Below are 48955 nucleotides of genomic sequence, written 5' to 3'. Positions count from 1 at the left end.
CGCCCGACCCCCCCCCCCCGCCCCCCCCCCCCCCCCCCCCCCCCCCCGCCGCACCCCCCCGCCACCCCGAGGACCCCGCCCCCCCCCCAAACCACCCCGCCCTTGGCGGTGCCGTCGAGCTTGGTCAGCGCCAGGCCGGTCAGTTCGACGGTCTGGTTGAATTGTTTGGCCTGGTTGATGGCGTTCTGGCCAGTACCGGCATCGAGCACCAGCAGCACTTCGTGCGGTGCGTCGGCATCGAGTTTGCCGATCACCCGGCGAACCTTTTTCAGTTCTTCCATCAGGTTGTCTTTGGTGTGCAGACGACCGGCGGTGTCGGCGATCAGCACGTCGATACCACGGGCCTTGGCGGCCTGCACGGCGTCGAAGATCACCGAAGCCGAGTCGGCGCCAGTGTGCTGGGCGATGACCGGGATCTTGTTGCGCTCACCCCAAACCTGCAACTGCTCGACCGCGGCGGCGCGGAAGGTGTCACCGGCGGCGAGCATGACTTTCTTGCCTTCCAGTTGCAGCTTCTTCGCCAATTTGCCGATGGTGGTGGTTTTGCCAGCGCCGTTGACGCCGACCACCAGAATCACGAATGGCTTGTTCTGCGAAACGATTTTCAGCGGTTGCTCGACGGGTTTGAGCATCGCGGCCAACTCGGCCTGCAACGATTTGTACAACGCGTCGGAGTCGGCCAGTTCCTTGCGCGCGACCTTCTGGGTCAGGCGCTGGATGATCTGCGTGGTGGCTTCGACGCCAACGTCAGCGGTGAGCAGACGGGTTTCGAGGTCATCGAGCAGATCGTCATCAATAGTTTTGCGGCCGAGGAACAGGCTGGCCATGCCCTCGCCGATGCTGGCGCTGGTTTTCGACAGGCCTTGTTTCAGGCGAGCGAAGAAACCGGCTTTGGTTTCTTCGGTGCGCGGAGCTTCGACGGGCGTTTCGGCAACCACCTCAACCGGCACCACTGGCGCAGCGACAATCGGTGCAGGTGCAGGCTGTTGAATGACCGGAGCAATCGGAGCAACAGCTACCGGGGCAACTGGCTCAGGAATCACAGGGTCGGCAATAACTGGCTCAGCAACAACCGGCGCAGGCTCGACAACCGCCTCAACCACAGGCGCCGCAGCGACCTCGGCAACAGGCGCAGCGGGTGCAGGAATCGGCGGCGTGACATGCGGCGCGGCCTCTTCAACCAGCGCTACCGGCTCTTCCGCCACTGGCAACGTCAGCCACGGCTCGGCTACCGGGGTCAGCGGCGCCTCGGCAACCACAGGGGTTTCAGGTTCTGGCTCGGCGGCCGGTTGCAGCACCGGCTCGGCGATCGGCAGAACGATCGGTGCCGGCTCTTCCTCTATAACCGGGGCTGGTGCCGGGGCAGGCTCGGGAATCGCGGGCGGCTGTTCGACGACGGGTTCCTGCGGTTTTTTACGCAGCCATCCGAACAGGCTTTTCTTCTCGCCAGCCGCAGCTGGGGTCTTCTTGTCGTCGTTGGAACCAAACATGGAGGACGGCTATCTCACGGTAGCGACGCGCCATAAGGGCGCCCCGGCAAATAAATATTCGATGCAGAACAGACTGTGTTTCATCCAGCTTGTTCACGCGCAACATTTTGTCGAGGCGCCAGCGGCACCCCAAAGAATCGTATTAACGAAGGACTAAACCGGCAAAATCGGCGAAAAAGCGAAGTTTAGTCGATAAACCGCAGCTTTCTGCCGCCAACCCATACAACCTGATCAGGCCTGAAAACCTGATAGGCGTGGTCGCCGGTAAAACGGATCAGTATCCTAGCACCTCCTCGCCCGCCTAGGCTAAGACCAAGCGGGCAGCCCAACAGGTTAAAAAACGAATGAATGCTCTAGCCCGCCGCGCTGCTGGCCTGCTGTTCAGCACAGTCTGCCTGCCCCTTTCGGCCCTGGCGGCCGACCCGCAACCGACTCACGAATTCACCCTCGATAACGGCTTGAAGGTCGTCGTGCGTGAAGACCATCGCGCGCCGGTGGTGGTGTCGCAGGTCTGGTACAAGGTCGGTTCCAGCTACGAAACCCCGGGCCAGACCGGTCTGTCCCACGCGCTTGAGCACATGATGTTCAAGGGCAGCGAAAAAGTCGGTCCCGGCGAAGCCTCGCTGATCCTGCGCGACCTCGGCGCCGCAGAGAACGCGTTCACCAGCGACGACTTCACCGCTTATTACCCGGTGCTGGCTCGTGACCGTCTGGGCGTGGCCTTCGAACTGGAAGCCGCCCGCATGGCCAACCTGCGCCTGCCGGCCGACGAGTTCGCCAAGGAAATCGAAGTCATCAAGGAAGAGCGCCGTCTGCGCACCGATGACAAACCGATGTCCAAGGCCTACGAACGCTACAAGGCCATGGCCTACCCGGCCAGCGGTTACCACACGCCGACCATCGGCTGGATGGCTGACCTCGACCGCATGAAAGTCGAAGAGCTGCGCCACTGGTATCAGTCCTGGTATGTGCCGAACAACGCCACGCTGGTGGTGGTCGGCGACGTCACCCCGGATGAGGTGAAAACCCTCGCCCAGCGCTACTTCGGGCCGATCGCCAAACGCGACGTGCCACCGGCGAAACAACCGCTGGAACTGGCTGAGCCGGGTGAACGCCAGATCACCCTGCACGTGCAGACTCAACTGCCTAGCCTGATGCTCGGCTTCAATGTGCCCAGCATCGCCACCGCTGAAGACAAACGCTCGGTCAACGCTCTGCGCTTGATCTCGGCATTGCTTGATGGCGGTTACAGCGGACGCATCCCGACGCAACTGGAGCGCGGCGAAGAGCTGGTCTCCGGCGGTTCGTCAAGCTACGACGCCTACACTCGCGGCGACAGCCTGTTCACCCTCTCGGCCACGCCGAACACCCAGAAGAAAAAGACCATGGCGCAAGCCGAGGCCGGTCTGTGGAAGCTGCTGGAACAGTTGAAAACCACCGCGCCATCCGCCGCAGAGCTTGAGCGCGTCCGTGCGCAAGTGATTGCCGGTCTGGTCTATGAGCGTGACTCGATCACCAGTCAGGCCACGGCTATTGGCCAACTGGAGACTGTCGGTCTGTCGTGGAAGCTGATGGACACCGAACTCGCCGATCTGGAAAGCGTGACCCCGCAAGACATCCAGAAGGCCGCCAAGCTGTATTTCACCCGCGAACGTCTCAGCGTCGCCCACGTCCTGCCACTGGAGACGACTCATGAGTGAGCGCAAATCCCCACGCCTGTTGCTCGGCCTGATCGCCGTTGCAGTGATCGGCTCTGCCGCGTTCTATCTGACCCCAGGCGCCAAGACCAACGCCAGTGAAGCGCTGGATAACGCCAGGTCCAGCCAGAAGCTGCAATCACTGGCCGAACTCGACGGCAAGGCCCCGGCCAGCCGCAAACTCGACGTGCAGACCTGGAACACCGCCGAAGGCGCCAAGGTGTTGTTCGTCGAAGCGCATGAGCTGCCGATGTTCGACATGCGCCTGATCTTTGCCGCCGGCAGCAGCCAGGATGGCAACGCCCCAGGTCTCGCGGTGCTGACCAATGCGATGCTTAACGAAGGTGTCGCCGGCAAAGACGTCGGCGCCATCGCTCAGGGCTTCGAAGGTCTCGGTGCGGACTTTGGCAACGGTGCCTTCAAGGATATGGCATTGGCATCGCTGCGCAGCCTCAGTGCTGTCGACCAGCGTGAACCGGCCTTGAAGCTGTTCTCGGAAGTGGTCGGCAAACCGACCTTTCCGGCCGACTCGTTCGCCCGCATCAAGAACCAGCTGCTTGCCGGTTTCGAATATCAGAAACAGAACCCCGGCAAACTCGCCAGCCTGGAGCTGATGAAGCGTCTGTATGGCGATCACCCGTACGCGCACTCCAGCGACGGCAACGCGCAGAGCGTGCCGAAAATCACTCTGGCGCAACTGCGTGAGTTCCACGCCAAGGCTTACGCGGCTGGCAATGTGGTGATCGCGCTGGTGGGCGACTTGTCTCGCGCTGACGCCGAAGCCATTGCCAATCAGGTATCCGCCGCCCTGCCGAAAGGCCCGGCGCTGGCGAAAATCGCTCAGCCACAGGATCCGAAGGCCAGCGTCGGTCACATCGAGTTCCCGTCCAAGCAAACCAACCTGATGATCGCGCAACTGGGCATCGACCGCGACGACCCGGACTACGCTGCTTTGTCGATGGGCAACCAGATTCTCGGCGGCGGTGGTTTCGGCACGCGTCTGATGAGTGAAGTGCGCGAGAAGCGCGGCCTGGCCTATGGCGTGTATTCCGGATTCAGCCCGATGCAGGCCCGTGGCCCGTTCATGATCAACCTGCAAACCCGCGCGGAAATGAGCGAAGGCACCCTGAAACTGGTGCAAGACGTAATCGCCGACTACCTGAAAACCGGCCCGACCCAGAAAGAACTCGACGACGCCAAACGCGAACTGGCCGGCAGCTTCCCGCTGTCCACCGCGAGCAACGCCGACATTGTCGGTCAACTTGGCGCCATGGGCTTCTATAATCTGCCGCTGAGCTATCTGGATGACTTCATGCGTCAGTCCCAGAGCCTGACTGTCGAGCAGGTCAAAGACGCGATGAACAAACACCTGAGCACGGACAAAATGGTCATCGTCAGCGCTGGCCCGACCGTGCCGCAAAAGCCGTTACCGGCCCCATCTGATAAACCTGCCGAGCAACCGCTCGGGGTTCCGGAGCATTAATGGCTACTCGTTCACCGAAAAAACCTGCGCACAACGTTCACAACGGTGTGAACCAGTTGCGCATCATTGGCGGTCAATGGCGCAGCCGCAAGCTGAGCTTCCCCGATGCGCCGGGCCTGCGCCCGACGCCGGATCGTGTACGTGAAACCCTGTTCAACTGGCTCGCGCCGTACGTTGAAGGGGCCAAGGTGCTCGACCCGTTCGCCGGCAGCGGCGCGCTGTTTCTCGAAGCCCTGTCGCGTGGCGCGGCAACGGGTCAGGCGCTGGACGCCAGCAATATTGCGGTTTCCAGCCTGAAAGAACACCTCGGCACGCTTCGCTGCACCAACGGTCAGGTGCAGACCGCTGACGCCCTGCGCTATCTGGAAACGCAGGTTGCCACGCCGTTTGATCTGGTGTTCCTCGACCCGCCGTTCAACCAGAATCTGCTGCCGGCAGTGTGTACTCTGCTTGAAGAGCGTCAGTGGCTGGCGCCCGACTCATGGATCTACACTGAAAGCGAAGCCGCGCCTTCGACGCTGGGCCTTCCGGGCAACTGGCGCCTGCACCGCGAGCAGAAGTCCGGACGCGTCTATTACGCGTTGTGGCAACGCAGCGCCTGATTCGCCAAGCCCTGTGCGCTCACTGCGTCAGCGATAAATAGATACCGCACTTCGCCCCTCGACTCTCGCCAAAGTGGTTAGCGCACTCAGCGCTAACCACTTTGGACGATTCACCTATGGACATATTTTGCAGCCGGATGCTGCTCCTGCTTTGCCTGGCGCCCTTGATCAGCCTGGCCGCCCCACCTGCGACTCACTCATTCACCCTGGACAATGGCCTGAAAGTGCTGGTGCGCGAAGACCATCGCGCGCCGCTGGTAACTTCGCAAATCTGGTTCAGGGTGGGTTCCGCCGACGAGTCGCCGGGGCAGAGCGGGATATCCCACGCACTCGAACACATGCTCTACAAGGGCAGCAGCAAAACCTGCGCCGGTGAAGCGGCGGCGATCCTGCAAACCCTCGGAGCCCGGGAAAACGCTTTTACCCATAAAGATGCCACGGCCTATTACCAGACACTGGCGCCGCGCTATCTGGGCGTCGCATTCGAGCTGATGGCCGACCTGATGTCGACCGCCCATCTGCGCAGTGAAGATCTGATCGCGGAAATGGCGGTAATTCGCGAGGAACGTCGTTGGCGCACCGACGATGATGCCCACCATCTGGCCTTTGAACGCCTCACCGCCGTGGCGCATCTGGCCAACAGTTATCAGACGCCGATTCTCGGCTGGATGCATGACCTGCACCGTTTGAATGCCGACGCTTTGCGCCACTGGTACGAAAGCCGTTATGCGCCTGGCAACGCCACATTGGTGGTCGTCGGCGCGGTGACGCTTGATCAGGTCAAACCGCTGGTGCAGCGCTACTTTGGCCACCTGGCGACACGAAGCGTCACGCCGCCGGTGCAGCCGATGGAGCTGGCCCAACCCGGAGAACGCAAACTGACTCTGCATCTTCCGATCCACACACCGTTGATCATGATGGCCTTCAACGTACCGGGACTGAACACGGCCGAGAATCGGCGATCGGTGCACGCTCTGCGCCTGATCGACATGTTGCTGGGCGGCGCCCATAGCGCTCGCCTGCAAAAGCGCTTGCAGTATGCCGAACCACTGTTCAGCGAGATCAGCACCTCTTACGACCACCTGACGCGAGGCGACAGCCTGCTGTTACTGACGTCTCAACTTCCCAGCACTCACACCGATACGCTCGACGCGGCGCAGACGCGAATCTGGCAGTTGATCGAAGAACTGCATGACCAGCCGCCGAGCGTCGAGGAACTGGAGCGCGCCCGCACGCAATTGATCGCCCGGCAGATCTATGCACGAGACTCAATCGTTGAACAGGCCCACCAGTTGGCCACGCTGGAGAGTATCGGTCTGCCCTGGCAGATGCTGGATCAGGATGCCGATGAACTGGCACAAGTGACACCCGCTGACATTCAGCAGGCCGCCGCCACGTTTTTGACCCGCGAACGCCTGACGGTCGCTCAGGTATTCAAGGAGGCAGGCCATGAGTAAGGAATTTCGGCGCGCCAGATGCACATTGTTTGGGCTCGGACTCGTTACATGTCTGGCAGGCACTCAAACACTGGCGGACACAGCGATTGTCGCGCCGGCGAACTCTCCTGCATCGCGCTTGCATTCGCTGCAGGTACTCGCCCCCCCTGTCGACACTTCACGCATGCTGGACATCAAGGCCTGGAAGACCCTGACCGGCACCAAGGTGCTGTTCATCCGCACCGCCGAGCTGCCGATGTTCGATCTGCATGTCAGCTTCGCGGCGGGCAGTGCACGGGACGACAACCTGCCAGGGCTCGCCGCTGCCACGTTCAGCCTGCTCAATGAAGGCGTCGAAGGCAAAGACCTGTCGGCCATTCTCGAAACCTTCGACGGCCTGGGTGCGCAGCTCGACATGAGCCTTGATCATGACCGCGCCAATCTGCACATGCGCAGTTTGAGCGATGCCCGGAAAAGCACTCCGGCCTTGCAGTTGTTTGCGCAGATCCTCGGCAAGCCGTTGCTCGACGATGGCGCATTGAAGCGAGTGAAAAAGGTCCTGCGTGACTACCTCAAATTCAAATCGCCCGAGGCGGGCAATTCCGCCATGCACCAAGTGAGAACCTTGCTCGCCCCGGGCAGCCCCTACGCACTGCCGTTCTATGGCACGGACCAGGGATTGCAAACAGTGACCCGGGCAGCGGTCAAAGATTTTCACCAACGGTTCTATAGCGCCCGTCATGCACAGATAACGCTGGTCGGGGACCTGACGCTGGAACAGGCACAGGCCATCAGCCTGCAAATCAGCCATGCGTTGCCGACCACGCCGCCCGGAACTGCCAGCCCGCCGCTACCCGCCTTGGGCCGGACGGGTGCTGAAGTGACCCGCCACGAGGAGCAACCACAGACCCAGACCCATCTCCTGCTCGCTCAGTTAGCAGTGCCGCCTCAGCATCCGGATTACGTCGCGCTGTACGTCGCCAATCTAATATTGGGCGGGACGCCGAACAGTCGCTTGATGAACGAACTGCGCGAGCGACGCGGCTTGGTATACGACGTCGATTCCGACAACAGCCACTGGGCCGGCGCAGGCCTGATGAGCATTTCCCTGCAAGTCAGTCCGCAATTCGTTGAGGCTACGCTGGCGTTGACCCGGTCGTTGTTCAGTGAATTTTTGCGCGACGGGCCGACGCAACAGGAACTCGAGCAGATCAAGCAGTACGTGGCCAACATGAGCGCCTTCAACCGCGCCAGCAACCTGCAGATACTCAAGCAACTGGTGGCAATCAATCGCCACGACCTGCCTCTCGACCTCGACTACACCGTTCAGCAGGTTCAACGCCTGACCACCCGGCAAATCCACGAAGCGCTGAACCGACAACTGGCCGCCGACCGCTGGCGCGTCCTGACCATCGGCGCAACCGTCGAGCAGCAGCCGTTGCCGGCACTGCCCGTCACACCGCCCGGCGCCTCCTCCCAGAGCATGTGTCGCGCCGAAGCAGGCTTTGTGGCAAGTTAGGTTTTAATTGAAAGCGGCAGGCGCCTGGCGTCGGCCGCTTTAGGTAAGACCTTGTCGAGATGTGTCGTGCAACCAAGCTCCCTGTCACCCAGCCTGCGTTTCAATCCAGCCTTCGGCCTGGGTAATCCACACCTGCAAACCTTATGGGGACCGCTGTGGCGCAAAACCGTTCACCTTGAACGCGAGCGCGAACGGCTTTGGCTGGACGACGGCGACTTCCTTGATCTTGACTGGCACGGCCCGCATAGCGCTGATGCACCGTTGGTGCTGGTGTTGCACGGTCTGACCGGCTCTTCCAATTCGCCCTACGTGGCCGGGGTACAAAAGGCATTAGCCGATCAAGGCTGGGCCAGCGTCGCGCTGAACTGGCGCGGCTGTTCGGGCGAACCGAATCTGTTGCCGCGCAGCTACCACTCCGGCGCCAGTGAAGACCTCGCTGAAGCCATTCGTCACTTGCGCGCCAAACGACCGTTGGCGCCGCTGTACGCCGTCGGCTACTCCTTGGGCGGCAACGTGCTGCTCAAGCATCTGGGGGAAACCGGCAGCGCCAGCGGTGTGCTCGGCGCGGTAGCGGTGTCGGTGCCGTTTCGCCTCGACCAATGCGCCGATCGCATCGGCCAGGGGTTTTCCAAGGTCTATCAGGCGCACTTCATGCGCGAGATGGTCGCTTACATCAAGAACAAGCAACGTCAGTTCCAGCATGATGGACGCGACGATGGCCTCGCCGCGCTGGCGGCACTCGGCTCGCTGGAGAACATGCGCACATTCTGGGATTTTGACGGCCGGGTCACCGCGCCGCTTCACGGTTTCACCGATGCAAAGGATTATTATCGCCGTGCGTCGAGTCGCTACTTTCTCGGCGAAATCCGCACGCCAACCCTGATCATCCAGGCGGCGGATGATCCGTTCGTATTCCCGCACAGCCTGCCGCAAGCCACTGAGTTGTCGGACTGCACCGAATTCGAACTGCAGACTCGCGGCGGACACGTCGGCTTCGTCGATGGCTCGATGCGTCAGCCGGGTTATTACCTGGAGCGGCGCATCCCGCAGTGGCTGGCACGCCTGACGACATGAGCGATCAGGGCGAGTCGATCCGTTTCTGGCAAACCACGCCGCTGGCCGGGGTCGAACTGCTGTCGGCACGCTACATTGAGCAACGTTTTGCCCCGCATGTTCACGATGGCTACGTGATCGGCATGATCATGGCCGGCGCCCAGCGTTATCGCTATCGCGGCGCTGAACATCTGGCGGGCAGCGGCACGCTGGTACTGATCAACCCGGATGAATTGCACACCGGCCACAAGGGCACCGAGGACGGCTGGCTGTACCGGGCGTTTTATCCCGATACCGGGAAAGTCATGGCGTTGCTGGACGAACTGGAACTGCCAAGCGCGCCGATGCCTGCCTTTGGCGAAACGCTGTACCGCGACCCGGATCTGGTCAACGGTTTCTGTCAGTTGCACCGTTTGCTGGAAAACCCGGCCACCGCGCTGCAACAGCAAACCGTCTGGCGCGAAATGATGATGTCGCTGTTACAGCGTCACGCCGCCGTGCGGATCCCAGGCAAACCCGGCAAGGAACATCGGGCGGTGCTGCTGGCCAAAGAACTGCTGAACGCGCAACTGGCGGCGCCGCCATCGCTGGAAGAATTGGCAGCGGCAGTCAATCTGTCGCCCTTTCACTTCGCCCGGGTGTTCCGCCGAGCCACCGGCATGCCGCCGCATACCTGGTTGATGCAGCAACGCATCGCGACGGCCCGGGGGTTACTGCAAAGCGGTTGTTTGCCAGTGGAAGTCGCCCTGCAATTGGGATTTGCCGATCAAAGCCATCTGAGCCGGCAGTTCAAGCAGGTTTATGGCGTGGGGCCGGCGGCGTATCGCAGTGCCCGGAAAATTTCCCCAGACACCGCATAACCCATGTGGGAGCGAGCCTGCTCGCGAAAGCGGTCGTTCATTCAACATCGATGTCGACTGATTCGATGCCTTCGCGAGCAGGCTCGCTCCCACAGAGTGGGTTTGCGGTGCTTATTCGCCAGTAGCGATACCGCGCGAAGGCTCGTTGATCCACTCGCTCCACGACCCGGCGTACAGCGAACCCAGCGGATAACCCGCCAGACACAACGCAAACAGGTTGTGACATGCCGTCACGCCGGAGCCGCAATACGCCACCAGATCCGCTGGCGAGCGATCGCCCAGTTTGGCGGCAAAGCGCTGCTTGAGTTGATCCGTTGGCAGGAATCGCCCGTCGCTGCCGAGGTTGTCCGTAAACGCCGCGCATTGAGCGCCGGGAATGTGCCCGGCAACCGGGTCGATCGGCTCGACTTCGCCTTTGAAGCGCGGCAAGGCCCGCGCATCGATCAAGGTCAGGGTCGGTTGGCCGAGGCGCTGCTGTAATTGTTCGGCGCTGAGCAGCAGGGTCATGTCCGGCTGGCCACTGAAGGTCCCACGCGTGATCGTCGGTGGATCCAGACTCAGCGGCAGACCCGCCGCATGCCAGGCATTGAGCCCGCCATCGAGAATGAACACACCATCCCGCTTGCCCAGCCACGCCAGCAACCACCAGGCACGCGCCGCGTAGGCACCGGGGCCGTCGTCATATAAAACCACGTCGCTGTCGGCATTGATGCCCCAGGCTTGCAAGCGCTCGACCAGTTCTGCCGGCTCCGGCAATGGATGACGCCCGGTCACGCCCTTGACCACTTTGCCGCTGAGGTCACGCTCAAGATCGGCGAAACCCGCCCCGGCAATATGCCCCTCAGCGTAGCTACGCTGCCCGTAGTCCGGGTCTTCGAGGGCAAAACGACAATCGAGAATCACCAGCCCCGGTTGCCCCTTGCGAGCATCCAGAGCGTTGGGGCTGATCAGTTGCGCAATCGGCATAACGGGCTCCTGTGGGATTTCAACGAAACGATTTACTTCACGTCTTCAAGGGCCTGGGCCAGCGGCACGTAGAACTCCTCGAACAGCGCATTGACCTGCTCACGCGCCTGATCGGTGACAAACCCGGCTTCCAGCACCAGCACCTGATACACGCCACGTTTGATGGCTTGCTCGCTGAGGTGGTTGGAGTTTTCCCGGGTGGTGCACAGAAAGCGCACCCACGACGTCAGGATGATCCAGGCGTTGAGGGTCAGGGATTCGATCTGCACGCGATCCATTGCGAGGATCCCGGCGGCGACGAAGCCTTCATAGATCGCCGCACCCTGGATCACGCAGCGCTGGGAAAAGCGTCGATAGCGCGCGGCCAACTCCGGATCGCTGTCGAGCAGGTGCTCGAGATCGCGGTGCAGAAAGCGGTAGCGCCACATCGCCGATAACAGCTCCTTGAGGTAGAAGCGCTTGTCTTCGACCGTCGCGGCGCGCCCCTGCGGCGGGCGCAGGAAGCTGTCGACAAGGCTTTCGTACTCACTGAACAACACGGCGATGATCGCCTGCTTGTTGGGGAAGTGGTAGTACAGGTTGCCCGGAGAAATCTCCATGTGGGCAGCGATGTGATTGGTGCTGATGCTGCGTTCGCCCTGCTGATTGAACAGCTCGAGGCTGTTCAGCACGATACGCTCGCTGGTTTTTATTCGTGGGGCCATGGCTTGAGCTTTAATTCAGAGTGCGATGAGGGGCATCTTACGACCTATCCGGAAATGGATAAAACACTGCCGTGCAAGGAAGTCATTTGACTTTCTAGAGCATAGACTCTAAAAAGTTCCTCACTACAATAATTCCGGAGCCGACCATGACTGCCGACATTGCCTACCTGCAAACGCTGCAACAGCCACTGGAAGAGCTTGATCGGCAGTTCGCTGCGCAACGGGCCGCATACGCCGCCAACCCGATGCCACCCGCGGCCCAGCGCCAGCAATGGCTCAAGGCGCTGCGAGAATTGCTGAGCAACGAACGCCAGGCGCTGATCGAGGCGATCAGCGCCGATTTCAGCCACCGCAGCGCCGATGAAACCCTGCTCGCCGAACTGATGCCGAGCCTGCATGGCATCCACTACGCCAGCCGCCATCTCAATGGCTGGATGAAGCCGTCGCGGCGCAAGGTCGGCATGGCTTTCCAGCCTGCTTCGGCGAAGGTGGTCTACCAGCCATTGGGCGTGGTCGGCGTCATCGTGCCGTGGAATTACCCGCTCTATCTGGCTATCGGCCCGCTGGTCGGAGCCTTGGCTGCGGGCAACCGGGTGATGCTCAAACTCAGCGAATCGACCCCGGCCACCGGGCTGTTGCTCAAGGAATTGCTGGCGCGGATCTTCCCTGAAGACCTGGTCTGCGTGGTACTGGGTGAAGCCGATATCGGCGTGGCGTTTTCCCGTTTGCGCTTCGATCACCTGCTGTTCACCGGCGCCACCAGCATCGGCAAACATGTGATGCGCGCTGCCGCGGAAAACCTCACTCCGGTGACGCTGGAACTGGGCGGCAAGTCGCCCGCCATCGTCTCGCGCGACGTACCGCTCAAGGATGCCGCCGAGCGCATTGCCTTCGGCAAAACCCTCAACGCCGGGCAGACCTGCGTCGCTCCCGATTATGTATTGGTCCCGGAAGACCGGGTTGGCGGCTTCGTCGAAGCCTATCGCCAGGCTGTGCAGAGTTTTTATCCAACCCTCGCCGATAATCCGGACTACACGGCGATCATCAACGAACGCCAATTGGCCCGGCTCAACGGCTACGTCAGCGACGCCACCAGCAAAGGCGCGTTGCTGATCCCGCTGTTCGATCAGGGGCAGGGCCGGCGCATGCCGCACAGCGTGCTGTTGAATGTCAGCGACGAGATGACGGTGATGCAGGACGAAATCTTCGGCCCGCTGCTGCCGATCGTGCCCTACCGGGATCTGGAGCAGGCATTCGCTTACATCAATCAACGGCCACGTCCTCTGGCTCTTTACTACTTCGGCTACGACAAACGCGAACAGAATCGCGTGCTGCACGAAACCCATTCCGGCGGCGTGTGCCTGAACGACACGCTGCTGCATGTGGCGCAGGACGACATGCCCTTCGGCGGCATCGGCGCTTCGGGCATGGGCCATTACCACGGTCACGAGGGTTTTCTGACGTTCAGCAAAGCCAAAGGGGTGCTGGTTAAACAGCGCTTCAACGCGGCCAGATTGATTTACCCGCCCTACGGCAAATCCATTCAAAAGCTGATCCAGAAGCTGTTCATTCGCTAATCCTTCGTCATCGCCAGCGGGTAATAACAACAATGCACCCAAGCCTGACCGATACACCTGCGCTGTCGCGCCGTGGCCTGCTGAAATTCAGCCTCGGCGCCACGGCGTTCCTTGCCACCGCTGGCGTCGGCGCCAGCCTCAGCGGCTGTTCGTCGAGCGTCGCGGCCAATGGCTTCATTACATTGCGCGACGGCGATCTGCTGTTTTTGCGTGCACTGATTCCAGTGATGCTCGACGGCGCCGTGGCGGCCGAGCGGATGCCGAGCGCCGTCGACGGCACGCTCAAATCGCTGGACTACAGCCTCGATCATCTGTCGCCGGAAATGCTCAAGCTCACCCGCCAACTGTTCGATGTGTTGGGCATGGCCGTGACGCGCGGGCCGCTGACCGGGATCTGGGGCAGTTGGGAAAACGCCAGTCCCGAGACCATCCGTCATTTCCTCGACCGCTGGCAAAACAGTTCGCTGAGCCTGCTGCGCATGGGCCACAGCTCCTTGCAGCAAATGGTGATGATGGCCTGGTACACCCGCGCCGAATCCTGGGCGCATTGCGGCTACCCCGGCCCGCCCACTGTCTGAACCCGAGGCGCGTCCTTCGCGAGCAGGCTCGCTCCCACATTTGAAACGCATTCCCCTGTGGGAGCGAGCCTGCTCGCGAAGGGGCCAGCAAAAACTACAAAAACAAGAGAACCTGATCGATGCCCGTACCCGACCCGTTTCGCGAAGGCCTCGCCCGAGGCTGGAAAACCTACAACGGCGCCCAACTCACCGACGATCTGACCCTCGAGGCCGACGTCGCGATCATCGGCAGCGGCGCCGGTGGCGGCACCACGGCGGAAATCCTCAGTGCCGCCGGCTATAAGGTATTGCTGATCGAAGAAGGTCCGCTGAAAACCAGCACGGACTTCAAAATGCTCGAAGACAAGGCCTACAGCAGCCTCTATCAGGAAGGCATCGGCCGCATGAGCAAGGACGGCGCGATCACTATCCTGCAGGGCCGCGCAGTGGGCGGCACGACGCTGATCAACTGGACATCGAGTTTCCGCACCCCGGAACCGACCCTTGAGCACTGGGCCAAAGAGCACAACGTCAAAGGCCACAGCCCTGCCGACATGGCGCCATGGTTCGAAAAAATGGAGCAGCGCCTCGGCGTTGCGCCGTGGATGGTCCCGCCCAACGCCAACAACGACGTGATCCGCAAAGGCTGCGAGCAACTCGGCTACAGCTGGCATGTGATCCCGCGCAACGTGCGCGGCTGCTGGAACCTCGGTTACTGCGGCATGGGCTGCCCGACCAATGCCAAACAATCGATGATGGTCACGACCATTCCGGCAACCCTGGAAAAGGGCGGTGAACTGCTTTATCTGGCCCGTGCGGAAAAGCTGTTGATCAACGGCGACAAAATCTCCGGCCTGCAATGCGTGGGGATGGACGAGCGCTGCGTCGCGCCGACCGGGCGCAAGATCACCGTCAAGGCGCGGCACTACGTGCTGGCCGGCGGCGGTATCAACAGTCCGGCGCTGCTGCTGCGCTCGGATGCACCGGACCCGCATCAGCGCTTGGGTAAACGCACCTTTCTGCATTTGGTGAACATGTCCGCCGCACGCTTCGACGAGGTGATCAATCCGTTCTACGGTGCACCGCAGTCGATCTACTCGGATTATTTCCAGTGGAAGGACGGCGCGACCGGGCCGATGGGCTACAAACTCGAAGTGCCGCCGCTGCACCCGGCGCTGGCGGCCACCCTGCTCGGCGGTTTCGGCCAGCAGAATGCCGAGCACATGGCTGATCTGCCGCACACCCACGCGATGCTGGCGCTACTGCGCGACGGCTTTCATCAGGACAGCCAAGGTGGCAGTGTCGAATTGCGCGGCGACGGCTCGCCGGTGCTCGACTATCAGGTTTCACCCTACGCCTGGGAAGGTCTGCGCCGTGCGTTCCACAGCATGGCCGAGATCCAGTTTGCCGGCGGGGCCAAAACGGTGATGCCGATGCATGCCGACGCGCACTACGTGAAAACTCTGGCCGAGGCGCGCAGCCTGATCGATGGCTTGAGCCTTGAGCTGTATCGCACGCGGCTGGGGAGTGCCCACGTCATGGGCGGCTGCGCAATGGGCGAAGAGCCGAAAACCGCGGTCACCGACAGCCTCGGTCGCCATCATCAGTTGAGTAATCTGTCGATCCACGACGGCTCGCTGTTCCCCACCAGTATCGGCGCCAACCCGCAATTATCGGTGTATGGCCTGACGGCACAATTGGCGACGGCCCTTGCCGATCGGCTGAAAAATCCATGAAAAAGCAGAATATTCCCTTCGTCTATAGTGCTTTCTTACCCAACAGGCGACTTGGCCGACCGGGACGGCTGCGATACCATCCGACTCCCCAACGGACTCCCGCCAGGACGACGCGATGAACCGAGTGTTGTACCCAGGTACCTTCGACCCTATTACCAAGGGCCATGGCGATCTGGTCGAACGCGCCTCGCGCCTGTTCGACCACGTGATCATTGCCGTCGCCGCCAGCCCCAAGAAAAATCCGCTGTTCCCGCTGGAACAACGGGTTGAACTGGCTCGCGAGGTCACCAAACACCTGCCGAACGTGGAAGTGGTCGGCTTCTCGACGCTGCTGGCGCATTTCGCCAAAGAGCAGAATGCCAACGTGTTCCTGCGTGGTTTGCGTGCGGTGTCGGACTTCGAATACGAATTTCAGCTGGCCAACATGAACCGCCAGTTGGCGCCGGACGTGGAGAGCCTGTTTCTCACGCCGTCCGAGCGTTATTCGTTCATTTCCTCGACATTGGTCCGGGAAATTGCCGCGCTGGGCGGCGATATCAGCAAGTTCGTCCACCCGGCCGTGGCCGACGCCCTGACCCTACGCTTCAAAAAGTAGGCGCTGTCGAAGGCTGCGATACTGGCTTTTGATTGCAGCCCTTGATCGCAGCAACGTGCACTGCGCTCGCCAATGCGGCACAATTGCGCGCATTGATTTATAGCGCCCGGGCCTGCCGCCCCGGCTGGAGTTAGCATGTCCCTGATCATCACCGACGATTGCATCAACTGCGACGTCTGCGAACCCGAGTGCCCGAACGCCGCCATCTCCCAAGGCGAAGAGATCTATGTGATCGACCCGAACCTGTGCACCCAGTGCGTCGGCCACTACGACGAACCGCAGTGCCAACAGGTCTGCCCGGTGGATTGCATTCCACTGGACGAAGCGCATCCGGAGACTGAAGAGCAGTTGATGGAGAAGTACCGCAAGATCACCGGCAAGGCCTGAGTCCTTCAGCGCCTGTTCGGCCCTCTTCGCGAGCAGGCTCGCTCCCACATTGGAATGCATTTCAAACTGTGGGAGCGAGCCTGCTCGCGAAAGGGCCATCAGCCTCACAACAAATCCCGATTCACTCGCGCTGCTCAAACCCCTCCCCCGTACACCCCAGACACCGCACAAACGCCGCTTTCGCCGGGTCCACGACCAGCGCCTGCCCCGCATCGCCAATCCCGCCACCCAACGCGGTAAATGGCAGCGACACGACAAACGCACCCGCGCCAATCACCGTTGCCACCACCAATAGAGGTCGGGCAATCAGCAAATCGCCGATCATGGCGTAGGCCGGGGGATTCTGGATGGTGTAACGCGGGTCACCACTGCCGTTTTCAGTGGCCTGAGCCGCCAGGCTGAAACACAGCAGCAGTGTTGCGAAGAGGACTTGCAAGGATTTCATGGCACGATCCTTCGGGCTGAACAGTGAGACAACTCACTATAGACCGTAGGACTTTTTCAGCTTTTTGCCTCAGCTCTGGCAGCGCGGGCAGAACACACTGGCGCGTTGCCCCAGCTTCACTTCGCGCAGACCGGTGCCGCAGACCTTGCAGTGCTCATTGCCACGACCATAGACAAACAGTTCCTGCTGGAAATACCCCGGCTGCCCGTCACCGCCGATGAAATCACGCAACGTAGTGCCGCCACGCTCGATGGCGGCGGCGAGGATGCGTTTGATCTCGATCGCCAGCTTCAGATACCGCGCCCGGGAAATGCCCCCGGCCTCGCGGCGCGGATCGATCCCCGCAGCAAACAGCGCTTCGGTCGCGTAGATATTGCCGACCCCGACCACCACCGCGTTGTCCATGATAAACGGCTTGACCGCCATCGAGCGCCCGCGGGACAGCTGGAACAGCCGCTCGCCGTCGAACAGGTCAGTCAACGGCTCCGGCCCCAGACGAATCAGCAATTGGTGATTGAGCGGATCGGTGCTCCAGAGCATCGCGCCGAAACGTCGTGGGTCGGTGTAGCGCAGGGCCAGACCCGACTCCAGTTCGATATCGACATGCTCATGCTTGAGCGCCGGCAACCCGACCTCGACCAGACGCAGATTGCCCGACATGCCCAAATGGCTGATCAACGTACCGACCTCGGCGTTGATCAACAGGTATTTGGCCCGGCGCTCGACCAACACGATGCGCTGCCCCGACAGGCGCACATCAAGGTCCTCGGGGATCGGCCAGCGCAACCGCCGGTCACGCACGATCACCCGGCTGACGCGCTGGCCTTCCAGATGCGGGGCAATGCCCCGGCGGGTGGTTTCGACTTCCGGCAATTCAGGCATGAGGTTCTCGAATCAATGCGCGCCGAGGTCGCGGATCGTTTGTTTGAGGGTTTCGAAGTCGTAATCCGACAGCCCTACGTAATCGAGTACCAGCGGGCCGACAGCGTTCCATTCGAAATCTTCGGTCTGGTTGCCCAGCACGCGATACGAGGCGCAGATGTGCTCGGCCATCTTGAGAATCGCCAACAGGTTTTTCAGCTGACTGTTGCGCGACGACTCATCGCTGAAAATCGCCAGAGCATTGTGGTGATTGGCGATGGCCGCGCTGACGTGTTCCGGCAGACGCCAGGACTTGGCGGTGTAATAACCGACCACCGCGTGGTTGGTGTTGAACTCTGCGTTTTCAGTATCCACCACACGGCATTCGGCGCTGGCATTGGCGTAAGCTTTTTCCAGTACCGACATGTAATTGGGGAAACGCTGCAGCATCAACGGCACGCCGCAGTCGTGAAACAGGCCGAGGGCGTATGCCTCGTCGCCCGCCTGGGTGCCGATGCGCTTGGCCAAGGTCAGGCAAGTCATCGCCACGTCCTGGGCGGTGTCCCAGAAACGATTGAGAGTGACGATAGTGTCGTCATTCATCTCGCCCTTGATCGACTGCGCGTTGATCAGGTTGATGATCGAACGGCTACCCAGCAAATTCACCGCGCGCTGGATCGAAGTGATCTTGTTGCTCAAGCCGTAATACGGCGAGTTGACGATTTTCAGCAGCGAGCCGGACAGGCCGGGATCCTGGGCGATCAGCTTGGCGATCACCTCCAGGTCCGGGTCGGGCATGTACTGCTCCATTTGCAGATCCACCATGATCTGCGGCTGCGCGGGCACGCTGATGCCCTGCAGGGATTGTTGAATCTGTTCGGTGGTCAGCTCTTGGGACATAAGTACACACTCTGGGACAGGCGGCGATTCTAACCCCTAAAAACCGCAAGACGACACACCAGTGGGCAATTGTCAGGAACTTTCATTCAAGCCCCGGCTTCGGACTCTGTAATGCCCGACGGTTCATTTCGATCCCGTGGCGCGGCTATTTCCAACCGACTCAGGAGCTTATTGATGGCTACTTCACTCAACGGCAAGCGCGTCGCTTTTTTGGTAACCGATGGTTTCGAACAGGTTGAATTGACCGGTCCCAAGCAGGCGCTGGAACAGGCCGGTGCGCAGGTCGATATCCTCTCGGCCGAAGCCGGCAAGGTCAAAGGCTGGAATCACGACAAGCCGGCGGACGACTTCACGGTCGACCAGACTTTCCAGGCCGCCAGCAGCGAACAATATGACGCGATCGTGCTGCCCGGCGGCGTACAGAACTCCGATACCATCCGCATCGATCAGGATGCCCAGCATCTGGTCAAGACCGGCACCTCGGCCGGCAAACCGATTGCGGTGATCTGCCATGGTAGCTGGCTGTTGATTTCGGCAGGGCTGGTCAATGGCAAAACCATCACCAGTTACAAGACGCTTAAGGATGATCTGGTGAATGCCGGGGCGCACTGGGTCGATCAGGAAGTGGTCAGAGACGGGCACTTGATCAGCAGCCGCCAGCCGGATGACATTCCGGCGTTCAATCGTGAGCTGATCGACGCCCTGTCCGCGTAATATTCAGAATCGCTTCGCGAGCAGGCTCGCTCCCACATTGGTATGCATTTCAAATGTGGGAGCGAGCCTGCTCGCGAAAAAAGGCCATCAGCGTTTCATCGCTCATCAAACCCGGCACTGGCGTCAACACGGTATACTCCCGCTCTTTTTTCCGGAGCGACGTCATGTCCCTGCCTAGCTTGCGTCTCAAAGCCAACGCCGACCGTCGCCTGCGCGCCGGTCACTTGTGGGTCTACAGCAACGAAATCGATGTGGCCGCTACGCCACTGCACGGCTTCAACGCTGGCGATCAGGCAATCCTCGAAGCCGCCGGCGGCAAGCCGCTGGGCATCGTCGCGATGAGCCCGAACAACCTGATCTGCGCCCGCCTGCTGTCGCGCGACACCAAGGTCGCGCTGGACAAATCGCTGCTGGTGCATCGCCTGAACGTCGCCCTGTCCCTGCGCGAGCGTTTGTTCGACAAGCCGTTCTATCGACTGGTCTACGGTGATTCCGACTTGCTGCCAGGCCTGGTCGTCGACCGTTTCGGCGACATCCTCGTGGTCCAGATCGCTTCGGCGACCATGGAAGCGCATAAAGATGACGTGATCGCCGCGCTGACCCAAGTGCTCAAGCCAAGCGGCATTCTGTTCAAGAACGATTCCGCTGCCCGTGACGCCGAAGGCCTCAACCGCTACGTAGAAACCGTGTTCGGCCTGGTGCCGGAGTGGGTTGCGCTGGAAGAGAACGGCGTGAAGTTCGAAGCCCCGGTCATTCAGGGCCAGAAAACCGGCTGGTTCTACGACCACCGCATGAACCGGGCGCGCCTGGCACCGTACGCCAAAGGCAAACGCGTGCTCGACCTCTATAGCTACATCGGTGGTTGGGGCGTGCAGGCTGCTGCTTTCGGCGCCAGCGAAGTGTTCTGCGTCGATGCCTCGGCCTTCGCCCTCGACGGTGTCGAGCGCAACGCTGCACTGAACGGCTTCGCCGACAAGATGACCTGCATTGAAGGCGACGTCTTTGAAGCGCTGAAAGAACTGAAAGCCAGCGAAGAACGCTTCGACGTGATCGTGGCCGACCCGCCAGCGTTCATCAAACGCAAGAAAGACATGAAAAACGGCGAAGGTGCCTACCGTCGCCTGAACGAGCAAGCCATGCGTCTGCTCAACAAGGACGGCATCCTGGTCAGCGCTTCATGCTCGATGCACCTGCCGGAAGATGACCTGCAGAACATCCTGCTGACCAGCGCCCGTCACCTGGATCGCAACATCCAGTTGCTGGAGCGTGGCGGTCAGGGCCCGGATCACCCGGTACACCCGGCGATCGCCGAAACCCGCTACATCAAGAGCATCACCTGCCGCCTGCTGCCAAACAGCTGATCAATGCGGATGACGGGGAGCCAGCAGGCTCCCCGTTTGCTTTACGCCAGCCCATACCAGCCAGGGCGCACTTTCTGCTTCAACAATCAAAACTTCCTACACGGCCTTCCTGATAACGTGCAGGACATTTCCTTACGCCTTTTAATTATTGAAACTTACCCTACAAAGACTAACTCCAGCTAAAGATCGCTCCGACAAAATTACTGGAATATTCCTACTTAATATCCACTTGCCAATAATCCATTACAAACTATTATGAAGTTGTCACCACAAGGCGACTTCAACTATCAATGAACAAGGAGTTCACATCATGAAAACCATTTATCTGGAAACCAACAAAATCGCCAACCTGGCTTTTCTGGTTGCCCCTAAAGCCCGCTAAGTAAGGCAGGACGCCGGGAAGTGCCGGCAACCCAGCGTCCTTTTCGATCTTTTCCAGAGTAAACAAACCACATGTACATAAACCCTTACCTGTTTATATTGCCGCGCTCGCCGGGACAAATAATATGGAACTACAAAAATCACACCCAACATGAACTCGATCTTGACTATTCGATCCGACTTACCCAACTAATTAACAACCCCGACCTGTTCGACACGCTCAGCATAATAGACACACAACTATTAAGTGCGGGCATCCTAACCGTTTCAAAAATCGACAGTCCACAGTGGGGCTGGGATGAACTGTCGAAGATCTATCATATCGGCACGCAAAACATTCCCTGCGAACACACCCCACAGAATACTCATGAGTGGTCCAGGCAATATCTGGCTCACTGCAACGAAGTCCTGGCTACACCGGCTCCCGCGAAAGAACGCCAACAGCAGGAAACCGGGCAGTCCATCGCGTTGCCCCATCCACATGAATTGCGCGACGACAGCCTGACTCACGCCCTGCTCCAGCGAAAAACCTGTCGCACCTATACCGGCGCGGCGATGACGCTCGATGACGTGGGCACCCTGCTTTACCTTTCACTCGGCTACCTGCGCGAGCGCGACAGTGGCCGCGACGACAGCATCGCCGACGATCTCGGCGCACGCCGCAGCAGCCCTTCCGGCGGCGGTCTGAACGCCTGCGAAGGTTTTCTGCTGGTGCAGAACGTCGACGGTCTGGAGCCCGGAATCTACGCCTATGAGCCGACCGACCACGCCCTCAGCCGGGTCAATTCATTGCCTCAATCCGCGCTCGGCGTTTTGCTCGGCGGCCAGCATTTCATCAACAACCTGCCGCTGGGCCTGTTCATCACCGCCCGATTCGATCGGCTCTGGTGGAAATACGAGCACTCACGGGCCTATCGCATGGCATTCGTGGAAGCCGGCCATCTGTCGCAAACCTTTCAGTTGGTCGCCACAGCACTCGGCCTCAACACCTGGTTGACCGGAGCGTTTGCCGACAGGCAAGTCGAAGCACTGCTCAAGCTTGAGGAAAGCGCCGAGCAACCGCTGTTCTTTGTCGGCTGTGGGGAAAGCGACGGTCAGGCCATGTGTCAGGAAATGCACGATCTGCTGCGCGAGGTACAAGCATGACCGTCCTGACTCCGGATTCGGCCGAAGTACCCGTGTCATGGGCGCTCAAATTTACCTTGGGGGACTGGGACAGTCGCGCCTCGGTACGCACCAGCACCCACAACTATCAGTTGCCGGACGATGTGCAGCAACAACTTGAAAGCCGTTACTGGTTTCCACCCGGCTTCCTGCCCTATCTGGCTCATCCAGCGATTCAGGCCGCAGGCCGTGAGGTGCTGCACCGATTGACCGCCAATCATCTGGTGTACTTTCTCGACTACACCACCTTGCTTGAGCATCGCATCGTCAATCGCGCGGTTGAAGTCATCGCGCACCGGGAGCTGCCCGTTTATGTGCCTCTGGCGATGAAACACGCAGCGCTGCAGCTCTACACCGACGAGGGCTACCACGCACTGTTCTCCAATCGTCTCGCCGAACAGATCGCCACCCTCTACAAGATTGGCGGGCGCCCCGCGATACCCAAGCGCATCACGCGCATGAACGCATTGATCGCCCGCACCCCGGAGAAGCAACGTTCACTGGCATGGTTTCTGCTCGGATTCGTTTCGGAAACCATCATTGCCCGGGAACTGCTGGACGTTTGCCGCGACAGCCTGGTGTCCAGTGTGAACGACATGCTGCGCGATCATCTGGCCGACGAAGCCCGCCACAGTCGCTACTTCGCGGAAGTGTTCCACTATCTCTGGTTGTCCATGAACATTCGCCAGCGCACATTTGTGAGCAAAACGCTGTTGGAGATCATTGGCATTTTCTTCGAGGCCGACGAACGCTGGCTGCAACAAAGCCTGCGCGGGGCGGGCATCGCCGACAGCGATGTGCGCAATATTGTTGGCAGCATGGCAACGGTACAGGCCAGCCGTGCACGTGCGAAATCAGGTTCCATCGCTACGCTGGATGCACTGCGCAAGGCCGGTTTCTTTACCTCGCCCAATAACCAGGCACTTTTTACCAAGGCAGGACTGATCGATGGATAAAGGAAAATCCGTGGTAACCCCCCGCCAGCGTCGCGGGGCTGTCAGCCTGTTGCTGGCGATGGTACTGCTCGGCGCGTTCCCACTGGATGTCCTGCTTCCTTCGTTTCCGGCACTGGCCGCGCATTTCCAGACAACTCCGGCGGACATCGCACTGTCGATCAGCCTGTTCGCCGTGGGTATCGCATTTGCCCAGGTACTGATCGGCCCACTGTCCGATGTGATCGGTCGCAAGGGCTTGTTGCTCGCGGGGATGAGCGTGTCGATGCTCGGTGCCCTTGGCTGTGTGATGACCAGCGATTACACGCTGTTCCTGATATTCCGTGTCGTACAGGCAGTGGGCTGCGGTTGTTTCGTGCTGTCCCAGGCACTGGTGCAGGATCTGTTTGAAGGTGAGGAGCGCGATCGCCTGCGTATCCTGATGGTCACCGCCAGCGGGATCTTCATATCGGTGTCGCCGCTGGCCGGCACCTTTCTGCAAGCCACACTTGGCTGGCGCGGCAGCTTCTGGGTATTTACTGCACTCGCGGCAGTCGTACTTATCAAGGCCTGGGTGCTACTGGACAACAGTCGCCCGGCCAGCAGTGGCGCGCGCTTGGGTTTCATTCAGTCTTACCGGCGGGTGCTGGGAAACTTCGAGTCCGTTGGTTACTGGTTGATATCGGCGTTCGGCTTCGCCTGCCACTTCTCGTTCATCGTGATTTCGCCGCTGATTTTCATGGATCAGTTGCAACTCGCACCCTATGACTTTTCGCTGATTCTGCTGGTTTACGGGGCGGCCTATATTGTTGGCGGCATTGTCGCCAGCATGCTCAATCGACGCATCACGCCAGGCCGACAAATCATTACCGGGCTGAGCCTGATTCTGTTGTCGGGACTGGCCATGCTGTATCTGGCCGCCAATCACGCGCTGGCCCCGGCCACTGTGCTGATCCCGATGCTGATCTGCACCGCTGGCACCACCATCACACGGCCGGCCGCCACTTCTCGGGCCATGGCGCTGTTTCCCGACAACGCCGGCACCTCGGCTTCGGCAGGCAGCACAATCATTTTCATTAGTGGTGGATTGATCAGCGCCCTGATCAGTCTGAGCCCGGCCAATCTGCAAGCCACGCTGGGTTACAGCTTCGTACTGCTCAGTTGTGTCGCGCTGGCACTCAACGGCGCGATCAGCCGGCGCACCAGAAGCGCTCAGGCCAATGCGCTCGTGCAACCTGGCAGCGATTAATCCTGCCGGTCGTCATGCCACATGCACCGTCGGCACTGGAACAACGCTTTGCGCCATTCCCTCCAGACGCCAGCGGTGTAGAATCGGCTGATTCATCGCCATTCATCCCCCGGCGGGTTTATGAGCTCAGGCTGAGACCAGCGGCGATCCCGCAACGTCATCGGCAACTTCCGGACACACGGCCATTTCTGAGTGTTCCAGACGTCAATAGAAGCTCTCTCCCCTTTAGCACCTGATTAGTAAGTGATTAGCCGCCCGGAGTGTTCCATGCCAGATTACCGCTCGAAAACATCCACCCACGGCCGTAACATGGCCGGCGCCCGCGCCCTGTGGCGCGCCACCGGGATGAAAGATGACGACTTCAAAAAGCCGATCATCGCGATTGCCAACTCCTTCACCCAGTTCGTACCGGGCCATGTGCACCTCAAAGACCTCGGTCAACTGGTCGCCCGCGAAATCGAACGCGCTGGCGGTGTAGCAAAAGAATTCAACACCATCGCCGTGGATGACGGCATCGCCATGGGCCACGACGGCATGCTGTATTCGCTGCCGAGCCGCGAGATCATTGCCGACTCCGTCGAGTACATGGTCAACGCCCACTGCGCCGACGCCATCGTGTGCATTTCCAACTGCGACAAGATCACCCCGGGCATGTTGATGGCTGCCTTGCGCCTGAACATTCCGGTGATCTTCGTTTCCGGCGGCCCGATGGAAGCCGGCAAGACCAAACTCGCGTCCCACGGCCTCGACCTCGTCGATGCCATGGTGATCGCCGCCGACGAAAGCGCTTCTGACGAGAAAGTCGCTGAGTACGAGCGCAGCGCCTGCCCGACCTGCGGTTCGTGCTCCGGCATGTTCACCGCCAACTCAATGAACTGCCTGACCGAAGCACTGGGTCTGGCATTGCCGGGCAACGGTTCGACCCTCGCCACCCACAGCGATCGCGAGCAGTTGTTCCTGCAGGCTGGCCGCACCATCGTCGAGCTGTGCAAGCGTTACTACGGCGAGAACGACGAATCGGTGCTGCCACGCAACATTGCTAACTTCAAAGCGTTCGAGAACGCGATGACGCTCGACATCGCCATGGGCGGTTCGACCAACACCATCCTGCACTTGCTCGCTGCCGCCCAAGAGGCGGAGATCGATTTCGACCTGCGCGACATCGACCGTCTTTCGCGCAGCGTTCCACAGCTGTGCAAAGTCGCGCCGAACATCCAGAAGTACCACATGGAAGACGTGCACCGCGCTGGCGGCATCTTCAGCATCCTCGGCTCGCTGGCCCGTGGCGGTCTGCTGCACACCGACCTGCCGACCGTGCACAGCCGCAGCATGGAAGAAGCGATCGCCAAGTGGGACATCACCCAGACCAACGATGAAGCGGTTCATCACTTCTTCAAGGCTGGTCCTGCCGGCATCCCGACCCAGACCGCGTTCAGCCAGTCGACCCGTTGGGAAACCCTGGATGACGACCGTGAAAACGGCTGCATCCGCAGCGTCGAACACGCCTATTCGCAAGAAGGTGGCCTGGCCGTGCTGTACGGCAACATCGCCCTCGACGGCTGCGTGGTGAAAACCGCCGGTGTCGACGAATCGATCCACGTCTTCGAAGGCAACGCGAAAATCTTTGAAAGCCAGGACAGTGCCGTACGCGGCATCCTCGCCGACGAAGTGAAGGCTGGCGACATCGTCATCATTCGCTACGAAGGCCCGAAAGGCGGCCCGGGCATGCAGGAAATGCTCTACCCGACCTCGTACCTGAAATCCAAAGGCCTGGGCAAAGCCTGTGCGCTGCTCACCGACGGTCGTTTCTCCGGTGGCACGTCGGGTCTGTCCATCGGCCACGCTTCGCCAGAGGCTGCGGCCGGCGGCGCGATCGGTCTGGTACAGGACGGCGACAAAGTGCTGATCGACATTCCGAACCGCTCGATCAACCTGTTGGTCAGCGACGAAGAACTGGCCGCACGCCGCGCCGAGCAGGACAAGAAAGGCTGGAAGCCGGTCGAGATTCGTCCTCGCAAGGTGACCACCGCCCTCAAGGCCTACGCTCTGCTGGCGACCAGCGCCGACAAGGGTGCTGTGCGTAACAAGGCAATGCTCGACGGCCTGTAAGTTTCAGCCGCCGAATAAAAATGCCCCGCCAAGTGCGGGGCATTTTTTTGTCTGACACGAGCTACTGAACACTGTAAATCCCCTGTGGGAGCGAGCCTGCTCGCGAATGCGGTAAGTCAGCAACGAAGATGGTGACTGATACAACGCTTTCGCGAGCAGGCTCGCTCCCACATTAGACCGGTGTGAGCTACTGGATCTCTTCTGGCTTGACGATCACCCAGTTCTTATCCGCTGTCACCGGCAAGCCTTCCTTGGCCTGCGCCGCCGCATGCTTGGCCATCATGCCGTTCAACTGGGTCATGTATTTGTCCTTGCGGTTAACCCACAAGTGAATGCCGCCCTTGGCCACGTCGACATCGTGGAACAGCATGTAACCGTCGCTGGTCGGGGTATCGCCACCTACCAGGACCGGTTTTTTCCATTCGTCGATGTAAGTCAGAATCGCCGCGTGCTTGCCGGCCATCCAGGTCGCCGGCGTCCACAGATACGGCGTCAGCTCCAGACCGAGGTTGGCCTTCTCGTCGTATTTGCCGGCAGTGATCTGCTTACGCGCGGTGGTCAGTTCGTTGGTTTCGCGGTTTTTCAACAGGGTGGTCACGCCGATGACATTCTGCGGTTTGACGTTGTAGCCGTACTTCGGATCGGCCGCGACCATACGCACCAGTTCTTCGGAAGCGGCGGTCATCACGTAAACCTCAATGCCGTTCTCCATCAGCTTGTTGTACAGCTCAACCTGGCCAGTGAAGATTTTCGGCGGCTGGACGTCGAGGGTCTTGACCACATCGCCTTCGTAATAAGTCGCCGGCACTGGTTTGCCCGAAGCCATCAGCTCATCGACGTAGCCTTTGAGTTCCTTGAGGGTGAAGCCGGAGAACACTTGCGCCACCCACGGGTAGCAGACCATGTCGTCGACCTCGCAGAGGCGATAGTAGTAACTGAACAGACTTTCCTTATGGTCGGCGGTGTCTTTGAACGGCATCAGTTTCAGGGAGGGGTCAAGCTTGTCGCGGGTGATCAGGCCCTTGTTTTCCATGAACGGCAGCAAGGACTCTTCGAGGTCGTAGCGGTAGCTGGTGTTGTCCATGTCGAACACCGCGTAGTTACCCTTGTTGGCGTTGGCCGCGATCATCGCGTCCAGTGCCTTGGCCTGATCCGCCGGCCAGTGTTTCAGGTCGGTGGCAAACGCCTGACCGGCCAGGCCCAAACCTACAGTCAGTGCGACAGCCAGAAATTTCGGTGCGAACTTCATCGATGCTTTCTCCCTGAGCTAAAGACATCGACGCTAACAAATAAGTGTGACAGTCCTCGTCTGTCAGCGACCGCTCACGTCCCCATCGCGCCAGAAACATTGCCGAGAGCGACACACGCTTATTCCAAAAACGACGGACGACCTTCAATTTCGGTATTAAATCATTGGAAATCAAACTGTTAGGCTTGCCGGTTCGCAGCAGCCCCGGAAGGCTGTTGGCAAAGTCTTTCTGGAGTTCTCATGAACCTACCGTTGATTCTTAACCTGCTGGTGTTCCTCGCCCTGCTCTTCGGTCTGGCGCAAACCCGTCACACCTCGTGGAGCCTGGCGAAAAAAGTCCTGCTCGCGCTGGTGTTGGGCGTGGCCTTCGGCGTGGCGCTGCACAGCGTTTACGGTGCCGGCAACCCGGTATTGAAAGCCTCGATCGGCTGGTTCGATCTGGTCGGCAACGGCTATGTGCAGTTGCTGCAAATGATCGTCATCCCGCTGGTGTTCGCCTCGATCCTCAGCGCCGTGGCGCGCCTGCACAACGCTTCTTCGTTGGGCAAGATCAGTTTCCTGACCATCGGCACGTTGCTGTTCACCACGGCGATTGCGGCGCTGATCGGTATCGGCCTGACCAACCTGTTCGGCCTCACCGCTGAAGGTCTGGTTGCCGGCACCCAGGAAATGGCCCGTCTGCAAACCATTCAGAGCGACTATGCCGGTAAGGTTGCCGACCTGAATGTGCCGCAACTGCTGCTGTCGTTCATCCCGCAGAACCCGTTCGCTGATCTGGCCCGGGCCAAGCCGACCTCGATCATCAGCGTGGTGATTTTCGCTGCGTTCCTCGGGGTTGCCGCGCTGCAACTGCTCAAGGACGACGTCGAAAAAGGTCAGAAAGTGATCAACGCCATCGACACCCTGCAAGCCTGGGTGATGCGTCTGGTGCGTCTGGTCATGAAACTGACCCCGTACGGCGTGCTGGCGCTGATGACCAAAGTGGTCGCCGGTTCCAACCTGCAAGACATCATCAAGCTCGGCAGTTTCGTCGTGGTCTCGTACCTCGGTCTGGGTCTGATGTTCGTGGTGCACGGTTTGCTGGTGTCGGCGGCCGGGATCAACCCGCTGCGTTTCTTCCGCAAGATCTGGCCGGTGCTGACGTTCGCGTTCACCAGCCGTTCCAGTGCCGCGAGCATTCCGCTGAGCATTGAAGCGCAGACTCGTCGTCTGGGGATTCCACAATCGGTGGCCAGTTTTGCCGCATCGTTCGGCGCGACGATTGGCCAGAACGGTTGCGCAGGTCTGTACCCGGCGATGTTGGCGGTGATGGTTGCGCCAACCGTTGGCATCAACCCGCTGGATCCGCTGTGGATCGCGACATTGGTGGCGATTGTGACCCTGAGTTCGGCCGGTGTGGCAGGCGTGGGTGGCGGTGCGACGTTCGCCGCACTGATCGTGCTGCCGGCGATGGGCTTGCCGGTGTCACTGGTGGCGTTGCTGATTTCGGTGGAGCCGCTGATCGACATGGGTCGTACGGCGTTGAACGTGAGCGGTTCGATCACAGCTGGCGCGATCACCAGTCAGGTGATGCAGCAGACCGATAAAGAACTGCTGGATGCGGATGAGCATGCGGAGCTTGCTCAGGCTTAAGCTCTTCTTTGCCTGATCTGGCCTCATCGCTGGCAAGCCAGCTCCCACAGTGTCCGAGGTGAAACACATATTGTGTGAACACCATCGATCCCTGTGGGAGCTGGCTTGCCAGCGATGCTTTTAAGCCTTTTCCCAGACTTCGAAGTTGTACGCCGGTTTATCGCCTTCCGCTGGGTTCGGCACGTTCGACACCAGTTTCCACTGCTTCAAATCAAACTCCGGAAACCACGCATCACCCTCCGGGCTCAGCGCTACACGGGTCAAATACAAGCGATCCGCATCAGCCAGCCCTTGCGCATACAACTGTGCGCCGCCGATCAGCATCAGTTCATCAACGCCCTGCGCCTTCGCCCATTCCTCGGCGCGAATCACGGCTGCTTCCAGCGACGGATAAACCTCGGCACCTTCGAGCACCAGATCGGCCTGACGGCTGACTACGATGTTCAAGCGCCCCGGCAGCGGCCGGCCGAGCGAATCCCAGGTCTTGCGACCCATGATGATCGGCTTGCCCAAGGTCGTCGCCTTGAAGTATTTGAAGTCCCCCGGCAGGTGCCAGGGCATGCTGTTGTCGACGCCGATCACGCGGTTTTCACCGAGGGCTGCGATCAGGCTGAGGGGGAGTGATTTAGTCATGCCGGCGAGGATACCAGAGCCTCGCTTACCCCGATAAGCGCCACAGCGGTTATGCTCACGGCTCAATTGAGCGACGGGATGCCGCGTGACTGAACTGACTCCACTGCAAAACCTCTGGTTGACCGAAACCGTGCGCCTGCGTGAAGAACACGCCGGGCCTCTGGATGATCTGGAAGCCAATCGTCTGGCCCGCACGGCCGGCGGCGATCTGCCGAGCCGTATTCAGCGCCGGGCGCTGTGGCTGGCTGAGCGTGATGGCCTGACTTCTGCACTCAAACACTGGCTGCAAGGCGCGCGTCTGGCGCTGATGGTGCTGATGATTTTCGCCGTATTGAGCGGTGCCGGGCTGGCCTTCGCCGCGCTCGGACAAACCCCGGTCAACGTGTTCTGGGCCTTGGGCAGCCTGCTCGGGTTGAATCTGATTCTGTTGCTGAGCTGGGCGCTGGGGCTGATTTTTGCCGGCGAACATGGTGCCACGTTGGGCCGCTTGTGGTTGTGGCTCAGCGAAAAATTCGCCCGCGACGCCAAAGCCGCGCAACTGGCGCCGGCACTGCTGTTGATGCTCCAGCGCCAGAAGCTCAATCGCTGGGCGCTGGGCGCACTGGTCAACGGCTTGTGGTTATTGGCGATGCTCAGCGCACTGATTCTGTTGCTGACGCTGATGGCGACACGGCGCTACGGCTTTGTCTGGGAAACCACGATTCTCAGTGCCGACACCTTTATCCACGTCACTCAGGCACTCGGCTATCTGCCTTCGCTGCTCGGTTTCAATGTGCCGACCGTGGAGATGATCCGCGCCAGCGGCGACGGCGCACTCGACATCGAAAGTGCCCGTCAGGCCTGGGCGACATGGCTGGTCGGTGTGCTGGTGGTCTACGGCGTAGCCCCGCGTTTGTTGCTCGCGCTGTTTTGCCTGTGGCGCTGGAATGCCGGCCAAGCCGCGCTGCGTCTGGATCTGAACCTGCCGGGCTACGCGCAATTGCGCGAACGCCTGATGCCGACCAGCGAACGTCTCGGCGTCAACGATCCGGAGCCGGCGCAGATGCATCGCGTCGAATGCGGCGTTGGCGAACTCACCAGCGAAGGTGCGTTGCTGGTCGCCATCGAACTCGATGAGCAACGTCCATGGCCGCCGACGCTACCGAATAACGTCAGCAACGCCGGCATCCTCGACAGCCGCGAATCGCGACACAAACTCCTTGAGCAACTGAGCCGTTTCCCGCCGGCACGTCTGGCCATCGCCTGCGATCCACGGCGCTCGCCGGATCGCGGCAGCCTCGCCTTGATCGCCGAACTGGCACGCAGTGCCGGCGAAACCCGCGTCTGGCTGCTGCAAGCACCACCCGGCGAAGCGCTGGACGCCGAGCGCCTCGGCGACTGGCACATCGCGTTGCAACAGCTTGAACTACCGTTCGCCGATTGCGCACCGTTGAACTGGCTGGAGACAGGTCATGACTGATACCTGGAAAGCACCGCTGAAACTCGCGGTGGTCGGCCACACCAACGTCGGCAAGACCTCGCTGCTGCGCACGCTGACCCGCGACGTGGGTTTTGGCGAAGTCTCCCATCGCCCAAGCACCACCCGCCACGTCGAAGGCGCGCGGTTATCGGTGGACGGCGAACCGCTGCTCGATCTCTACGATACCCCGGGACTGGAAGACGCCATCGCCCTGCTGGATTTTCTTGAACGTCTCGAACGCCCCGGCGAGCGCCTCGACGGCCCGGCGCGGCTGGCGCGGTTTCTCGACGGCAGCGAGGCACGCCAGCGTTTCGAACAGGAAGCCAAGGTGCTGCGGCAACTGCTCGCCTCCGATGCCGGTTTGTATGTGATCGATGCTCGCGAACCGGTGCTGGCCAAGTACCGCGACGAACTGGAAGTGCTCGCCAGTTGCGGCAAACCGCTGCTGCCGGTGCTGAATTTCGTCAGCAGCGCCAACCATCGCGAGCCGGACTGGCGTGAAGCGTTGGCGCGCCTCGGCCTGCATGCGCTGGTGCGTTTTGACAGCGTGGCGCCGCCGGAGGATGGCGAGCGGCGGCTGTACGAGAGTCTGGCGTTATTGCTGGAAACGGCGCGGCCGCAACTGGAGCGATTGATCGCTGATCAGCAAGCCCAGCGCCTCGCCCGCCAGCAAAGTGCGGCGCGACTGATCGCCGAACTGCTGATCGACTGCGCCGCGTGTCGACGCAGTGTGGTCAGTGAAGCCGAGCAGGAACAGCAAGCCATCAGCGAACTGCGCAAAGCCGTGCGTCAGCGCGAGCAGAAATGCGTCGAGGCGCTGCTCAAGCTCTATGCGTTTCGCCCGCAAGATGCAGCGGCCAGTGACTTGCCGTTGCTCGATGGCCGTTGGGGCGATGACCTGTTCAACCCGGAAACACTCAAGCAACTCGGCGTGCGCGTTGGTGGCGGCATCGCCGCAGGCGCGGCAGCCGGGGCTGGTGTCGATTTGCTGGTCGGCGGGATTACCCTCGGTGCCGCGGCGTTGGCAGGGGCAATTGCCGGTGGCGCCCTGCAAACGGCGCGCAGTTATGGCAGCCGCTTGCTCGGCAAGATCAAAGGGCAGCGCGAGCTGACAGTGGATGATGGGGTGCTGCGGTTATTGGCGTTGCGCCAGCGGCAGTTGTTGCTGGCACTGGATCAGCGTGGGCATGCGGCGATGGACACGGTTCAGGTGGCAACGCCACAGGACAAGACCTGGCGCGAGGGCAAGTTACCCGAGGCGCTGAGCAAGGCACGGGCGCATCCGCAATGGTCCTCGCTGAATCCGCAGGCGAAGTTGAATCAGGCCGAGCGGCAGGAGCAGATTGAGTCCCTGGCTAGAGATCTGTAGCGGCTGATCTGGCGCTATCGCGAGCAGGCTCACTCCTACAGTGGACCGCGTTCACCTTGTAGGAGTGAGCCTGCTCGCGATAGCCGCATCTCGATTCAAAGACCTACGCAACAAGAAGCCGCGCCGCTTTCTCTTTCAGCACTGCCATATCAATCACCGGCACCGCCATCTCCTTGGCCAATTCATCCCACTGGCGCATGCGCAAACTGACGGCACACAACGGATCGCGCTCAAACGCAGCCGCCTCAGCCTCGCTCATCACCCCGCCCTGATATTCCAGCGTTCTGCGACTGGCTTCACTCAACCGCTGGAAATACCCAGGCTCGCGCAACGTCAGATACCGCTTGGCCTGCACGTGATATTCCACCAGTCGCGCCATGCGCTCACTGAACCCGGCCTCACGCAGATAATCGGCACCGAGGCGCTCGTGGCTGACCACGCCATAACCACCCATGTTCTCTGCGCCCTCGGCGCACAAATGGCCGATGTCATGAAAGAACGCCGCCAGCACCACTTCGTCATCAAAACCTTCGGCCATCGCCAGTTCGGCCGCCTGAGACATGTGCTCGATCTGCGACACCGGCTCGCCGATGTAATCACGGGTGCCAAATCGCTCATACAGCCCGAATACCCGCGCCACGATGTGTTGGTGATCGGCCATCAGATTTCCTCCAGCAACTGCGCCACGTTGCGCTCGGCCATCGCCGGGCCGACGCTCATGCCGACGCCAGTGTGCATCAGCGCCACACTCAACCCCGGTGCCGGGCGCAGGAACGAAAATGGCCCCGGCCCCCGGGAACCATAGACGCCCTGCCAGCGCTCGACCACTTGCACCTTGCAGCCCAGCGTCTGTTCGGCCAGCTCGATCATCCAGTCGTCGACTTGTTCGGCGTTGAATGGTGAAGGGTCGCTGCCGTAATGGTGCGAGTCGCCGATGATCAACTCGCCGTAAGGCGTCGGACTGATCAGCAGGTGAATGCCGTTTTCATGCAGGTGCGGTTGCTCTCGGAGAATCTGCGCCTGCACCGCTGCGGCTTCCGGCAGGTCGGCGAAGGCGCCGTAGTGCACGCAACTCAGGCCCGTGAGCAAGGCGTGTTGCAGATTCAGCTCGACTCGTGGTTTGGCGCGGAGCATTTGCAACCGGCAGATCTGCGGATCGAGTGCGGCAATCGGCTCGGCCAGCAAGGTCTGATAGTCGTGGCCGGAGCAGACGATGATCTGCTTGGCGGTGAAGCTGCCGGCGGTGCTTTGCAGGTGCCCCGGCTCGACGTCACGCACCAGCGTGGAGAAGTGAAACTCGACGCCGAGGTCGCGACGCAGGTAGTCGATCAGCGCCGGAATCGCTTCGCGCGAATACAATTGTTGATCGTCGGCGCCGTGAAGTGCGGCGCGGTGATGGCTGAACTGGCCGTTGTACACGTCGCGCAGTGCCGCGCCGCGCAGCAAGTCGACGTTGTAACCGTGCTCGACGGCGCGCCCGGCGCAGAAGGCTTCGAGCAGATGTTCTTCGGCTTCGGTGCGAGCGAACAGGTACGAGCCGTTGCGTTTGATTTTCAGCCCGGCGAGTTGCGCCCAGTCGCCCCAGATGTCGCGGCTGGCCTTGGCCAGTTCGAGCATTTGGCCTGGCGGCTGGCCGGTGACCAGCGCCTGGCCGAAGTTGCGCACCGAAGCGCCGAGCGGCGTGGCGGTGCGTTCGAAAACCGCGACCTTGAGACCGCGCTTGGCGGCAGCGTAGGCGTGGGACAGGCCGAGGATGCCGGCGCCTACGATGAGCAGGTCTTTGTATTGGGTCATTTGGAGGTGCTCTGAATGCGAGACCGCTTTCGCGAGCAGGCTCGCTCCCACAGGGGATTTTTGGTGCACACAGAGTTTGCGTTCACTGAAGATCCAATGTGGGAGTGAGCCTGCTCGCGATGAGGCCCTGTCAGTCGATAAAGATCTTACTTGGCAGCGACTTTCTCGGACTTGCCGTCATAGCGCTTGCGCCACTCGGTGAGGATCTCGTCGCGATTCTTCGAAGCCCAGGCAAAGTCGTTCTTGATCAGACGCTGCTCGTAGTCCGCCGGCAATTCAGTTTGCGGCTTGGCAATACCCGGCTGCGCGAGCACCGCGAAGTTCTCCTTGTACAGGTCCATCGCCTCGGCGCTGGCAGAGAAGTCAGCCAGTTTCTTCGCCGCGTCTTCATGCGGCGTGCCTTTGATCACGGCAGTCGCTTCGATCTCCCAGCCCAGACCCTCCTTAGGCAGGATGATGTCCAGCGGCGCGCCCTGACGCTTCAGCTGTACGGCCGGGTACTCAAAGGAAATCCCGATCGGAAATTCACCGGCCGCTGCCAGTTTGCAAGGCTTGGAACCGGAGTGAACGTACTGACCGATGTTCTGGTGCAGACCGTCCATGTAGGCCCAGCCCTGTTTCTCGCCGAAGGTTTGCAGCCAGGCGCTGACGTCGAGGAAACCAGTGCCGGACGAGGCCGGGTTGGGCATGACGATCTTGCCCTTGTACTCAGGCTTGGTCAGGTCCTGCCAGCTCACTGGTTTGGTCAGGCCCTGTTTCTCGGCTTCGACGGTGTTGAAACAAATGGTCGCGGCCCAGACGTCCATGCCGACCCAGGCTGGCGGGTTGGCCGCATCGCGATAGTTCGCGCCGATCTTGCCGAGATCCTTCGGCGCGTAGCTTTGCAGCATGCCCTGCTGATCGAGGATCGCCAGACTCGAAGCGGCGAGACCCCACACCGCGTCAGCCTGCGGACGGGCCTTTTCGGCCAACAGTTTGGCGGTGATGATCCCGGTGGAGTCACGCACCCACTTGATCTCGACGTCCGGGTTGGCCTTCTCGAACGCGGCTTTGTAAGCAGTCAATTGCTCGGCTTCGAGGGCGGTGTACACCGTCAACTCGGTTTTTGCCGCGAAGGCATTCAGGCTGAAAGTAGCGAGCACAGCAGCGGCCAGGGCCATAGGCTTGAACATGATCGTTTTCCTGTAGGTGAGTTGAGGTTGGCAGGTGTGAATCAGTGACCGGGCGCGGTTTGCCGCCAGGCTTGGGAACGGCGCAGCAAGCCGCGCGAAGCCCACGCCAGCAGCAAGGACACGCCCGCCGAGGTGAACAGAATCAGGGTCGACATCGCCGCCGCGCCGCCGACGTTGCCGGCGTCATCCATGTTCAGCACTGCTACCGCTGCAAGGATGGTGTCGGGGCTGTAGAGGAAGATCGCTGCAGAAACCGTGGTCATCGCCGAGACGAACAGGTAGCGCACGATGTCGAGCAGCGCCGGCAGACAGATCGGCACGGTGACGCGCAGGTAGTGCCGATACAGCGGCGCCTTGAGTGACAGCGCAGCGGCTTCGAACTCGGCATCGAGTTGGCGCAGTGCGGTGGTCGCGGTCATTTGCGCGGTGGTCAGGTAGTGCGCAATGGTGCAGACGATCAGCAGCGTCATCGTCCCGTAGAGCACGTGCAGCGGGTTGCCGCTGAGGTTGAAGAAGAAAACGTAACCCAGACCGAGCACCAGCCCCGGCACCGCCATCGGGATGAAACTGAGCATGCGCAAGGTCAGGTTGAGGCCACGCTGAGTGCGGGTTTTCTCCATCAGGTACGCGCCGGTAAAGATCAGCAGACTGCCGATCAACGCCGTGCCCAGTGCCATCTTCAAACTGTTGCTGTAGGCCAGCCAGCCACCGCCGGCGGTTTCGTTGAACTGGTAATGGTTGAGCGACAACGACAGGTTGTACGGCCAGAACTTAACCAGCGACGAAAACACCGCCATGCCGAACACCAGAATCAACGCAGCGCTGATCAACAGGACAATCGCCAGATAGCAGCCATCGCGCAGTTTCGAAGGCGCCGGTTTGAACACCTGCGCACGCCCGCTCATGGAATCGCCGTGACGGCGACGCAGCCAGGCATCGACGCCAAAGCTGAACAGCGCCGGCAGCAACAACACCATGCCGATCAACGCGCCACGACCGAATTGCTGCTGGCCGACCACGGCTTTGTAGGCTTCCAGCGCCAGCACTTGGTAGTCGCCACCGACCACCACCGGTACGCCGAAGTCGGTGATGGTCAGGGTGAACACCAGGCAGAACGCGGCGAACACGGCCTGACGGGTTGCCGGCCAGGTGATGCTGCGAAATGCCTTGGTCGGACTGGCGCCCATGCTTGATGCGGCATCGAAAAGACGCGCATCCGCCAGCGACAGCGCTGAGAGCAAAATCATCAACGCGTGCGGGAAGGTGTAAATCACCTCGCCCAGCACAATGCCCCAGAAGCCGTAGATGTTGTCCGAGAGCAGCCCGCGCAACATGCCCTGATTGCCGAACAGATAGACCAGGGCAATGCCCGGCAGCATCGACGGCGCCATCAGCGGCAACAGGGAAATCCCGCGCCAGATGCCCTTGGCCGGAATCAGCGTGCGTTGCAGCGCGTAGGCAAACAGATAAGCCAGCGGTACGACGATGGCCGCGACACTGAGGGAAACCTTGAGGCTGTTACCGAGCAGCCAGTGGAAATTCTCGCTGGTCACCAACTCTTTCGCCGCGACCCAGCCACCGCCCTGCCCGGCCTCGCTACTAAAGCCGCGCCAGAAGATCGCCAGCAGCGGCAGCAACACCGCGACACCGAGCAACACCAGCAAGAGGACTTTGCCGCCGACCACAAAAATGCGGTCACCGATCTCGGCACGGGAGGTCTGCTGCACTCGCTTGTGCGGTAGCGGCAGCGCGAGGTTGCTGTTCATCAGGCAAACACCTGCAAGCTGCGCGGCGGCAAGGCGACCATGATTTGCTGGGCGCCGAGGCGCGGCATGGCTTCCGGGGCGAGTTCAGCGAGTAGCGCGTGGCCCGGCAGTTGATCGAGTTCGAAGCTCATGCGGCAGCGGTTGCCAAGGAAAGTGATCTCGCGGACTTTGGCCGGAAACAGGTTTTCCTCATGCACCAGCGGATTGACGTTGATCGCTTCCGGGCGGCAGAACAAACGGCCCGAGGCACGCTGGACGCTGCCGTCGCTCAGGCGCAGGTTCATCCCGCCGACCTGCGCGTGGCTGTCGCTGCTGCGCTGGAACGGCAGCCAGTTGCCCTGACCGACGAACTCGGCCACGAACGGCGTGGCCGGGCGGTTGTAGATTTCCTGCGGGGTGGCGTACTGCTCGACGCGGCCGTTGTTCATCACGGCGATGCGGTCGGCCATCAGCATGGCTTCGTCCTGATTGTGCGTGACCATCAGGGTGGTGATGCCGAGGTTGCGCTGCAGTTGGCGCAGCTCGGTGCACAGATGCTCGCGGACGCGGGCGTCGAGGGCTGACATCGGTTCGTCGAGCAGCAGCAGCGACGGTGCAGGTGCCAAGGCGCGGGCCAGAGCGACGCGTTGCTGTTGGCCGCCGGACAATTGGCCGGGGTACTTTTTCTCGCTGCCGATGAGGCCGACCAGTTCGAGCATCTGCCCGACGCGGCGGCGCACTTCGTCGCGACCGCTGCCGGCGAGGCCGTAGGCTATGTTCGCTTCGACGGTCAGATTGGGAAACAACGCGTAGGACTGGAACAGAATCCCGTAGTCGCGGGCCTGTGGGGCGAGGTGCGAGACGTCGCGGTCACCGAGGTACAACTCGCCGCTGTCCTGCTTTTCCAGACCGGCGATGCAGCGCAGCAGCGTGGTCTTGCCGCAGCCCGACGGGCCGAGCAGGCAGACCAGTTCACCGGCGGCGACGTCGAGGGAGACGTTATCCAGCGCAGTGAACGCGCCGAAGCGTTTCTGCACGCCGCGCACTTTCATCGGCGCACCGGGGTTGGTCAGGGCAGTTGCGATTGCAGGATTCATGGACAGACCTCATCAAGCAGATGAGGCTCATCCTAGAGTTGTAATGCGTCCGTCATGTGGCAACAAGGCAAAAACGGCCGATAGTGGTATTCGGGGATTTTGGTTCAGATGAATGTTGTCTGCACCGGCGCCATCGCGAGCAGGCTCACTCCTACAGGGGAACGCATTCCAATGTAGGAGTGAGCCTGCTCGCGATGAGGTCAGAACGGTCACCGAAGATCTCAGGCCGGGGACATTTCCTGGGCCAACCCAAGAAACGCCGCCGGCAAGCGCGCATTCTTCCGCTCCTTGAGGCAATACAGATACTCGGGAATCTGCGGCGCATTCTCGATGGTCAGCACGCGCAACTGCGGATCATGCGGCACTTCCTGGCGGGCAATGATGCTGATGCCGATATTGCGCAGCACCGCCTCACGGATCGACTCGCGGCTGCCAATCTCCAGCAGCGGCCCGAAACTCACGCCCGCGCTGGCCAGCAACTCTTCAGTCAATCGCCGCGTGGTCGAGCCGGTTTCACGCATCAATAACGTATGTCCGGCCAACGCGCCGAGCGCCACATGCTCCTGCGCTGCCAGCGGATGATTGCGATGCACCGCCAGCACCAGCGGATCAGTGCCGAGAACCCGGCGTATCAACCGCGCATCCTCGAGCAGTTGCGACGATGCCGCGACATCCACCCGATAGTCCTCCAGCGCCTCAAGCACCTGCTGCGAGTTGCCGATTTCCACCGACACTTCCACCTGCGGCAGACGCTCGCGGAAGGCCTTCACCAGATCGAGGATGTAATAAGGCGCCGTGGCGGCGATGCGCAAAGTGCCCTGCACCTGGCCGCTGTTGCGCAAGAAGAACTCGATGTCGGCTTCCTGCTGCAACAGCGCCTTGACCATCGGCAGCAACCGCGCACCTTCGTCGCTGACGCTCAGACGGCGACCGCCACGGTAGAACAGCTCCACCGAATACTGGCTCTCCAGATTGCGGATCTGCGTGGTCACGGTCGGTTGGCTAAGGCCGAGCTTTTTCGCCGCCAGCGTGATGCTGCCCAGGCGGGCGACCATGTAAAACGCTTTCAGCTCGGCACTCAGCACAACCATCCCTCATCGTTTATTTACGCAGCAGGCGCAAACCGTTGAACACCACCAACAAGCTCACGCCCATGTCGGCAAACACCGCCATCCACATGGTGGCGAGCCCGGCGAAGGTTACCCCAAGAAAGATAGCCTTGATCACCAGCGCCAACGCGATGTTCTGTTTCAGAATGCTCGCGGTGTTGCGCGACAGGCTGATGAACGCCGGGATCTTGCGCAGATCGTCGTCCATCAGGGCGACATCGGCGGTTTCAATCGCGGTGTCGGTGCCGGCTGCGGCCATGGCAAAACCAATCTCGGCGCGGGCCAGTGCCGGCGCGTCGTTGATGCCGTCGCCGACCATGCCGACCCGATGCCCCTGCTGGTACAGGTCTTCGATGGCTTGCAGCTTGTCGGTCGGCAGCAAATCGCCCTTGGCCTGATCGATCCCGACCTGAGCGGCAATCGCCTGCGCGGTGTGGACGTTGTCGCCGGTAAGCATCAGGGTTTTCACGCCCAAAGCATGCAGCTGACGGATCGCTTCGCGACTGGTTTCCTTGACGGTATCGGCCACGGCAAACAGTGCCAGCGGGCCGGACTTGTCGAGCAGCAACACCACCGATTTACCCTGCTTTTCCAGCGCAAACAGCTTTTCTTCCAGTTGCGGCGAGCACAGACCCAATTCTTCGACCAACCGATGGTTGCCCAAGTGATAGGTCTGGCCGTTGATTTCACCTTTGACGCCACGACCGCCCAACGCCTCGAAGTTATCCACAATCAGCGCGGCGAAGTTTTTATCCACAGCGGCGTTGGCGATGGCCAGCGACACCGGGTGATCGGAACGTCCGGCCAGTGCAGCGGCAATCGCTGGAGCGGTGGCGTCGGCCGTCGGGTCGAGGGACAGGTAATCGGTCTGCACCGGTTTGCCGTGGGTGATCGTCCCGGTTTTATCCAGCGCCAGATAATCGAGCTTGAAACCGCCCTCCAGGTACACGCCGCCCTTGACCAGAATGCCTTTGTGCGCCGCCGCCGCGAGGCCGCTGACGATGGTCACCGGGGTGGAAATCACCAGTGCGCACGGGCAAGCCACCACCAGCAGCACCAGTGCGCGGTAGATCCAGTCGAACCACGCCGCGCCCATGAACAGTGGCGGGATGATCGCCACGGCCAAGGCCAACACAAACACCACGGGGGTGTAGATTTTCGAGAACTGATCGACGAAGCGCTGGGTCGGCGCACGCGCACCTTGGGCTTGCTCGACGGCATGGATGATTCGCGCCAGGGTCGAATTGTTCGCCGCTGCGGTGACCGTGTATTCCAGCGACCCGGCCTGGTTGATGGTGCCGGCAAAGACTTTATCGCCGACGGTTTTTTCCACCGGCAGGCTTTCACCGGTAATCGGCGCCTGGTCGATGGTAGAGCTGCCGCTGACGACTTCGCCGTCCAGCGCAATGCGCTCACCGGGTTTTACCCGCACGCGGGCGCCCAGTTCGACGCTTTTGACCTCTTGTTCGATCCAGTTACCGTCGGCTTGCTGCACGGTGGCCTGTTCCGGGGTCATCTGCATCAGACCACTGATGGCGTTACGGGCACGATCCAGCGATCGCGCTTCAATCAGTTCAGCCACGGTGAACAGGAACATCACCATCGCCGCTTCCGGCCACTGCCCGATCAACACCGCGCCAGTCACGGCGATGCTCATCAGCGCATTGATGTTGAGGTTGCGGTTCTTCAGCGCGATCCAGCCCTTTTTATAGGTGGTCAGGCCGCCGCTGAGGATCGACACCAGCGCAATGATCGCCACCACCCAGGTCGGTGCGGCGCTGGTGAAGTGGATCACCTCGGCAGCAAGCGCACCGACGCCGGACAGTGCCAGCGGCCACCAGTGTTTTTTCACTGGCGCAGGAGCTGGCGCGTCGACGCCCGCCTCCAGCGGCTCGGCGTGCATGCCCAGGGATTTGATCGCCTCGGTGATCGGCGCGGTGTTCGGCAACGTGTGAGTCACGCCGAGCACGCGGTTGATCAGGTTGAACTCCAGTTGCTCGACGCCGACCAGTTTGCCGAGCTTGTTCTGGATCAGCGTCTGCTCGGTCGGACAGTCCATCGCCTCGATGCGGAAACTGCTCAGCCGCGCATCGGCACTGGTCTTATCGCTCAGTTGCACCAACGCAGGCGCTGCGGCTTTCGACGAGCAGCAGGAATCTTCGTGCGCATGAACCGGTGCCGGTGCTGCAACTTTCGACCCGCAGCAGGAATCGCCGCCATGTGAATGCTTATGCACAGGCTGCAATTTGTGGCTGTGGTCGTGCCCGTCGCCGGGCTTGTGGGTGTGCTGAGAATCGCTCATTGGTCGCGTCCATGAAGGTGCCTGTTGCCAAGTAAAGACCCTGTAGCCACTATAGGGTCAAGCACCCTTTTGGAGATTGCCGTCATGAAGATCGGAGAACTGGCCAAACTGACCGACTGCGCCGTGGAAACCATCCGTTATTACGAGCGCGAAAACCTGCTGCCGGAACCTGCGCGCAGCGACGGCAACTACCGCGTCTACACCCAGGCCCACGCCGAACGCCTGACCTTCATCCGCAACTGCCGCACCCTCGACATGACCCTCGAAGAAATCCGCAGCCTGCTGACCTTGCGCGACAGCCCGCAGGATCAGTGCGAGAGCGTTAATGCGCTGATCGACGAGCATATCCAGCATGTGAAAGCGCGGATTGACGGGTTGCTGGCATTACAGACGCAACTGCTCGACCTGCGCCAACGCTGCGGCGAAGGGCCGATGGCTGATCAATGCGGGATTTTGCAACGGCTGGAAGTGAGTGGCGGCGTGGTCGCGACGGAAGTCGAACACTCCCACGTAGGCCGCAGCCACGGCCATTAAGACTCACGCAAAACCAAATGTGGGAGCGAGCCTGCTCGCGAAAGCGGTGTATCAGTCGACATCTCTATGACTGACACGCCCTCTTCGCGAGCAGGCTCGCTCCCACAGGGGTTTTGTGCAACGGCTTAGACCGCCATTGGCGCGGTCATTGGCGCGTGGTGTTCGTAGCCTTCCAGCGAGAAGTCGCTCGGTTCCACCAGCTCCAGCCATTCCGGCTGGTACACACCGGTCTTGGCAAACTCCGGTACACGATCGGAGATTTTCAGTTTCGGCATGGCGAACGGCTCGCGCTTGAGCTGTTCGTTGAGCATGTCCAGATGGTTCTCGTAGACGTGCGCATCACCGATGAAATAGGTAAACCAGCGCGGCGTGTAGCCGGTCAGGCGACCGATCAGACTCAGCAACGCGGCGCCTTCGGTGAGGTTGAACGGTGTGCCCAGCCCCAGATCGTTGGAACGGATGTAGAGGGTCAGGGAAATTTCCCTGGTCTCGACATTCGGGTGGAACTGGTACAGCAGGTGGCATGGCGGCAAGGCCATTTCATCGAGCTGGGCGCAGTTCCAGCCGTGGAACAGGATGCGGCGGCTGCCCGGATCCTTGATGATCGTGTCGACGCACTGACGCACCTGATCGATGGCTTTGTACAGCACCACGTAGGCCTGACCGTCTTCTTCGCCTTGGGCGATCTGCTTGTAGCCGTTGCTCAAGGTTTGTTCGATGGCCGCCGTGTTGCTCAGCGGGATCTGCTTGTACGCCGGCCATTTGCGCCATTGCACGCCGTAGATCTCGCCGAGGTCGTCGTCGCCCTGACGGAACGGGTTGGCCAGCCACTGCGCGTTTTCATTGGCGTTCTGGTCCCAGACCTTGCAGCCCAGCGCACGGAACTCGGCAGCGTTATTGACGCCACGGAGAAATCCGCACATCTCGCCGATGGCCGATTTGAAGGCCATTTTGCGCGTGGTAATCGCCGGGAAACCTTCCTGCAGATCGAAACGCAGCATCGCTCCCGGAAAACTGATGGTGTTGATGCCGGTGCGGTTGGCCTGTTTGGTGCCGTTCTGGATGACGTGCGAGACCAGTTCGAGATATTGCTTCATGAGTTACCTGTGTCCTTTGAGCCCCGGCGTCGCGCGCCGGGGTTCGTAGTTTAAGCCGTCGGCGCGAGCGGTGCTGCGGGCGCGCGACGATAGGCCAGCCAGATCAGGAACAGCCCGCCGACGATCATCGGCACGCAGAGTACCTGGCCCATGGTCAGCCAGTTCCAGGCCAGATAGCCCAATTGCGCGTCCGGCACGCGGACGAACTCGACGATGAAACGGAAGATGCCGTAAAACAACGCGAACATGCCGGAAACGGCCATTGTCGGGCGCGGTTTACGCGAGAAGATCCACAGAATGAGGAACAGCGCTACGCCTTCGAGCGCGAATTGATACAACTGCGAGGGGTGACGCGGCAGCTGCGCAGGATCGCTGAACGGCGGGAAAACCATGGCCCACGGCACGTCAGTCGCCTTGCCCCAGAGTTCGGCATTGATGAAGTTACCAATACGCCCGGCACCCAGGCCGATCGGCACCATTGGCGCGACGAAGTCCATCAACTGGAAGAACGACTTGCCGTTGCGCTTGCCGAACCACAACGCTGCGAGCATCACGCCGATGAAGCCGCCATGGAACGACATGCCGCCCTTCCACACTTCGAAAATCAGCGTCGGATTGGCCAGATAAGCGCTCAGATCGTAGAACAGCACGTAACCGAGACGTCCACCGACAATCACCCCCATCGACATCCAGAAGACCATGTCGGAGAGTTTCTCCTTGGTCCAGGTCGGGTCGAAACGGTTGAGCCGGCGCGACGCCAGCAGCCATGCACCGCCGATACCGATCAGGTACATCAGGCCGTACCAATGGATTTTCAGCGGACCGATGGCCAGAGCCACCGGGTCGATCTGCGGGTAAGGCAGCATTGCGACTCCTCGTTAGAGTTGAAACCAAAATTCCCGGGCGACGCTGTCACCTCAGGATTAAGCCAGGATTGCGACGCGGCTAAAGCAGAAAGCTCAAACCCACGCTGAACAGCAAAGCGGCGAACAGCCGTTTCAGCAAGCGCGGCGACAATCTGTGCGCCAGACGCGCGCCGATGCGGGCGAACACCATGCTGGTCAGGGCGATGCCCAACAACGCCGGCAAATAAACAAAACCGAGACTATGGGCTGGCAGCAACGGATCATGCCACCCCAGAATCATGAAACTTAATGCACTGACCAAAGCGATTGGCAGACCGCAGGCCGACGATGTCGCCACCGCCTGCTGCATCGGCACACTGCGCCAGGTCAGGAACGGCACGGTCAGCGAACCACCGCCAACGCCAAATATCGCCGAGGCCCAGCCGATCACACCGCCGGCCACGGTCAGACCGAGTTTGCCCGGCACGGTTCGGCTGGCCTTGGGTTTGATGTCCAGCGCCAACTGCAGCGAAATCACCAGGGCGAACACACCGATGATTTTTTGCAGGTTGGGCCCCGAGATCGCTTCAGCCGTCAGCGCACCGAAACCGGCACCCAACAGAATGCCTACCGCCATCCACATGAAGATCGGCCAGCGCACTGCACCACGCCGATGGTGTTCACGCACGGCGTTGACCGAAGTGAAGATGATCGTTGCCAGCGACGTACCCACCGCCAGATGCGTAAGGATCGACGGGTCAAAGCCTTGCAGGGTGAAACTGAACACCAGCACCGGGACAATGATGATCCCGCCGCCCACCCCGAACAGCCCGGCCAGTATGCCTGCACAGGCGCCCAGCGCCAGATAGAGCAGAAATTCCATGACCGTCTCCCAAGGCGCATCCGCAAAACAGGAGCGGCATGGTAACGGATGCATGGCCTCCTGCTCCACTTACGATGGATGCACGGACGCTGGATGCGTAGAGTGAGCAAAAAACACACAAGGACCACCTTATGTGCCTGATTGTTTTCGCCTGGCGCCCGGGCCATGCCCAGCCGCTGATCGTCGCGGCCAACCGTGACGAATTCTATGCCCGGCCAAGCCTGCCGCTGGCGCAATGGCCGGAGGAGCCACACGTGCATGCCGGGCGTGATCTTGAAGCCGGAGGGACCTGGCTCGGCATTGGCGCCAATGGCCGATTCGCCGCGCTGACCAATATTCGCGATCCGCACCAACCGCCAGCGCGCAAATCGCGGGGTGAACTGGTGGCCCGGTTTCTGACGGGCGATGCGTCGATAGATGATTATTTGAGCGATGTGGTCGGACGTGCGCCGGAATATGCCGGGTTCAATCTGCTGCTCGGCAACAGCCATGAACTGTGGCACTTCAATGCGCGGATGTCGGAGCCGGTGATGCTTGAGCCCGGTGTCTACGGGTTATCCAATGCCGGGCTGGATACGCCATGGCCCAAATTGCTCAAGGCCAAGGCAGCGTTGAGCGCTGTGCTGGAGGATCCGCAGCCTGCGCGATTGCTGGAATTGCTGGGGGATGCGCAGACCGCGCCGTTTGCCGAACTGCCGGATACCGGCGTTGGGCTGGCGACTGAATCATTGCTGTCAAGTGTGTTTATTGCCAGCCAGAGTTACGGGACGCGGGCGAGTACGGCGTTGATCGTGCAGGCGGATGGGACGCGGCGAATGGTGGAGCGCAGTTTCGGGCCGTATGGCGGGCATTTGGGCGAGGTGGAGATCAATATCTGAAAGCAAGCAACCATTGTGGCGAGGGAGCTTGCTCCCGCTCGGTTGCGAAGCAGCCGCAATTCAGCCATGCGATTTCTCTGAAGAAACTCATTGACCGAATTGGGAGCGCTCCGCACTCCAGCGGGAGCAAGCTCCCTCGCCACAGGGTCCTCAGGGTGCTAGAGGGCTTTGTTGACCGCCGGCGGATTGATCTTCGACAACCCAAGGTTCTTCAGCGCCAGTTGCAGCGAACTGTGGATAACTTGCGGGTTATCGATGGTCATCAGCTCCGCCAACAATTCCTTGGCCTTGCTCAGATTGACCTGACGCAGCATCCATTTCACCTTCGGCAAGTTGGTGGCGTTCATCGACAGGCTGTCGAACCCCATCGCCATCAACAGCACGGCCGCCGACGGATCACCGGCCATTTCGCCGCAGATGCTCACCGGTTTGCCCTCGGCATGCGCATCGCGGACCACGGTTTGCAACGCTTGCAGCACCGCCGGGTGCAGGTAGTCGTAGAGGTCGGCCACCCGTGGGTTGTTGCGGTCGACCGCCAGCAAATACTGGGTCAAGTCGTTGGAACCGACGGACAGGAAGTCGACCATCCGCGCCAGTTCCTTGGTCTGATACACCGCTGCCGGAATCTCGATCATCACGCCGATTGGCGGCATCGGCACGTCGGTGCCTTCGTCGCGCACTTCGCCCCAGGCTCGGTGGATCAGGTGCAAGGCTTCTTCGAGCTCGTGGGTGCCGGAGATCATCGGCAGCAGAATCCGCAGGTTGTTCAGGCCTTCGCTGGCCTTGAGCATTGCGCGGGTCTGCACCAGGAAGATTTCCGGGTGGTCCAGCGTCACGCGAATGCCGCGCCAGCCGAGGAACGGGTTGTCTTCCTTGATCGGGAAGTACGACAGCGACTTGTCACCACCGATGTCGAGGCTGCGCATGGTCACCGGTTGCGGGTGGAACGCGGCGAGCTGTTCGCGGTAGATCGCCAGTTGTTCCTTCTCGCTCGGGAAACGCTGATTGATCATGAACGGCACTTCGGTGCGGTACAGGCCGACACCTTCGGCACCACGCTTCTGCGCCCGCGCCACGTCTGCCAGCAAACCGGTGTTGACCCACAGCGGCATGCGGTGGCCATCGAGGGTCACGCACGGCAGGTCGCGCAGGGTGTCGAGGCCCAGCGCCAGTTGTTTCTCTTCTTCGACGACTTCGGCGAACTGCTTGCGCAGCACTTCGCTGGGGTTGGTATAGACCTCGCCGCGTGTGCCGTCGACGATCATTTCGATGCCGTCGACCTTGGCGTACGGCAGATCAACCAGACCCATCACCGTCGGAATGCCCATGGCCCGGGCCAGAATCGCGACGTGGGAGTTACCCGAACCGAGTACCGAGACCAGACCGACCAGCGTGCCTTCCGGCACCTCACCGAGCATTGCCGGGGTCAGCTCTTCGCTGACCAGAATGGTTTTTTCCGGGTAGACCAGGTTCTGCTGCCGCTCTTCCTGCAAATAGGCGAGCAGGCGGCGACCGAGATCCTTGACGTCCGAGGCGCGCTCACGCAGGTAAGCGTCGTCCATCAGTTCGAAACGGTTAACGTGCTCGGTGACCACCTGACGCAGGGCGCCCTGGGCCCACTGGCCGGTCTTGATTACGGTAGTGATTTCGCTGCCGAGCGAGGCATCGTCGAGCATCATCAGGTAGACGTCGAACAGCGCACGCTCTTCCGGGCGCAACTGGGTCGCGAGTTTGGCGGACAAGGCGCGCATGTCGGCGCGCACGCCTTCGATGGCGGTCTTGAACAGCGCCAGCTCCGCGTCGATGTCGGTGATGGTCTTGTCCGGCACCACGTCGAGATCGGCTGGCGGCAGCATGACCACGGCGGTACCGACCGCCGCACCCGGCGAACCCGGCACACCGACGAACTTGGCTTCCTGAATACCCTTGCCCTGACGACCCAGACCGCGGATCGAACCGGTGGCCTCGGCGTGGGCGATAACGCCGGCGAGCTGCGCGCTCATGGTCACGAGGAAGGCTTCTTCACCTTCATCGAACTGGCGGCGTTCTTTTTGCTGGATGACCAACACGCCGACGACGCGGCGGTGGTGAATGATCGGTGCACCGAGGAACGAGGCGTAACGCTCTTCACCAGTCTCGGCGAAGTATCGATAGCGCGGGTGATCCGCAGCGTTTTCGAGGTTCAGGGGTTCTTCACGCGTGCCGACCAGACCGACCAGACCTTCGTTGGGTGCCATGCTGACCTTGCCGATCGAGCGCTTGTTCAAGCCCTCGGTGGCCATCAGGACGAAGCGGGTGGTCTCGGGATCAAGCAGGTAGACCGAGCAGACCTGGCTGCCCCTGGCGTCTTTGTCGCGCACGGGGGGCTTGCGCGGCGGC

42 protein-coding genes are annotated in these 48955 nt (G+C 61.0%); 23 read left to right on the top strand and 19 right to left on the bottom strand.

Annotated elements, in window-relative coordinates; genetic code table 11:
• Positions 1 to 1490: signal recognition particle-docking protein FtsY (gene ftsY / locus ACIOWE_RS22105; RefSeq protein WP_401395829.1), on the bottom strand; the 1490-nt coding region annotated here is incomplete at its 3' end.
• A 344-nt stretch (positions 1491 to 1834) separates the two neighbouring features.
• On the opposite strand from ftsY, the gene ACIOWE_RS22100 reads away from it, so the two are divergent.
• The 7 genes from ACIOWE_RS22100 to ACIOWE_RS22070 all read left to right on the top strand — a co-directional run bounded on the left by ACIOWE_RS22100 (position 1835) and on the right by ACIOWE_RS22070 (position 10140).
• Positions 1835 to 3190 carry a M16 family metallopeptidase gene (locus ACIOWE_RS22100; RefSeq protein ID WP_401395826.1) on the top strand — a complete coding sequence of 452 codons (1356 nt, stop codon included), beginning with the start codon at positions 1835 to 1837 and terminating at the stop codon, positions 3188 to 3190.
• Positions 3183 to 4670 carry a M16 family metallopeptidase gene (locus tag ACIOWE_RS22095; RefSeq protein ID WP_401395823.1) on the top strand — a complete coding sequence of 496 codons (1488 nt, stop codon included), beginning with the start codon at positions 3183 to 3185 and terminating at the stop codon, positions 4668 to 4670. The genes ACIOWE_RS22100 and ACIOWE_RS22095 overlap by 8 nt, the downstream gene beginning before the upstream one ends.
• Complete coding sequence (gene rsmD, locus ACIOWE_RS22090; protein WP_401395820.1) at positions 4670 to 5272, top strand: 16S rRNA (guanine(966)-N(2))-methyltransferase RsmD; 603 nt, start codon at positions 4670 to 4672, stop codon at positions 5270 to 5272. The genes ACIOWE_RS22095 and rsmD overlap by 1 nt, the downstream gene beginning before the upstream one ends.
• A 116-nt stretch (positions 5273 to 5388) precedes the next feature.
• On the top strand, positions 5389 to 6729 hold the full coding sequence (locus ACIOWE_RS22085; RefSeq protein ID WP_401395817.1) for a M16 family metallopeptidase: 1341 nt from the start codon (positions 5389 to 5391) through the stop codon (positions 6727 to 6729).
• A 163-nt stretch (positions 6730 to 6892) separates the two neighbouring features.
• Positions 6893 to 8227, top strand: a complete 1335-nt coding sequence (locus ACIOWE_RS22080; RefSeq protein WP_401395814.1) for a M16 family metallopeptidase — start codon at positions 6893 to 6895, stop codon at positions 8225 to 8227.
• Between the two features lie 66 nt (positions 8228 to 8293).
• On the top strand, positions 8294 to 9301 hold the full coding sequence (locus ACIOWE_RS22075; protein ID WP_401395811.1) for a hydrolase: 1008 nt from the start codon (positions 8294 to 8296) through the stop codon (positions 9299 to 9301).
• The gene (locus ACIOWE_RS22070) at positions 9298 to 10140 is read left to right on the top strand and encodes an AraC family ligand binding domain-containing protein (protein WP_401395837.1); all 843 of its coding nucleotides are present in this window, start codon (positions 9298 to 9300) and stop codon (positions 10138 to 10140) included. The genes ACIOWE_RS22075 and ACIOWE_RS22070 overlap by 4 nt, the downstream gene beginning before the upstream one ends.
• A 111-nt stretch (positions 10141 to 10251) precedes the next feature.
• Here the strand turns inward: ACIOWE_RS22070 and ACIOWE_RS22065 are convergent, their stop codons facing one another.
• Positions 10252 to 11106 carry a sulfurtransferase gene (locus tag ACIOWE_RS22065; protein ID WP_401395808.1) on the bottom strand — a complete coding sequence of 285 codons (855 nt, stop codon included), beginning with the start codon at positions 11104 to 11106 and terminating at the stop codon, positions 10252 to 10254.
• A 32-nt stretch (positions 11107 to 11138) separates the two neighbouring features.
• Positions 11139 to 11810: a TetR/AcrR family transcriptional regulator gene (locus ACIOWE_RS22060; RefSeq protein WP_201236421.1), complete on the bottom strand. Its 672-nt coding sequence runs from the start codon at positions 11808 to 11810 to the stop codon at positions 11139 to 11141.
• A 146-nt stretch (positions 11811 to 11956) separates the two neighbouring features.
• On the opposite strand from ACIOWE_RS22060, the gene ACIOWE_RS22055 reads away from it, so the two are divergent.
• The 5 genes from ACIOWE_RS22055 (at position 11957) to ACIOWE_RS22035 (ending at position 16662) form a co-directional block, all read left to right on the top strand.
• Entirely contained in the window at positions 11957 to 13387 is a 1431-nt protein-coding gene (locus ACIOWE_RS22055; protein ID WP_401395805.1) for a coniferyl aldehyde dehydrogenase, read from the top strand.
• Positions 13388 to 13419: 32 nt separating this feature from the next.
• Positions 13420 to 13965, top strand: coding sequence for a twin-arginine translocation pathway signal protein (locus ACIOWE_RS22050; RefSeq protein WP_401395802.1), 546 nt, complete (start codon positions 13420 to 13422; stop codon positions 13963 to 13965).
• A 119-nt stretch (positions 13966 to 14084) separates the two neighbouring features.
• Positions 14085 to 15680 (top strand): GMC family oxidoreductase N-terminal domain-containing protein, encoded by a 1596-nt coding sequence (locus ACIOWE_RS22045; RefSeq protein ID WP_401395799.1) that lies wholly within the window; start codon positions 14085 to 14087, stop codon positions 15678 to 15680.
• Between the two features lie 115 nt (positions 15681 to 15795).
• Entirely contained in the window at positions 15796 to 16275 is a 480-nt protein-coding gene (gene coaD, locus ACIOWE_RS22040) for a pantetheine-phosphate adenylyltransferase (protein ID WP_003229157.1), read from the top strand.
• 135 nt (positions 16276 to 16410) lie between these two features.
• Complete coding sequence (locus ACIOWE_RS22035; protein ID WP_003195146.1) at positions 16411 to 16662, top strand: YfhL family 4Fe-4S dicluster ferredoxin; 252 nt, start codon at positions 16411 to 16413, stop codon at positions 16660 to 16662.
• 121 nt (positions 16663 to 16783) lie between these two features.
• Here ACIOWE_RS22035 and ACIOWE_RS22030 read toward each other — a convergent pair whose 3' ends face one another.
• The 3 genes from ACIOWE_RS22030 to ACIOWE_RS22020 all read right to left on the bottom strand — a co-directional run bounded on the left by ACIOWE_RS22030 (position 16784) and on the right by ACIOWE_RS22020 (position 18814).
• Positions 16784 to 17107: a multidrug transporter gene (locus ACIOWE_RS22030; protein WP_401395796.1), complete on the bottom strand. Its 324-nt coding sequence runs from the start codon at positions 17105 to 17107 to the stop codon at positions 16784 to 16786.
• 69 nt (positions 17108 to 17176) lie between these two features.
• Positions 17177 to 17989 (bottom strand): bifunctional DNA-formamidopyrimidine glycosylase/DNA-(apurinic or apyrimidinic site) lyase, encoded by an 813-nt coding sequence (mutM, locus tag ACIOWE_RS22025; RefSeq protein ID WP_401395793.1) that lies wholly within the window; start codon positions 17987 to 17989, stop codon positions 17177 to 17179.
• Between the two features lie 12 nt (positions 17990 to 18001).
• Positions 18002 to 18814: an HDOD domain-containing protein gene (locus tag ACIOWE_RS22020; protein WP_277762206.1), complete on the bottom strand. Its 813-nt coding sequence runs from the start codon at positions 18812 to 18814 to the stop codon at positions 18002 to 18004.
• Positions 18815 to 19042: 228 nt separating this feature from the next.
• Here ACIOWE_RS22020 and ACIOWE_RS22015 point away from each other — a divergent pair, with 228 nt between their 5' ends.
• From ACIOWE_RS22015 to ilvD, 6 genes are all read left to right on the top strand, one after another.
• The gene (locus ACIOWE_RS22015; RefSeq protein WP_401395790.1) at positions 19043 to 19582 is read left to right on the top strand and encodes a type 1 glutamine amidotransferase domain-containing protein; all 540 of its coding nucleotides are present in this window, start codon (positions 19043 to 19045) and stop codon (positions 19580 to 19582) included.
• Positions 19583 to 19746: 164 nt separating this feature from the next.
• Positions 19747 to 20943 carry a class I SAM-dependent rRNA methyltransferase gene (locus tag ACIOWE_RS22010; RefSeq protein WP_007913577.1) on the top strand — a complete coding sequence of 399 codons (1197 nt, stop codon included), beginning with the start codon at positions 19747 to 19749 and terminating at the stop codon, positions 20941 to 20943.
• Between the two features lie 453 nt (positions 20944 to 21396).
• Positions 21397 to 22470, top strand: a complete 1074-nt coding sequence (locus tag ACIOWE_RS22005; protein ID WP_401395786.1) for a SagB family peptide dehydrogenase — start codon at positions 21397 to 21399, stop codon at positions 22468 to 22470.
• Positions 22467 to 23444 (top strand): diiron oxygenase, encoded by a 978-nt coding sequence (locus ACIOWE_RS22000; protein ID WP_401395783.1) that lies wholly within the window; start codon positions 22467 to 22469, stop codon positions 23442 to 23444. The genes ACIOWE_RS22005 and ACIOWE_RS22000 overlap by 4 nt, the downstream gene beginning before the upstream one ends.
• Entirely contained in the window at positions 23437 to 24669 is a 1233-nt protein-coding gene (locus ACIOWE_RS21995) for an MFS transporter (protein ID WP_401395780.1), read from the top strand. Before ACIOWE_RS22000 ends, ACIOWE_RS21995 begins: the two co-directional genes overlap by 8 nt.
• A 267-nt stretch (positions 24670 to 24936) precedes the next feature.
• Entirely contained in the window at positions 24937 to 26778 is a 1842-nt protein-coding gene (gene ilvD / locus ACIOWE_RS21990) for a dihydroxy-acid dehydratase (protein WP_201236412.1), read from the top strand.
• Between the two features lie 187 nt (positions 26779 to 26965).
• Here the strand turns inward: ilvD and ACIOWE_RS21985 are convergent, their stop codons facing one another.
• Positions 26966 to 28027, bottom strand: a complete 1062-nt coding sequence (locus ACIOWE_RS21985; protein WP_401395777.1) for a haloacid dehalogenase-like hydrolase — start codon at positions 28025 to 28027, stop codon at positions 26966 to 26968.
• Between the two features lie 240 nt (positions 28028 to 28267).
• On the opposite strand from ACIOWE_RS21985, the gene ACIOWE_RS21980 reads away from it, so the two are divergent.
• A complete protein-coding gene (locus ACIOWE_RS21980; RefSeq protein ID WP_401395774.1) occupies positions 28268 to 29659 on the top strand; it encodes an L-cystine transporter in 1392 nt (463 codons plus the stop codon).
• A gap of 120 nt (positions 29660 to 29779) precedes the next feature.
• Here the strand turns inward: ACIOWE_RS21980 and ACIOWE_RS21975 are convergent, their stop codons facing one another.
• Positions 29780 to 30292, bottom strand: coding sequence for a dihydrofolate reductase (locus ACIOWE_RS21975; protein ID WP_401395771.1), 513 nt, complete (start codon positions 30290 to 30292; stop codon positions 29780 to 29782).
• Between the two features lie 85 nt (positions 30293 to 30377).
• On the opposite strand from ACIOWE_RS21975, the gene ACIOWE_RS21970 reads away from it, so the two are divergent.
• Positions 30378 to 31751 carry a DUF2868 domain-containing protein gene (locus ACIOWE_RS21970; protein ID WP_401395768.1) on the top strand — a complete coding sequence of 458 codons (1374 nt, stop codon included), beginning with the start codon at positions 30378 to 30380 and terminating at the stop codon, positions 31749 to 31751.
• Entirely contained in the window at positions 31744 to 33120 is a 1377-nt protein-coding gene (locus tag ACIOWE_RS21965; RefSeq protein ID WP_401395765.1) for a GTPase/DUF3482 domain-containing protein, read from the top strand. The genes ACIOWE_RS21970 and ACIOWE_RS21965 overlap by 8 nt, the downstream gene beginning before the upstream one ends.
• Before the next feature lie 103 nt (positions 33121 to 33223).
• Here the strand turns inward: ACIOWE_RS21965 and ACIOWE_RS21960 are convergent, their stop codons facing one another.
• The 7 genes from ACIOWE_RS21960 to ACIOWE_RS21930 form a co-directional block, all read right to left on the bottom strand.
• On the bottom strand, positions 33224 to 33781 hold the full coding sequence (locus ACIOWE_RS21960; RefSeq protein WP_401395762.1) for a phosphonate degradation HD-domain oxygenase: 558 nt from the start codon (positions 33779 to 33781) through the stop codon (positions 33224 to 33226).
• On the bottom strand, positions 33781 to 34914 hold the full coding sequence (locus ACIOWE_RS21955) for a TIGR03364 family FAD-dependent oxidoreductase (RefSeq protein WP_401395759.1): 1134 nt from the start codon (positions 34912 to 34914) through the stop codon (positions 33781 to 33783). Before ACIOWE_RS21955 ends, ACIOWE_RS21960 begins: the two co-directional genes overlap by 1 nt.
• Before the next feature lie 146 nt (positions 34915 to 35060).
• The gene (locus tag ACIOWE_RS21950) at positions 35061 to 36086 is read right to left on the bottom strand and encodes a putative 2-aminoethylphosphonate ABC transporter substrate-binding protein (RefSeq protein ID WP_401395756.1); all 1026 of its coding nucleotides are present in this window, start codon (positions 36084 to 36086) and stop codon (positions 35061 to 35063) included.
• Between the two features lie 41 nt (positions 36087 to 36127).
• Complete coding sequence (locus ACIOWE_RS21945) at positions 36128 to 37852, bottom strand: putative 2-aminoethylphosphonate ABC transporter permease subunit (RefSeq protein WP_401395753.1); 1725 nt, start codon at positions 37850 to 37852, stop codon at positions 36128 to 36130.
• The gene (locus ACIOWE_RS21940; protein WP_401395750.1) at positions 37852 to 38928 is read right to left on the bottom strand and encodes a putative 2-aminoethylphosphonate ABC transporter ATP-binding protein; all 1077 of its coding nucleotides are present in this window, start codon (positions 38926 to 38928) and stop codon (positions 37852 to 37854) included. Before ACIOWE_RS21940 ends, ACIOWE_RS21945 begins: the two co-directional genes overlap by 1 nt.
• A 221-nt stretch (positions 38929 to 39149) precedes the next feature.
• On the bottom strand, positions 39150 to 40013 hold the full coding sequence (locus ACIOWE_RS21935) for a LysR family transcriptional regulator (RefSeq protein ID WP_401395832.1): 864 nt from the start codon (positions 40011 to 40013) through the stop codon (positions 39150 to 39152).
• A 16-nt stretch (positions 40014 to 40029) separates the two neighbouring features.
• Positions 40030 to 42339, bottom strand: coding sequence for a heavy metal translocating P-type ATPase (locus ACIOWE_RS21930; protein WP_401395747.1), 2310 nt, complete (start codon positions 42337 to 42339; stop codon positions 40030 to 40032).
• Between the two features lie 84 nt (positions 42340 to 42423).
• Here ACIOWE_RS21930 and cadR point away from each other — a divergent pair, with 84 nt between their 5' ends.
• On the top strand, positions 42424 to 42873 hold the full coding sequence (gene cadR, locus ACIOWE_RS21925; RefSeq protein WP_034153703.1) for a Cd(II)/Pb(II)-responsive transcriptional regulator: 450 nt from the start codon (positions 42424 to 42426) through the stop codon (positions 42871 to 42873).
• 125 nt (positions 42874 to 42998) lie between these two features.
• Here cadR and ACIOWE_RS21920 read toward each other — a convergent pair whose 3' ends face one another.
• From ACIOWE_RS21920 to ACIOWE_RS21910, 3 genes are all read right to left on the bottom strand, one after another.
• Positions 42999 to 43970 carry a thymidylate synthase gene (locus ACIOWE_RS21920; protein ID WP_401395743.1) on the bottom strand — a complete coding sequence of 324 codons (972 nt, stop codon included), beginning with the start codon at positions 43968 to 43970 and terminating at the stop codon, positions 42999 to 43001.
• A 50-nt stretch (positions 43971 to 44020) separates the two neighbouring features.
• Complete coding sequence (gene lgt / locus ACIOWE_RS21915; protein WP_007913003.1) at positions 44021 to 44836, bottom strand: prolipoprotein diacylglyceryl transferase; 816 nt, start codon at positions 44834 to 44836, stop codon at positions 44021 to 44023.
• A 79-nt stretch (positions 44837 to 44915) separates the two neighbouring features.
• On the bottom strand, positions 44916 to 45698 hold the full coding sequence (locus ACIOWE_RS21910) for a sulfite exporter TauE/SafE family protein (protein ID WP_401395740.1): 783 nt from the start codon (positions 45696 to 45698) through the stop codon (positions 44916 to 44918).
• A gap of 131 nt (positions 45699 to 45829) precedes the next feature.
• Here ACIOWE_RS21910 and ACIOWE_RS21905 point away from each other — a divergent pair, with 131 nt between their 5' ends.
• Positions 45830 to 46576 (top strand): NRDE family protein, encoded by a 747-nt coding sequence (locus ACIOWE_RS21905; RefSeq protein ID WP_401395737.1) that lies wholly within the window; start codon positions 45830 to 45832, stop codon positions 46574 to 46576.
• A gap of 158 nt (positions 46577 to 46734) precedes the next feature.
• Here ACIOWE_RS21905 and ptsP read toward each other — a convergent pair.
• A partial coding sequence (ptsP, locus tag ACIOWE_RS21900; protein ID WP_401395734.1) for a phosphoenolpyruvate--protein phosphotransferase occupies positions 46735 to 48955 on the bottom strand: 2221 nt, incomplete at its 5' end.

This window comes from Pseudomonas sp. NPDC087598, from assembly GCF_044743525.1.
Classification (GTDB): domain Bacteria; phylum Pseudomonadota; class Gammaproteobacteria; order Pseudomonadales; family Pseudomonadaceae; genus Aquipseudomonas.
Note: the sequence above shows the minus strand (reverse complement) of the source record. Positions and strands in the feature narration are given on the sequence as shown.

Coding starts and splice junctions, on each gene's coding strand:
- ACIOWE_RS21960 (WP_401395762.1), bottom strand. CDS start 33,781: ATGGCCGATCACCAACACATCGTGGCGCGGGTATTCGGGCTGTATGAG.
- ACIOWE_RS22050 (WP_401395802.1), top strand. CDS start 13,420: ATGCACCCAAGCCTGACCGATACACCTGCGCTGTCGCGCCGTGGCCTG.
- ACIOWE_RS21950 (WP_401395756.1), bottom strand. CDS start 36,086: ATGTTCAAGCCTATGGCCCTGGCCGCTGCTGTGCTCGCTACTTTCAGC.
- lgt (WP_007913003.1), bottom strand. CDS start 44,836: ATGCTGCCTTACCCGCAGATCGACCCGGTGGCTCTGGCCATCGGTCCG.
- ACIOWE_RS21945 (WP_401395753.1), bottom strand. CDS start 37,852: ATGAACAGCAACCTCGCGCTGCCGCTACCGCACAAGCGAGTGCAGCAG.
- ACIOWE_RS21905 (WP_401395737.1), top strand. CDS start 45,830: ATGTGCCTGATTGTTTTCGCCTGGCGCCCGGGCCATGCCCAGCCGCTG.
- ACIOWE_RS21930 (WP_401395747.1), bottom strand. CDS start 42,339: ATGAGCGATTCTCAGCACACCCACAAGCCCGGCGACGGGCACGACCAC.
- cadR (WP_034153703.1), top strand. CDS start 42,424: ATGAAGATCGGAGAACTGGCCAAACTGACCGACTGCGCCGTGGAAACC.
- ACIOWE_RS21920 (WP_401395743.1), bottom strand. CDS start 43,970: ATGAAGCAATATCTCGAACTGGTCTCGCACGTCATCCAGAACGGCACC.
- ACIOWE_RS21985 (WP_401395777.1), bottom strand. CDS start 28,027: ATGAAGTTCGCACCGAAATTTCTGGCTGTCGCACTGACTGTAGGTTTG.
- ACIOWE_RS21955 (WP_401395759.1), bottom strand. CDS start 34,914: ATGACCCAATACAAAGACCTGCTCATCGTAGGCGCCGGCATCCTCGGC.
- ACIOWE_RS22070 (WP_401395837.1), top strand. CDS start 9,298: ATGAGCGATCAGGGCGAGTCGATCCGTTTCTGGCAAACCACGCCGCTG.
- ACIOWE_RS22010 (WP_007913577.1), top strand. CDS start 19,747: ATGTCCCTGCCTAGCTTGCGTCTCAAAGCCAACGCCGACCGTCGCCTG.
- ACIOWE_RS22030 (WP_401395796.1), bottom strand. CDS start 17,107: ATGAAATCCTTGCAAGTCCTCTTCGCAACACTGCTGCTGTGTTTCAGC.
- mutM (WP_401395793.1), bottom strand. CDS start 17,989: ATGCCTGAATTGCCGGAAGTCGAAACCACCCGCCGGGGCATTGCCCCG.
- ACIOWE_RS22095 (WP_401395823.1), top strand. CDS start 3,183: ATGAGTGAGCGCAAATCCCCACGCCTGTTGCTCGGCCTGATCGCCGTT.
- ilvD (WP_201236412.1), top strand. CDS start 24,937: ATGCCAGATTACCGCTCGAAAACATCCACCCACGGCCGTAACATGGCC.
- ACIOWE_RS22015 (WP_401395790.1), top strand. CDS start 19,043: ATGGCTACTTCACTCAACGGCAAGCGCGTCGCTTTTTTGGTAACCGAT.
- ACIOWE_RS22045 (WP_401395799.1), top strand. CDS start 14,085: ATGCCCGTACCCGACCCGTTTCGCGAAGGCCTCGCCCGAGGCTGGAAA.
- ACIOWE_RS22055 (WP_401395805.1), top strand. CDS start 11,957: ATGACTGCCGACATTGCCTACCTGCAAACGCTGCAACAGCCACTGGAA.
- ACIOWE_RS22080 (WP_401395814.1), top strand. CDS start 6,893: ATGCTGGACATCAAGGCCTGGAAGACCCTGACCGGCACCAAGGTGCTG.
- coaD (WP_003229157.1), top strand. CDS start 15,796: ATGAACCGAGTGTTGTACCCAGGTACCTTCGACCCTATTACCAAGGGC.
- ACIOWE_RS21995 (WP_401395780.1), top strand. CDS start 23,437: ATGGATAAAGGAAAATCCGTGGTAACCCCCCGCCAGCGTCGCGGGGCT.
- ACIOWE_RS22085 (WP_401395817.1), top strand. CDS start 5,389: ATGGACATATTTTGCAGCCGGATGCTGCTCCTGCTTTGCCTGGCGCCC.
- ACIOWE_RS22065 (WP_401395808.1), bottom strand. CDS start 11,106: ATGCCGATTGCGCAACTGATCAGCCCCAACGCTCTGGATGCTCGCAAG.
- ACIOWE_RS21975 (WP_401395771.1), bottom strand. CDS start 30,292: ATGACTAAATCACTCCCCCTCAGCCTGATCGCAGCCCTCGGTGAAAAC.
- ACIOWE_RS21980 (WP_401395774.1), top strand. CDS start 28,268: ATGAACCTACCGTTGATTCTTAACCTGCTGGTGTTCCTCGCCCTGCTC.
- ACIOWE_RS22100 (WP_401395826.1), top strand. CDS start 1,835: ATGAATGCTCTAGCCCGCCGCGCTGCTGGCCTGCTGTTCAGCACAGTC.
- ACIOWE_RS21965 (WP_401395765.1), top strand. CDS start 31,744: ATGACTGATACCTGGAAAGCACCGCTGAAACTCGCGGTGGTCGGCCAC.
- ACIOWE_RS22060 (WP_201236421.1), bottom strand. CDS start 11,810: ATGGCCCCACGAATAAAAACCAGCGAGCGTATCGTGCTGAACAGCCTC.
- rsmD (WP_401395820.1), top strand. CDS start 4,670: ATGGCTACTCGTTCACCGAAAAAACCTGCGCACAACGTTCACAACGGT.
- ACIOWE_RS22035 (WP_003195146.1), top strand. CDS start 16,411: ATGTCCCTGATCATCACCGACGATTGCATCAACTGCGACGTCTGCGAA.
- ACIOWE_RS21910 (WP_401395740.1), bottom strand. CDS start 45,698: ATGGAATTTCTGCTCTATCTGGCGCTGGGCGCCTGTGCAGGCATACTG.
- ACIOWE_RS22005 (WP_401395786.1), top strand. CDS start 21,397: ATGTACATAAACCCTTACCTGTTTATATTGCCGCGCTCGCCGGGACAA.
- ACIOWE_RS21940 (WP_401395750.1), bottom strand. CDS start 38,928: ATGAATCCTGCAATCGCAACTGCCCTGACCAACCCCGGTGCGCCGATG.
- ACIOWE_RS22000 (WP_401395783.1), top strand. CDS start 22,467: ATGACCGTCCTGACTCCGGATTCGGCCGAAGTACCCGTGTCATGGGCG.